The sequence below is a fragment of the Deinococcus sedimenti genome, assembly GCF_014648135.1.
Taxonomy (GTDB): Bacteria; Deinococcota; Deinococci; order Deinococcales; family Deinococcaceae; genus Deinococcus; species Deinococcus sedimenti.
The window spans coordinates 727812-785482 of record NZ_BMQN01000001.1; the positions used below are offsets into that span (position 1 = coordinate 727812).

Consider the following 57671-nt stretch of genomic DNA (forward strand, 5'->3'; position numbering starts at 1 on the left):
AAGAAGATGCTGGGCGGCCTGAGCAGCAAACGACACAGCAACACCTTCGGCGGCGGTGCGCTCGCCATGGCGGTCGGCCTCAGGAGCCTCGAGTACCTCATCGAGAACGACCTCCCGGCCCGCAGCACCGCGCTGGGCGAGGAGGGCCTCGCGCGGCTCCAGCGGGTGCAGGCGCGCTTCCCGAACCTGCTCGAAGCCGTGCGCGGCCAGGGTCTGCTGTTCGCGCTGCAGTTCCGCCCCATGGTGGGCGTGCCGCTGCCCGGCGTGTTGAAGGAACTGGTGTTCGAGGCCACCGCGATCCTCGCGCTGCGTGAACTGCACCAGGGGGGCGTCATGGCGAACCTGTCGCTGAGCAGCAAACGCACCGTGCGCCTGACCCCGGCGCTGGACATGCCGCACGACGTGTTCACCACCATGCTTGACCGGGTGGAGGCCTTCGCGCAGACGCACCCCAGCGCGCGGCACCTGCTGACCAGCACGCCCCCGCAGGTCACCGCGCGACTGGCGGCGTTCGCGGCCAGCAAACCCAAGAAACGCACCCCCAGCGACGGCTGACCACCAGCACTCAGACAGGCCGCGCCTCCGTGAGTGACCTCCGGGAGTGCGGCCTGTCTGCTGGTCTGCGGCCGATCAGGCGAGGCCGCAGGCGCGCTGCACGAGCAGGTGCAGTTCGTCCCGCCCCAGGCGCCGGACCTCCAGCGCGAGGTCGCCCGGCAGTTCACTCAGGCCCGGCACGATCGGCACGAACCGCAGCTCCGGGCGGCAGATCAGGTCCCGCGCGGCCGTCAGCGCCAGCGTGAAATCCACCCGCAACTCGTAGTGGGCGTTCAGCTCGGCCCGCAGCGGTTCCGTCTCACCCGCCAGCAGCGCCACCAGCGCCGGGTGCGGCGCGAACCCGTCCTCCAGGTGCCGGGCCGTGCGAGTGACGTCCAGGAAGATTCCGGCGCCGGGCAGCACGTACCCGCTCACGCGGCGGCGGCACAGGTCCGGGCTGTCCCCGCGCACCAGCGTCACCTGCCGCCCCGCGCGGGCCGCGCCGCCCAGCAGCGCCCACAGCCGCCCCAGGCTGGAGTACCGGGCCAGTTCGACGTGCCCCGCCGGTTTCTGCGGGAGGGGCCGGGTGGGGCGTTCGGTGGCGGGGGAGGGCACGCCCGCATCGTACGGCGCGCGGACCATCCGTGAAGGTGACGTGAACCGGAACCGGGCCGCCTGATGCAGTCCGCCCCCACCCGGACGCGATACAAGGAATCATGACCCCCACCGACCCGACCGCGCTCCTCGCGGGGCTGGACCTGAAGGCACTCGCCACCCTCAGTCAGCGCGTGGACCTCCCGGCCCTGCTGGGCGCCGCGTCCCGCCTGAACGACCGGCAGCTGGGCCAGCTGACCCGCATGCTGGGCAGCCCGCCCGACGCTCCTGCCGACCTGCCCGCGCCGGACGGAGATTTCCTGGGCCTGATGGGCACCCTGAGCCCCGACGAGCGGCAGACGGCGGCCGACGTGCGCGCCTTCATGCATGGGCACGTCGCGCCGATCATGAACGAGTACTGGAACCGCGACGAGTTCCCCCGCCACCTGATCGCGCCGCTGCGGGAGCTGGACCTGCTGCGCCGCATCTGGAACGAGGACGGCACCCGCACACCCAACGCGACGGTCCTCGAGGGACTGATCACGCTGGAGGCCTGCCGGGTGGACGTCAGCACCGCCGTGTTCTTCGGGGTGCACGCGGGCCTGGCGTTCGCGTCCATCGCGCTGGGCGGCAGCGACGAGCAGAAGGCCGAATGGCTCCCGAGGATGCTGGACCTGGACGTGATCGGCGCGTTCGGCCTGACCGAGCCCGAGGGCGGCAGTCAGGTCAGTCAGGGCATGCGCACCACGTGCCGCCGCGACGGCGACCGCTGGATCCTGCGCGGGCAGAAGAAATGGATCGGGAACAGCACGTTCAGCGACTTCACCGTCATCTGGGCGCGCGATGAGGACACCGGCGAGGTGCGCGGGTTCATCGTCCGCGCGGGCACCCCCGGCTACCACGTCGAGAAGATCCAGGGGAAGACCGCGCTGCGCATCGTCGAGAACGGCCTGATCACCCTGGACGACTGCGCCGTCCCGGACCGCGACCGCCTGCAGAACGTGCGCGGCTGGCGCACGACGGCCGAGGTGCTGAAACTCACCCGCGCGGGCGTCGCGTGGCAGGGCGTCGGGTGCGCCATGGGCGCGTACGAACTGGCCCTCGCGTACGCGCAGACCCGCGAGCAGTTCGGTAAACGCATCGGGGAATTCCAGCTCATCCAGAACCACCTCGTACACATGCTGGGCAACGTGACGGGCATGCTGACCCTCTGCCTGCGCCTGAGCCAGCTGGCCGACGAGGGTCACATGCGCGACGAGCACGCCGCGCTGGCCAAGGTCGTCACCGCCGCCCGCTGCCGCGAGACCGTCGCCCTGGCCCGCGAGACCTTCGGCGGGAACGGCATCCTCCTCGAGTACGGCGTCGCCAAGCACTTCGCGGACACCGAGGCCATCTACTCCTACGAGGGCACCAACGAGATCAACACCCTGGTCGTGGGCCGCGCCATCACCGGCCTCAGCGCCTTCGTGTGACCGCCGGTCCGGTGTGAATTGAAGCGGTCCACGCGCCGACCCGTCCGTATGCTGCGCGCGTGAACCGCACGCCCGCCCCCCGAAAAGCCGCCCGCCTCTCACCCCGCGCCCGAACGTGGGTGGTGGCGGGCCTTTCGCTGGTCGGGGGGTACCTGATCGCGACCGGACAGCAGGTCATCCTTCGGCCCCCGCTGGTCGTGGGGCAGGACGCCGTCAGCACCCCGCAGAGCCGCGCGGCCCGCGTCACGCTGGAGCAGGCGGGCGGACCCGTGCTGCGGATCCGGCCCCCCGGCGGCGAGGCGCGCACGCTGCTGATCCTCTACCCCGGCGGGCTGGTGCGCCCGCAGGCGTACGAATGGCTGGGCCGCGCCCTGGCCGCGCAGGGCACCGAGACGGTTATTCCCGCGTTCCCGCTGGACCTGGCCGTCACCGCCGCCAACCGCGCCGACACCCTGATCGCCACGTACGGCAGCGGGAAGCGCGTGGTGATCGCCGGTCACTCGCTGGGAGGCGCGATGGCCGCGCAGTACGCCGCCCGCCACGAAGGAAGCGTGGCGGGCCTGATCCTGATGGCCGCGTACCCCGCCGGGAACGTCAACCTGACCTCCCAGCGCCTCCCCGCGTTGTCCCTGCTGGCCGAGCAGGACCGGGTGGCCACCCCGGACGCCGTGCGGGACGGCCTCAGCCGCCTGCCCCCCGACACCACCCTGACCGTCATTCCAGGCGCCGTTCACGCCTTCTTCGGCCGCTACGGCCCGCAGCGAGGGGACGGGCAGCCCAGCGTGAACCGCGCCCAGGCCGAGCAGGACATCGTGAACGCCGTCCAGACCTTCCTCGCCGGACTTCCCTGACCCGGTACGCTGCGGCATGCCCCGCCGCCTGCTCCTGCTGATCCTGACCCCCCTCCTGACCGGCTGTGACCCGGGCGGGCTGGACCTGTACTCCCCGACCGACGCGCGCGACTACGTCCGGTCCTGCGCCCGCGCCCGCAGCGACGTCATGTGCCGCGCCATGCAGCCCACCCTGGCTGCCACAACCGGCCCCGTCAGTGTCCTCCTGCCGAACGACGGGGACGACAACCGAGAGCAGGCCCTCGCGCGGTTCCTGGCCGGGCGCGGCACGACCCTGACCGCCTTCCGGAGCGAGCCCGCACTGCAGGCCGCGTTCGCACGCGCCAACATCTTTCCGGTCGCCCAGCTGACCACCGGCACCCACCGCACCCTGGACGGCACCCCGCACGAGGTGACCTGCACGGACCAGGGAACAGGTCTCGGTCCCGACTGTCGGCTCGGCCCACTGCGCGGCCTTGACCACATGCACCACCTCAAGCCCCGCGCGGACAGCCTGTACGCGACCTCCCCGACCACGCCGGGCACCCTGCCCTTCTTCCCGTTCTGACCCCGCGCGGAGGGTTCAGCGGGCTCAGGCACCCTTCTTCGCCCCTTCACCCCTCGCCGGCCGCGATCCGCTGCGGAGCGGCGTACACCGTGAGCCGGTCCCCCCGCGCGAAGCCGCACAGGGTCACGCCGAACGCGGCCGCCGTGTCCACGGCCAGACTGGTGGCCGCGCCGACCGTCACCACCACGCCGATCCCGGCGGTGACGGCCTTCTGCACGATCTCGAAGCCCGCGCGGCTGCTGACCACCAGCACGTGATCGGTCAGCGGCAGGGCCGCGACGCACGCGCCGATCAGCTTGTCCACGGCGTTGTGCCGACCCACGTCCTCGAACGCGGCCACTCGCGCCCCGCCCGCGTGAAACAGGGCCGCGCCGTGCAGACCGCCCGTGGCGTGGAAACCCGGCTGTTGCTCGCCCAGCCGGTCGGGCAGTGACGCCAGCCACGCCGCGGGCAGGGGTCCCGCCGTCCAGGATGGGGGAGAGGCGCGCGCCACGAGCCGCTCGACGCTGCCGGATCCGCACACCCCGCACGCACTGGACGACACGGCCAGCCGCGCCCCCGCCGCCAGCCGCGTGGCGTCCGGGGTCATCAGGTGCCACACGTTCCCGTTCTCCGGGTCCACGTGCAGCGTGAACTCGTCCGGGAGCAGCCCCTCGGACACCAGCCAGCCCAGCAGCAGGGCGCGGTCGTCGCCGGGCGTGCGCATCAGGACGCCCAGCGGCACCGGGCCGCCCGGCGTGCTCAGGCGCAGTTCCAGCGGTTCCTCGACCGCCACCCGGTCCACCCGCTCTGCGCGAGTGGCGCCGCTGATCAACTGGACGGGGAGGCCCACGACCGCCTCCCCGTGATCCGGTCCGTCCGTTCGCTTCAGCGGTCCACCTCGGACTGGTTGGCGGTCTGCGGCAGCTCGCCACTCGCCTCGCGCAGGGCGCGGCCCACGCCGCCCAGCAGCGCCAGGATGGCGCCCAGGCCCACCTGCACGTCGCGGTCCTTCAGCAGGCCCAGCAGGTCGCCCAGGCCCAGGCCCTTCCCGGCGGCCACGTGCCGCGCGCCCTCGTGGACGCCCACCGTGACGGCGTGGCCCAGCACGCTCACCTCGCCAGGATCGAGTTCGGACAGGGTGCGGCCCAGTTCGGTGACGTTGCGCAGCAGGGTCGTGCCGCTCTGCCCGCCCAGGATGTGCAGCAGGGACGCCGTGAGGCCCTCGCCGCCCCGCACCGTCTTCTGCGCGACGTCCAGCACGCCGTGCTCGTGCAGCTGCCGCAGCAGGTGCAGGCCCGCGAGCAGCGCCTCGGTGGAGTCCGAGACCTCGGCGTGCAGCTGTTCCTGCGGGGTGGGCGTGCGCGGCGTGAATTCGAGTGGTTTCGCCATTCAGGACTCCTTTCCAGGGGTGGTGCGGTCAGTCATCGGCGCCCAGCCCGTCGGTGCGGGCGTTCAGACTGTCGCCGTGCAGGGGCAGCAGCCCGCCGGGGAACACGTAGTCGGGCCGCGCCCACTTGCGCTCGACCTCCACGCCCGCCTGCGGCGTGGGGTGGCCCCAGCGGGGATTCGACGCGGGCAGCGGGTTCGGGCCCACGTCATGCAGGAGTTCCAGGCGCACCCGGGTGTCCTTGTACGCCGGGGTGTTCACGGTCGCGTCGCCGTGCGAGCCGGTCAGGCGGTTCACGGCGTCCTCCGCCTTGCGGGCGTTCATCGGCACGAACAGCTGATGCCCGCTGACCCGCCCGGTCACGAGGGCCTGAAGGCGCACCGCGCCGTACTCGCTGACGAGCCGCACCCACTGCCCGCTCTGGATGCCGCGCTCGGCGGCCAGCTCCGGGCTGACCTCCACGAACGAGTCCGGGGTCTTCTCGGTGATGCCGGGCACGCGGAACGTCATGTTCCCCTCGTGGAAGTGCTCCAGCATGCGCCCGCTGTTCAGGTGCAGGTCGAACGTCGCGTCCGGCGCGTGCTGGCGGGGGCGGTACTCCCCGGCGTGCAGGCGGGCCTTCCCGTCGGGGAAGTTGAAGCGCTCGGTGTACAGCAGCGGCTGATCCGTGCCGTCCTCCGCGACCGGCCAGCACAGCGTCTCGTAGCCCTCCAGGCGGTCGTAGCTCACCCCGGCGAAGTGAGGCGTGAGGCGCGCGATCTCGTCCATGATCTGGGCGGGATGCGTGTACCCCCAGCGGTACCCCATGCGGTCCGCGACACCCATGTAGATCTGCCAGTCGGGTTTCGTGCCCTTCAGGGGCGGCATGACCTCGTACAGCCGCTGGATGCGCCGCTCGGTGTTCGTGAACGTCCCCTCCTTCTCCAGCGACGCCGCCGCCGGAAGGATCACGTCCGCGAACCGCGCGGTGTTCGTGAAGTACAGGTCCTGCACCACCAGGAACTCCAGCGCCTCGAAGCCTTCCTGCAGGTGGTTGGCGTTCGCGTCGGTGAGGCTCATCTCCTCACCGGTCAGCCACAGCGCCTTCAGGCGGCCGTCCAGCGCCGCGTCGATCATCTGCGTGTTGTCCAGGCCACGTTCGGGCCGCAGGGTCACGCCCCACTCGCGCTCGTGGCGCTGCACCGCAAGTGGATCGTCGATCTTCTGGTACCCGCTGACCGCGTCCGGCTGCGCGCCCATGTCCGACGCGCCCTGCACGTTGTTGTGCCCGCGCAGCGGGTACGCGCCGGTGCCCAGCCGCCCGTAGTTCCCGGTGATGAGCAGCAGGTTGCTGATCGCGGCGCTGGTGTCCGTGCCGCCGCACTGCTGCGTGACGCCCATCGCCCACAGGATGCACACCCGCTCCTGAGAGGCGATCTGGCGGGCCAGGGCCACCAGCGTCGCGGCCTTCAGGCCGGTCTCCCGTTCGGCGTACTCCAGCGTGAAGTCCCGGATCGACTCGCGGAACTCGTCCAGGCCGCTGACACGCTCTCGAAGGAAGTCCCGGTCCTCCAGCCCATTGTCGAGGATGAACTTGCTGACCGCCGCCAGCCACACGAAGTCCGTCCCCGGGTTCGGGCGGTGGAACTCGTCGGCGCGCCTCGCCAGTTCATGCTCGCGGATGTCGAACACGATCACGTGCGTGCGGCCCAGCTTCTGCGATCGCTTGATGCGCGTCGCGAGGACCGGGTGGCTCTCGGCGGTATTGCTGCCCACCGTGATCACCAGACTGGCGTTCTCGATGTCCTGAATGGTTCCGCTGTCCCCGCCGATCCCGACCGTCAGGGACAGGCCCTTGCTGGCCGGGGACTGGCAGTACCGCGAGCAGTTGTCCACGTTGTTCGTGCCGATCACCTGCCGCGCGAACTTCTGCACCAGGAACGCTTCCTCGTTGCTGGCCTTGCTGCTCGCCACGAACGCCAGCGCGTCCGGGCCGTGCTGCTCGCGGATCTCGCCGAAGCGCCACGCGATCAGGTCCAGCGCCTCATCCCAGCTCGCCTCCCGGAAGCGGTCCCCGTCACGGATGAGGGGGCTGGTCAGGCGGTCCGTGCTGTTCACGTAGTCCCAGCCGAACTTGCCCTTCACGCAGGTGCTGATGCCGTTCGCGTGGCCGTGCGCGGGCTCGACCTTCAGGATGTGCCGCTCGTCGGTCCACACGTCGAACGAGCAGCCCACGCCGCAGTACGTACACACGGTCTTCGTCTTCTTGATGTAGCGGTCGCGGGCGGCGGACTCGATCTCGGACACGTTCATGATGGGTTTCAGGCCGCTGCTGGCCTCCACGCCCTTCACCACGTCGATCGCGGCGTTCCAGACCGGCAGTGGAATGCCCGTGAACAGCCCCGCCTCGCCCAGCATGGACTTCTCCTGCAGCGCGTTGCAGGGGCACACGGTGATGCAGTGCCCGCAGCTGACGCAGCTGCTCTCGCCGATGGGTTTGCCGCCGTCCCACAGCACGCGTGGCTGCTCGGCCTCCCAGTTGATGGACAGGGTCTCGTTCACCTGCACGTTCTGACACGCCTCCACGCAGCGGCCACACAGGATGCACTGGTCCGGGTCATAACGGTAGAAGGGATTGGACTCGTCCTTCGGGAAGCCCTTGGGCTGGAAGGGCCGGGTCTGATGGTCGATGCCCAGCACGCCCAGCGTGTTGTGCACCGTGCAGTTCCCGTTGTTGTTGTCGCACACCGTGCAGTACAGGTCGTGGTTCGCCACCACGCGGTCGTACGCGTCCCGCTGCGCCGCCCGGGCCGCGTTCGTCTGCGTGCGCACCGTCAGGCCCGCCCGGACCGGCGTGCCGCACGCGCGGCCCACCACGCCGTCGATCTCGACCGCGCACGTGTCGCACGACTGGATCGGTCCCAGCTGCTCGTGGTAGCACACCTGCGCCAGCGGGACCTGCGCCCGGTTGATCACCTCGATCAGCGGTTCGCCGAGCCACGCCACGCGCTCCACGCCGTCCACCGTGACCGCCACCTGCGCGCCACGTGCCGCGCGGGTCGGTCCCACCGTGGCCCGGATCACGTCCTCACCCGTTACGTCCCTGTGCCCCATACGCCCTCCCTCGGATTCACTGGCGAGTATAGGCGCGGACCCCCGACCCACACGTCATCCAGCCTGCATGAAGGATTCATCCCGGGCTCAAGAAGGGGAGGACCGGTGACCGCCCCCCCCGCGCCGGAACTACAGCACCAGCACGCCGTGATGCTTGGCCTTCTCCTGCGGTTCCACGTGAATGCTGATGGAACTGTCCGGCGTCTCCGCCCGGATGGCGTCCTCCAGCCGGTCGCAGATCGCGTGCGCCTCCGTGACCGTCATGTCGCCCGGCACCACCATGTGGAACTCGATGAACGTCATGCTGCCCGCGTGCCGGGTGCGCAGGTCATGCATCTCCAGCGCGCCCGCCCCGGCCGTGCTCATGGCCGCGCGGATGCGCCGCTCGGTGTCGCCATCCACAGCGGCGTCCATCAGCCCGCCGATACTGTCGCGCACCAGAAGCCAGCCGCTCCAGAGGATGTTCAGCGCTACCAGGATGGCCAGCAGCGGGTCCAGCCAGTGCAGGCCCGTCAGGCGCGCGGCCAGCACGCCCACCAGCACGCCCACGCTGGTCACCACGTCACTCATCACGTGCCGCCCGTCGGCGAGCAGCGCCGGGGAGCGCAGCGCCCGCCCGTGCCGCAGCAGGACCGTCGCCCACAGCGCGTTCAGCGTGCTGGCCCCCAGGTTCACGCCCAGGCCCACGAGGCCCGTGCCGCCCTCCGGGGCGACCGGGTTCATCAGGACCGGCACGGCCTCCCGCATGATCGCGACCGCCGCGAGCACGATCAGGACGCCTTCGGCCACGGCGCTGAAGTACTCGGCCTTCGTGTGCCCGTACGGGTGGTTCGCGTCGGCCGGGCGGGCCGCGACCCGCAGCGCCGCGAACGCCGCGACGGCCGCCGCGACGTTGATGATGCTCTCCAGCGCGTCCGAGTACAGCGCCACGCTGTTCGTGAGCAGGTACGCCAGGAACTTCAGGCCCAGCACCACCACGGCCACGAGAATGCTGCCCAGCGCCAGCCTTGAGGCGCGCCGGGAGGACTGCTGGGAGGCGGAGGGAACCGTCACCGCCGGAGCGTAGCAGGGTTAGGCGCGGCGAAAGTCGTGCCCCCGCCGGGAACAGCCACCCCTGCACCAACCCCGACTGATTCTGCCTGGAACGTAACGCGGCCTGATACACTCATTCGGTGACCGCGCCCGACCTCCTCGCCCAGCTCAACCCCACCCAGGCCCAGGCCGCCGACCACTACACCGGCCCGGCCCTGGTCATCGCCGGCGCCGGCAGCGGCAAGACCCGCACCCTCATCTACCGCATCGCCCACCTGATCGGCCACTACGGCGTGCAACCCGGCGAGATCCTCGCCGTGACCTTCACCAACAAGGCCGCCGCCGAAATGCGAGAACGCGCGGGCCACCTCATCAGCGGCGCGGACAAACTCTGGATGAGCACCTTCCACAGCGCCGGCGTGCGCATCCTGCGCGCCTACGGCGAACACATCGGTCTCAGGCGCGGTTTCGTCATCTACGACGACGACGACCAGCTCGACATCCTCAAGGAAGTCATGGGCTCGGTGCCCGGCATCGGCCCCGACACGAACCCCCGCGTCCTGCGCGGCATCCTCGACCGCGCCAAGAGCAACCTCCTCACCCCCGACCAGATCGCCCGCAGCGGCGAACCGTACATCAGCGGCGTCCCCCGCGAAGCCGCCGCCGAGGTCTACCGCCGCTACGAACAGCGCAAGAAGGGCCAGAACGCCATCGACTTCGGCGACCTCATCACCGAGACCGTCCGCCTCTTCCAGGAGGTCCCGGCCGTCCTGAACGCCGTGCAGAACCGCGCAAAATTCATCCACGTGGACGAGTACCAGGACACCAACAAGGCCCAGTACGAACTGACCCGCCTGCTCGCCAGCCGCGACCGCAACCTGCTGGTCGTCGGCGACCCCGACCAGTGCCTGCCGCCCGGCACGCCCATCAGCACGCCAGGCGGCCCGCGCCCCATCGAGGACATCCAGGTGGGCGACACCGTCTGTGGCGTCGGCGCGCGCGGCACCCGCCTGCCCACGCAGGTCACAAACGTCAAGCGCGGCCACTCCGCAGGGCCGCTCTGGCACATCCAGGCCGGGGAGCACACCCTGAGCGGCACGCCGCACCACATCGTCCTGGCCCGTCACCTGCCCATGCCCGGCCAGTGGTACGTGTACCTGATGCACCGTGAGGACCGCGGGTACCGCGTCGGCCTGACCATCGGCGCCCGCCAGAACAGCGAGGGTCAGACCGACTACGGCTTCCGCGTCCGGCTGAACCAGGAACACGGTGACCGGGTCTGGGTGCTGCGCGTGTGCGACTCCCGCGCGGACGCCGCGTACTGGGAGGCGCTGTACGCCGCCCGCTACGGCCTGCCCACCGCACTGTTCCACGGTGTGGGGCGCAACCTCGCGATGGATGAGGCACGACTGGCGCAGCTGTACGGCGAACTCGACACCGAAGCCGCCGCGCACCGACTCATGACCGACCTGCACCTGCACCCGGACTTCCCGCACCACCGACCCCAGAACGGCGCGCGGCGCCAGAGCGTGAACCTCGTCATGTTCCAGGATCACCGGGGCGGGACGGTCGGCTACCACCGCATCCAGTGGAGCAGCAACCGCGCTGACGTGGCGCAGAAACTCATGGCCGCCGGGCACCCCGTCCGCAGCAACGGGCGCGGCGGGTACCGTCTGGAACTCAGCCGCCGCGACTACCCCCAGGCGCTCGAAGACGCGCGGCGTATCGCGCGCGACGGCGGCCTGGAACTGCAGCGCAAGGCCCAGATCGGCGGGATCATGTACGCCTTCACGCCCCTGTCCCACCTGCACCCCGGCATGCGGATGCTGGCCGACGGCACCGAGGGACTGCGCGAGGTCGAGGTCACGCGCGTCGAGCAGCGGCCCTACGACGGCCCGGTGTACGACCTGACCGTCACACCCACCCACACGTACCTCGCAGGCGGCCTGCTCGTGCACAACAGCATCTACAAGTTCCGCGGCGCGGACATTCAGAACATCCTGGATTTCCAGAAGGACTACCGCGACGCGAAGGTGTACCTGCTGGAACACAATTACCGCTCCAGCGCCCGCGTGCTGACCATCGCGAACAAGTTGATCGAGAACAACGCCGAACGGCTCGACAAGACCCTCAAGGCCGTCAAGGAGGACGGGCACCCGGTCGTGTTCCACCGCGCCACCGACCACCGCGCCGAGGGGGATTTCGTCGCGGAGTGGATCACGCGCCTGCACAGCCTGGAGGGCCGCCGGTTCAGCGAGATGGCGATCCTGTACCGCACGAACGCCCAGTCCCGCGTGCTGGAGGAATCGCTGCGCCGCGTGCAGATTCCCGCGAAGATCGTGGGCGGCGTGGGCTTCTACGACCGCCGGGAGATCAGGGACATCCTCGCGTACGCCCGGCTGGCCATCAACCCCAGTGACGACGTGGCGCTGCGGCGCATCATCGGGCGGCCCAAACGCGGCATCGGCGACACGGCCATGGTGAAACTGATGGACTGGGCACGTGCGAACGGCACCAGCGTCCTGACCGCCTGCGCGAACGCCGAGCAGGCCCGCATCCTCGACCGGGGCGCGGCCCGGCCCGTGGAATTCGCCGCGCTGATGGAGGCCATGGCGGACGCCGCCGAGAACTACGAGCCCGCCCCGTTCCTGCGCTTCGTGATCGAGACCAGCGGGTACCTCGACCTGCTGCGCCAGGAGGGACAGGAAGGACAGGTGCGCATGGAGAACCTCGATGAACTCATCAACGCCGCGCAGGAATGGGCGCAGGAGAACGAGGGCACCATCGCGGACTTCCTGGACGACGCGGCCCTGCTGTCCAGCGTGGACGACATGCGCACGAAGACCGAGAACAAGGGCGCCCCGGAGGACGCCGTCACGCTGATGACCATGCACAACGCCAAGGGCCTGGAGTTCCCCGTGGTGTTCATCGTGGGTACCGAGGAGGGCCTGCTGCCCAGCAAGGGCGCGCTGGTCGAGGCGGGGGGCATCGAGGAGGAACGCCGACTGTTCTACGTGGGCATCACCCGCGCCATGGAACGCCTGTTCCTGACCGCCGCGCAGAACCGCATGCAGTTCGGCAAGACGAACGCCGCCGAGGACAGCCGCTTCCTCGAGGAGATCGAGGGGCACTTCGACACCATCGACCCGTACGGGCAGGTCATCGAGTACCGCGCCAAGACCTGGAAACAGTACCGCCCCACCGTGCCCGCGCCCAGCGCCGTGAAGAACACCAGCCCCATGACCGCCGGCATGGCCTTCCGGGGCGGCGAGAAGGTCCGGCACCCCAAGTTCGGCGAGGGGCAGGTGCTGGCCGTCGCGGGCGTCGGCGACCGGCAGGAGGTCACCGTGCACTTCCCGTCCGCTGGGGTGAAAAAACTTCTGGTGAAGTTCGCGAACCTCAGCCCCGCCTGAATGCAACGGCCGCCGCTCGCCCGCTGTCCCTGGTGGATGCACGCAGCGTGCGGGGACACGCTGCGGAGTCAGCGACCACCCCGCCACACGTTCTCCCAAGATTTTGTGGCGGCGATCACCACGGGCGACCTGTCACCATGAGCGCGTGAATCCCACCGACCCCTCCCCGACCCCCGGACCGCCCGCCCCGTGGCGCTCGACCGGTTCCATCCAGGAATTCCTGAGGGCCCTGTGGCAGTACGCCGCGTTCCGCCTCATCGTGTTCGTCGCCGTGGGCCTGCTGGCCCTGTGGGTGGGCGGGTGGCTGCTGAGCAACCTCGCCAGCGTCCTGATCACGGTCCTGGGCGCGTACGCCCTGGCCTTCCTGATGAACCCGATCCTGTCCTGGCTGGAGCGGCACCGGGTGGGCCGCGCCATCGGGGTGCTGTTGCTGATCGTCGTGCTGATCGGCCTGATCACCGTCCTGTGGTTCGCGGTCAGCTCGCAGATCAGCGGCCTGATCGAGGGCCTGCCCAGCCTGACCGCAAACTTCAAGGACCTCGTCAACTCGCTCCTGAACCGCCTGGACGGCATTCCCGGCACGGAAGGACTCAAGGCCACCATCTCCGAGTACGTGGACAAGCAGACCGGCAGCCTCACGGCCGGCGCGGGCCCGCTGTTCGACCGGCTGATCAACGCCGGCCCCGACGTTCTGGACACCCTGGCCGGACTGGTCGGCTGGCTGGGTCAGCTGGGCCTGCTGCTCACCCTGGCGATGTACTTCATGTTCGAGTACAACACCTTCGGTGCGGGCCTGCTGAAACTCTTCCCCCGCACGTGGCAACCCACCCTGCTGCAACTGGCCGACGACGTCAGCGACAGCTTCGGCATGTACCTGCGTGGCACCGTCATCACGGCGCTGGCGTGCGCGCTGCTGGCCACCGCGGGACTGCTGATCCTGCACGTCCCGAACGCGCTGGCGCTGGGTATTCTCAGTGCGTTCGTGAACCTCATTCCGTACGTGGGGATCGTGGTGGCGTCCATTCCACCCATGCTGCTCGCCCTGCCGCAGGGCACCACGACCGTCCTGGAGGTCGCGGCGCTGTACTTCATCATCAACCAGCTGCTCGGCAATGTCATCGGGCCGATGGTCATGGGCCGCAGCACCAGCATCGGCCCGGCCAGCATCCTGATCGCCATTCTGGTCGGCCTGGCCCTGGCCGGGGCGATGGGCGCGATTCTCGCCATCCCCTGCGCCGTGCTGCTCAAACGCTGGACCAGTCGCTACTGGCTGCGCAGCCCGCTGTACCGCGGGGCCGCCGGTCGCGCCGCCCCCAGCGCAGACCACTGACAGCGGTGTTCAGATGTGCTGACAGCGTTTTCCAGTTCCATTGAAGGGCCAACAGCACGACCCTGGGCTCCACTTCCAATCGCTCATGTCGGCGGGTACTCGCGCCGCGCATTTCAGGGAGACTGAGGGGTTTCTCAGTCTCCCTGACAACCGCTGTCAGTGCACCCCGCAGCACACCTGAAACGAGCGGTCTCGGAGAGCGGCGGAGCAGAGCAGGAAGCTGTCAATATCAGAGGTTGGAGGTGAAGCCCAGGGGCGCGCCGTCGGCCCTTCAGCGGAACTGGAAATCACTGTGAGGGGATTTCAGGCACTTGGAACGGTCTGCTCGGGATCACACAGGTGAGCACAGCGGGCGTCATCTGGTGTCTTCAAGGTGATAGAGCACAGGCGGCGGCCCCCAATCTGGTGGGCCGCCGCCTGTGCCGGGTTCAGCTGCTGGCGGGCGTCTTGCGGCTGCGCGTGGTTTTCGGCGCGGGCGTGGGGGCCGCAGGGGCCGCGGCCGCCAGTTCCGGCACGATGGCGGCCAGGTCCTCGTGCGCAATGGGCCGTTCCTGCGCGCCCACTCCGGTCGCGGCGAGTGCCCCGGCGGCGTTCGCCGCTCGGGCCGCGCCACCCATGCTGGCCCCGGCGAGGATCGCGTGCGCGAAGACGGCCGTGAAGGTGTCGCCCGCACCAGTGGAGTCCACGACCTTCCCGGAGGGCCGGTAGGCGTCGACCAGTTCGGTGTCGTCGGGCGTCCAGGTGATCGAGCCCATCTTGCCGACCTTCACCACGACCCGCTGGGCGCCGGCCTGCCCCAGCTGCGCCAGCGCCGCGCTGATCGAACTGGTGCCGGTCAGGGCCTGCAACTCGTGCTGGTTGAGCATCAGGTAGTCGGCGGCGATGACGTCGTTCAGCAGGGTGGTACCGGCCTTGTTCACGGCGCCGGTTCCCAGATCGATGAACACCGGGACGGGCGTCTTCGTGCCGCGCGCCGCCTCAATCGCCGCGAGGCTGTACTCGCGCTGCGGTCCCTCGATCAGCGCGTACGCGTTGATGATCAGGGCGTCGGCACCGTCCAGGTCCTTCTTCCTGAAGCCCGCAGGGTCCAGCTGACGGTTGGCGGCGCCGTCACTGATCATGGCGCGCTCGCCGCCACTGGTCTGCATGACCGTGATCGTGCTGGTGATCAGGCGGGGGTCGCGCTGGATGGCGCTCTCGCTGACGCCGCATTCGCGTACGCGACTCAGGGCGTATTCCGCGAACGGGTCGTCGCCGACGCGGGCGGCCAGCGTGACCGCGTGGCCCAGGCGGGCCAGGGTGACGCTCATGGTGCCGCCGGCCCCGCCGGGTTTCATGCTGGCCTGCTGCGGCGTGACTTCCTCGCCGGGTTCGGGCAGGCGTTCAAGGTGGTAGAGGTGATCGACGGTCACGTCACCGATGATGTAGAACTTCACAGTTGGGTCCTCCGGGGTGCCGGGAGCGGCGGCCCTGAATAGTGACTGGGGGGGTGAATCTTGCTGCGGTTACCGTATCACGCCCAGTTTGACGGCCATGTCACGCAGGTCACCCAGCGACACGTCCTCGGCACGCACGTCCGCGCGCAGCCCGGCGGCCTCCAGCGCCGCGTCGATCGCGTCGCCGTCCATGCCGGTTAGGCGCAGGTTGTTCCGCAGGGTCTTGCGGCGGTGGTGCAGCGCCGTCTCCACGAACGACAGGAATGCCTGCTCGGGAGCCGGGCGGGTCCGGTCGAAGTCCAGGCGGATCACGGCGCTCGTCACGTCCGGCGCGGGCAGGAACGCGCCCTTGGGTACGTCCCGGACGTGCTGCACGCTGCCGTACAGCGCAGCGATGGCGCTCAGGAACCCGTAGTTCTCCTGTCCGGGCTGCGCGGCGAGGCGCTGCCCGACCTCCTTCTGCACCAGGACCGTGGCGGACACGATGCCCGGCGCGCGCATGAAGCGCGACAGCAGCAGGCCCGTGATGTAGTACGGAAGGTTCGCGATGACCCGCGTGCCCTGCGGCAGCGTGGCGTAGTCGAAGTCCAGCGCGTCGCCCCACACGACCTGCACGTCCAGGCCGTCCAGCGTCTCGGCCAGCACGGGCCGCAGCCGCTCGTCCTTTTCCAGCGTCGTGACCTGCGTGCCCCTGGAGGCGATCTCGCGGGTCAGGACGCCCAGGCCCGGGCCGATCTCCAGCACGGGCACGCCGGGCGCGGCGCCGCCCGCCTCGGCGATGGCGCGCAGGATGTTCCCGTCGATCAGGAAGTTCTGCCCGAGACTCTTGGTGGGCTTCAGCCCGTGGCGGTCCAGCAGGTCCCGTACGCGCGCCGGGGAGTACAGCGGCGCAGCGCTCAGGTCACGCTCCTCGTGGTCGGCGGGGCGGTCCGTCGAGCGGCGGTCAGGGCCGCGCCGGTCGGACGGGCGGCGGTCGGAGGTGCGGGCGGGTCTGCGGGAGTCTCTGGGCATGCGGGGACGGCCCTCCGGGGCCAGGAAGTGAGGGGAAGCGTGCGGGCGGGACAACGGTGAGCGCCGCTGTGGGCGCGCCGGGAACACGTCAGTATACTCACGGGGTGAGTTTCCGTTCCGGGCCGTACCGCTGCCGCGCCACCTGCCGGGGTCCGTCGTGACCGCCGACCTGACCACCGACCCCCAGGTCGTCCCGGACCCCGCCCCGGCCGCGCTGAGTGACCTGATCCGCGCCGGGGCGTGGCGCCGCGCCGCCGCGACCGCAAGCGTGCTGGGCGAGAGTGCCGACCTCGTGGATGCCCTGCAGACGCTGCGGGTCGTGCAGGACGAGATCCGCGCCCGCCGCTACCCCGCCGCGCGTCAGCAGCTGGCCGCGTACGCCTCGGTCGCCGATTCGCTGACGCACCCGCTGGCGGCCGAGCTGCGCCTGTACGTCCACCCGGGGGAGGTCATGCAGGCGCTGGACGCGCTGGAGGCGCAGCGCCGCGCCGACGATCCGGCCGCGCTGCGCGGGGCGCTGGCGGGCGCGCTGGCACAGCCCCTGACCCGCGCCGAGGCGCTGAACGCCCTGGGCGTCCTGCACGCCATGCTGGGCGACGAGGCGCAGGCCCGCGAGGCCCTGACCGCCGCGCGCGAGGCCGACCCCGGCCACTACCGCGCCCTGACGAACCTGGGCAACCTGGACATGGAGGCCGGACGGTTCGCGCAGGCGGAAGCCATCTACCGCGAGGTGCTGGCCCTGGAACCCGACTACGACGGCGGGCACCACAACCTCGGGGTGGCGGTGCGGCGTCAGGGGCGCGTGGCGGAGGGCGTGCGGCACATCCGCCACGGGCAGCGGCTCGCCATGAAACGCTCCCGCGAGGACACCCGCGCCGAGGCGAAGGAACAGCTGAGCCGCACCCCAGCCCTGAAGTACCTGCGCTTCGTGCTGCTCGCTGTCGCCGCGCTGGTCATCTTCCTGGTGCTGCGCGGCGCGGGCAGCTGAGCGGATCATGCGGGGCGCGGTCCTCACCCCGGACGGTGTGCGCGCCATCGACGCGCGCCTGGAACGCGCGGGCCTGCTCGACCCGGCCATGGAGGTCGCCGGGGAGGCCGTCGCCCGCGCCGTGCAGGAGCGCTGGCCGACCGGGCGGGTCGTGCTGCTGGCGGGCGGCGGCGCGAACGGGGGGGACGCGCTCGTCGCCGCGCGGCACCTGCTCGCCGCCGGGCGTTCGGTCACGGTCCTGGCCCGCCCGTCCACGCATCCCCTGACCCGCCTGAACCGCCGCCGACTGCGGGCCGTGCGGGGCGAGGTCCGGCCCCTGACCCCGGCCAGCCTGAACCGCGCCGCGCGGGGCGCCACCGTGCTCGTGGACGGCCTGCTCGGCACCGGGTTCCGCCCCCCGCTGCGGGACGATCTGGCCCGCGTGATCGGCGCGCTGAACGCCCGTGACCGCGGCCCGGACGTGCTCGCCATCGACCTGCCCAGCGGTCTGGATGCCACGCGCGCCGACCTGCCCGGCGAGGCGGTGCGCGCCGACGTGACCGTCACGTTCATCGGTCCGAAACCCGCCCAGCTGTTCGGGGACGCCGCCGCGCACGGCGAGACGCTGATCGTCACGCCTCTGCCGGTGCCTGCCGCGTGGATTGAGGACGTGCAGGTCGCCGCCCGCCCGGACGACGCGGCCCTGGGCGCGCTGCTCCCGGTCCGGACGGCCTCGGCGCACAAGGGCACCGCGGGCCGCGTGTGGATCGTCGGGGGAGACCCGGGCACGGTCGGTGCGCCCGCCCTGGCCGGGCTGGGCGCCCTGCGGACCGGGGCGGGGCTCGTCACGGTCCACTCGGCGGCGGACGTGCCGCTCGTCACGCCGGAACTGATGGCGCAGCGCCACGCCGACCTGCGCGCCTTCCTCACGGCGAGTGACGTGCGCCCGGACGCTGTCGCCCTCGGCATGGGCCTCGGCCCGGACGCCCCGGCGCTGGCGCGCGAGGTCCTGCGCTGGACCGTGCCGACCGTCCTCGACGCCGACGCCCTCCAGCCCGAACTCTGCGGGCACGGGCACGACCGCTGCCTCTGGACCCCGCACCCCGGCGAGGCCGCCCGCGTGCTGGGCGTCTCTACCCTCGAGATCACCCGCGACCCGCTGGCCGCCGCCCGCGCCCTGCAGGAGCGGCTGGGCGGCGTGGTCGTCCTGAAGGGTGGCCCCAGCGTCGTCGCGCGCTCGGGTGACCTGAGTGTCTCGACCGGCGGCCACCCGGGCATGGCGAGCGCGGGCATGGGCGACACCCTCGGCGGCATGCTGGCCGCGCTGCTCGCGCAGGGCCTTCCGGCCTGGGACGCGGCCCGGGTCGGCGTGCGCCTGCACGCGCGCGCCGGGGAGCGCGCCGCACGAACCTTCGGGTACGGACTGGGCGCCACCGACGTCGCCCACGAAATCGGCGGTGCCTGGGCCGACCTCAGATCCGCCGGGCCGCGCCCCTGACGGGGGTATGAACCGTCTGGTCAACTGCTGACCGGAAGGTGATAGCTTGCAGCCATCCATGCAAGGCCTGCTCAGCGATGTGCCCCTGATGGGCGTCTTGGAACTGATCCACACCACCCGCCAGACGGGCGTTCTCGACGTTCAATCCGACGTTCCCTTCACGGTCGCCTTCATGAACGGCGAGGTGATCTCCGGCGGCATTCTCGACTGGCTGGGCACCGAGGCCATCCAGGCCAGCCCGATCCTGGCCGAATCCGGCACCTTCCGATTCGAGTCCCGCGGCGTGACCGGCACGCCCCTGGCACCGTACGGGCACTTCTCGACCGACTGGGCGCGCATCAGCGACGAGTGGGACCAGGTGTGCGCCGTGATCGGCAGCCCCAGCCAGGTGTTCCAGGGCCGCGTGCCGATGTTCGACGACCCCGGCGGCCGCTCCATCCGCGCGGTCGCGCGGGACGTCGAGATTCCCCTGTTCGAGGTCGCGCAGACGGTCACCCAGGCTGTCCGAGAGGGGAAACTCACCCCGACCGGCCGCTTCGAATGGTCCCGTCTGAAACTTCAACCGGCCGGGCAGCGCGCCGCGCTGCACCCGGTGGCCCGCCTGCTGGACGGCGACCGCACCCTGGCCGACGCCGTCGAGGCAGGGACCAGCGTGTCGGACGTCCGCGAGTACCTGCTGGGCGAACTGCGCCTGGGCCTGCGGTTCCCCGGAAGCGGCTGGGTCATGCGGGACCTCGTGTGGGAACACCGGCACCTGCGCGCCACCTGACCTGCCCGCCAGAGAACATGGCGCGGCGTGGCGTAGAATGCCCGGCATGCTGTTTCTTTCGGCCCTGCTGCTGCTCGTGGCGTTCCTGGCGGGCAGCGCACCCCTCGGGCACGCCCTGCTGACCCGCGCGGGCGTGAACGTCCGCGTGAACAACCCGCACAACCTGGGTGTGGAGAATGTCCTGTACCGCGTCGGCCCGCAACTGGCCGCATTGACGGCCCTGCTGGACGCCGCCAAGGGGTTCCTGGCGGTGCTGATGGCCGCCAGCCTGAACCTGCCCGAGGTCACCGTGATGGCCGCCCTGGCCGCGTACCTGGGGCACCTCAATCCCCCGCGCTTCCTGTTCGGGGACACGCCCCCGCGCGGGCGGGGCAACCTCGTGCTGCTGGGCGTCCTGGCGGGCCTGGCCGTGACCGGGGCCCTGCCGCTGTGGGTGTGCGCCCTGCCCGTGCTCGTGTACGCGGGCGTGGCGGGCTTCTGGGGGTATGTGAGCGCCGCGACCCTGGCGGGCCTGACTGCTTTCACGCTGGCCGTGGCCACGCAGCCTCTGGGCACCGCCGCGAAACTGGCCGCGCTGGCCCTGCTGGTCGCCGCCACCTGGCGGTTCAAGGAGAACATCGGCCGCATGCTGGACGGCACCGAACCCCGCCTGGGCGAGGCGGTCCCGCTGGCCGGGCGCCGCAGCGACGAGGTCGTGGCCGCCTTCATGATCCACCCCATGACGCTGGAGAACTTCTGGAGTGCGCGCCGCTTCGCGTGGCTGCGTCCCCTGGTCGAGAAGGGGATCGTCACGGAACGCAGCGTGCGGCAGATGGCGGACAGTCTGCGTCCCATGAAGATCGGCGAGCTGCAGGGCATCCGCACCGTGGACGGCAAGAGCATCCGCTGCTACCTGCTGTCCAGTCCGCTGCTGCCCGACGTGTTCCGCGACAACCCGGACCTCGCCACCCGCCGCGCCATCGAGGGCGCCCGGCTCGCGCAGGAACTCGGCGCGGAGGTCTTCGGACTGGGCGCCTTCTGGTCCGTCGTCGGGAACAAGGGCATCGACGTGCAGGCCGCCGTGCCGGACCTGACCATCACGAACGGCGGGGCGTACACCTCCGGCACGATCAAGGCCGCCATTCCTGGCATCCTGGAGCACTTTGCGGCCGAGGGCCGCGACCTCCGGCAGGCGACCGCCGCGGTCGTGGGCGCGAACGGCGTGGTTGCGTTCGGCATTGCCCGGACCATCGCACCGCAGGTGGCGAAACTCATCATGATCGGCCGCGACACCGAACGGCTGGAACGCAGCGCCGCCACCCTGCGCCGCGCCGCGAAGGACACCGAGATCATCACCACCACCAGCTACGACACCCTGAAGGAGGCGGACCTGATCTTCACCGCCACCAGCGATCCGAACCCCGTGATCTTCCCCCAGCACGTCAAGCCCGGCGCGTGGATCTTCGACGAGGGTCGTCCCGCCGACGTGGATGAGAGCGTGCAGGCCATCCCGGGCGTGCGCGTCATCCCCGGCGGCGTCGTCCGGCCCCCCGGCGGCATGACCAGCAACATCGACCTGCAGTTCGGCGAGGGACAGGTGCCGGCCTGCCTGGCCGAGACGCTGATCATCGCCGCGACCGGCGAGCACCACCGCAAGAGCCTGGGCCAGCAGACCCTCACCGAGAACATCAACTTCTTCGTGGAGCAGGCCGACAAACTGGGCTTCCAGGTCGTCGACTGACAGGGCACTCAATCGGTGCCGTGCGGTGTTGACGCCATTCCTGAACCGCGCGGAGCGGATCGCCGCAGATGACCTCCGGCCGAGGTGAACGGGAGGGGCGTTCAGGTGAGCATTCACTTCAGGGTCCGAACGGTGAGTGAAGCCCCGGTCCATGGCGTGCACAGCGGTTTTCAGTTCCATCCTGGGGGCAAGAGCACGCCCTTCAATTCCACTTCCAGTCACTGTCTGTCTCAGGTGCTCGCTTCGATCGATTCAGAGGGATCGAGGGATACCCTCAATACCTCTGAACTCTACTGAGATGGTCTTTTCCATTCACCTCCTTCTGCTGTTGGCTCCGGTTCAGGAACGAATGATGCAGGTCCGGCGCCGGGCTCTCACGCAGATGCGGTAGAGGTGGCGGCCGACAGGCACTAGCCTGCCGGGCAGATGCGTGGCGCCGCCCTCCTGTTCGCTTGTCTTCTCGGTTCGTCCCAGGCTGCTCGCCTTCCGCTGTTCCTGGGTCCGGCTGCGCCGCCGGCCGCGGTGGCCCCGCAACGGTGCGCCCCGCCGGACGCTCCGCTGGAACGGACGCTCTGGACACTCGACCGGGCGCGCGGCGGTCCGGACCTCTCCTGCGGGAACGAGGTGCTGGGAGCCGTCCGCACCCCGCAGGACCTCGATACGCCCCGGGACGCCTTCGACACGCTGGCTGACGAGATCCGCGCCGCCCGCAGCGAGGTGCTGCTGACCAGCATGGAATGGGAGAGTGAGCCGGGCCACCCCGGCGCCACCTTCATCCAGGCGGTCCGTGACCTGCATGAGCGGGTGAGGGCCGACCCGGCCGCCTATCCGCAGGGGATGACCATCCGCGTGCTGCTGGGCAACTACCCGCAACTGAACGACCCGGCCGGAACCGCCCAGATTCTCGAACTGGCCCGGGAACTGCGCCGCGCCGGGGTGCCCCTGAGTGATCTGGAGGGCCGCTGGACGCTGACCCTGCTGAAGTACGCGTACCTGCCGCACAGTCACGTGAAACTGCACGTGATCGACGGTCAGGACCTGACGGTCAGCGGGTACAACTTCACGGCGTGGCACCTCCCGCTGGGCACGCCGGGCGGGCTGGCGCTACATGACACGGGGCTGCGTCTGCGGGGCCCGGCCGCGCAGGAGGGTGTGGCCGCCTTCGACGACCTGTGGCGGCTCAGTGATCAGCTGGTCTGTCCGCCGGACATCACGCCGGATACGGTGGCGGCCCGCTGCGCCCTGCGGCCAGCCGGGCGACCCACGCACCCGACTGGCGCCACGCGGGCGGTCTCCGCCGGGTCTGACCGCGCGTTTTTGCTGTACCGGCGCACCGCCGGGGAGGATAACGCGGACCGCGCGCACCTGGCGCTGATTGGTGCGGCCCGGCACAGCATCGACCTGATGCAGGCGGATTTCAGCCCGGGCCTGGACTGCTGGTTCGGGTACGTCACGCCGGAGTCCTGTCCGCTGGACCGTCTGCCCGTGTACTTCCCGGCGCTGCTGAGGGCCATGCAGCGCGGAGTGCACGTGCGGCTGCTGGTCGTGGATTACGGGTTCGGCAAACCGGCCAACCGGACCGGGGTGGCGCTGATGCGCCGTGAACTGAGGCGCCGCGGTCTGGACGGGCTGTTCGACGCGCGGTACACCACGTTCAGGTTGCATACCAAGGCCATGACGGTCGACGGGGACATGGTCGTGGTGGGCAGCATGAACTTCCATTTCAGCGCGTGGGGCAGCGCCGGTCTGGCCGAGGCGGCCTTGGCGACCGGGAACGCCGCCGCCGTGGCCGAGCAGGAACGGTCCTTCGAGCGGGCCTGGACGACCAGCAGCGTTCCCGTGCCCGAGGAGCGCTGGCTGTCGCGGATTCCCCGGGATCTGGTCTCGGTTCCCTGATCCGGCGCGCAGGCGCACGGTTCCCGGCAGGGCGCCGCTTTACACTGGGCGGCATGATCGAGCGGATTCATCTGGCCAAACCCCGCGGCTTCTGCGCGGGGGTCGTGATGGCCATTCAGGCGGTCGAGAAGGCCGCGCAGACTGAGGAGAAACCGGTGACGGTGTACCACTCCATCGTGCACAACCACACGGTCGTGGACCGGCTGTCGCAGGGGTACGGCGTGCATTTCGTGGAGGACCTGGACAGCGTGGAGGCCCTGCCGCAGGGCGGCGAGACGGTGGTGTTCAGCGCGCACGGGATCAGTCCGGTGGTGCGTGAGCGGGCGCGGGCGCTGGGCCTGGCGACCATCGACGCGACCTGCCCGCTGGTGACGAAGGTGCACACCGAGGCGAAGAAGTACGCCCGTGAGGGCTACACGATCCTGCTGATCGGCGACAGTGCCCGGCATCAGGAGGTCATCGGTACGCGCGGCGAGGCGCCGGACGCGACCATCGTGGTCGGCGTGCTCGGCAAGAGCGGCGAGGGGCTGGCCGACCCGCACACGGTGCAGGTGCCGGACCCCGAGCGGCTGGTGGTGCTGACGCAGACGACCCTCAGCGTGGACGACACCCGCCGGACCATCGAGATCCTCAAGGGTCGCTTCCCGGCGCTGGTGGTGCCGCCCAGCGAGGACCTGTGCTACGCCACGAAGAACCGCCAGGACGCCGTGAAGGCGATCGCGCCGCTCGTGGACCTGTTCCTGGTGCTGACGAGCACGCACAGCAGCAACGGCATGCGCCTGCTGGAACTCGCGGAGGCCGAGTGCGGCCGTTCGGTGCGGCTGGAGACGGCGGCGGACCTCGCGAGCGTGGACTTCACGGGCGTGCATTCGATCGGGATCACGAGTGCGGCAAGTACGCCGGACGATCTGGTTCAGGAGGTCGTGGCGCATTTCCGCGCGCTGAACCCGTCCCTGGCGGTCGTCGAGGAGGGCGAGTGGGAGAACATCGAGTTCCGCGAGCCGAGGAAGATCCTCCCCACGCAGGCGCTGCCGCGCACCATGCAGTAGGTGCCGGGCGACATTCTGGGCGTGGCGGCGCTGCTGCTGCGCCTGCTGCTGGCGTGGCAGGTCGTGTGGGGTCTGGTGGCCTTCGTGGCGATGTGGCGCGACAAGGGCTTTGCAGGCGAGGCTGGTCGCACGCGCATTCCCGAGCGGCAGTTGCATGCCCTGGAGGCGCGGGGCGGCTGGCTGGGGTCGTGGCTGGGGCAGAGGGTGTTCCGGCACAAGACCCGCAAGGTGGCGTATCAGCGGGTGTTCCGGCGGATCGCTCTGGCGTGGGCGCTGGCGGACGTGGTGATCGTGGCGAGCCTGATACTGCTCCCGGTCGTTTTCAATTGATAAGAGTTTGACCCTTCTTCCTGTCATGCGCTAGGATGCCGAGCATGATTGTTGTGAAAGTCGGCGGAAGCGCCGGAATCGACTACGACGCCGTCTGCGCCGACCTCGCCGCCCGCTGGAAGAACGGGGAACGCCTGATCCTCGTCCACGGCGGCAGCGGCGAGACCAACCGCGTCGCCGAGGCCCTCGGGCACCCCCCGAAGTTCGTCACCAGCCCCAGCGGCTACACCTCCCGCTTCACGGACCGCCAGACCCTGGAAATCTTCGAGATGGTCTACTGCGGCAAGATGAACAAGGGCATCGTCGAACGCCTCCAGCGACTCGGCGTGAACGCCGTCGGCCTCAGCGGCCTCGACGGACGCATCTTCGAGGGCAAACACAAGGACTCCGTGCGCGCCGTCGAGAACGGCAAGGTCAAGGTCCTACGCGGCGACCACACCGGCACCGTCGAACGCGTGAACACCCACCTGATCGACCTGCTGCTCGCTGGGGGGTACCTGCCGGTCCTCACGCCGCCTGCCAGTTCCTACGACGGCGTGGCGATCAACGTGGACGGCGACCGCGCCGCCGCCGCGCTGGCCGTCGCCCTGAAGGCGGATGCGCTGCTGCTGCTGTCCAACGTGCCAGGCCTATTGCGCGCCTACCCCGACGAGAGCAGCCTGATCCGCGAGATTCCCGCCGCGGACGTCGAGAACTACCTGGAGTTCGCGCAGGACCGCATGAAGAAGAAGGTCCTCGGCGCAGCGGAGGCGGTGCAGGGGGGCGTGAAGCGCGTCATCTTCGGCGACGCCCGCAACGGCCAGCCGGTCAGCGCGGCCCTGGACGGCCAGGGGACCGTCGTCTCCTGACCCGCACCGGGCAGGGGAGGGCCGCGTGCGCTATGCTGATCCGCTCATGCTGTCGCCCGCAGACCTCCTCACCTTCCTGAACGAACGCGGCGGCCGCGAATACCGTGTGCAGGCCCTGCTCCACACCGGGCGGGGCCGCAAGGCCGCCGTGCGCGAACTCGGCGAGTACTCGCTCACCGCGCGCGGCGAGACCGTGCAGGCCACCGGCCCGAGCGGCCAGACCCGCGACCTCACTCACGCGGACTTCCTGAGCGTGTTCGGCAGCTACACCTTCGGGCCTGCGCAGCCTACCGGGCGGATGACCGACCTGGGCCCGCTGTTCAGCTGACCCGGCCAGCCTCCCAGTGGTGGTCACGGGCGCGCGGTAGGCTGCGTCCGTGACCTTCCAGCCTGAATACCCGAGTGTCCGTCGGCCCGTGTACGCCCGGCGCGGCATGGTCGCCACCAGCCAGCCCCTCGCCGCGCAGGCGGGCCTGAGCGTCCTGCAGCGGGGCGGGAATGCTGTGGACGCCGCGATCGCCACGGCGGCCGCGCTGACGGTCGTGGAACCCACCAGCAACGGCATCGGCGGGGACCTGTTCGCGCTGGTGTGGGCGGGTGGGGAACTGCACGGCCTGAACGCCAGTGGGGCGGCGCCCGCCGCGCTGAGCCTGGACGCGCTCCGTGAACGCCACGCCGGGGAGATGCCCCGCCACGGCTGGACGCCCGTCACGGTGCCCGGCGCGGTGCGCGGCTGGGCCGACCTGCACGCCCGCTTCGGGCGGCTGGACTTCGCGCAGGTCCTCGCCCCTGCCATCGAGTACGCGCGGGACGGCTACCCGCTGTCCCCGGTGCTCGCCGCGAACTGGGCGCGGGCGACCGGCATCTACCGCCGCCTGAACCTGCCCGAGATGGCCGAATGGTTCCGCACCTTCGCGCCGGACGGCTTCACGCCGGCGCCCGGCGCGCTGTGGCGCAGCGAGGGCCACGCCCGCACCCTGGAGCAGATCGCCGCGACGCACGGCGAGGCGTTCTACTCCGGTGAGCTGGCCGGGCAGATCGACGCGCACGCCCGCGCACAGAGTGGCCTGCTGACCGGCGCGGACCTCGCCGGGCACTCCAGCGAGTGGGTCACGCCCATCCACACCGACCTGCACGGGCACCGCGTGTTCGAGATCCCGCCGAACGGGCAGGGGATCGCTGCGCTGATCGCCCTGAACGTCCTCAAGGGCGTGCCACTGCCCGAGCGGCGAGACGACCCCCGCAGCCTGCACTTGCAGATCGAGGCGATGAAACGCGGCTTCCACGACGCGCACGCCTTCGTGGCCGACCCGCGCCACACCCCGGTGGACGTCGCGCACCTGCTGTCCGGCGCGAACGCCGACGCGCACCGCGCCCACCTGGGGGACAGGGCCCATGACCCTCGCACCCGCGCCCCCAGCACCGGCGGCACCGTGTACCTCGCCGCGGCCGACGAGGAGGGGCAGATGGTCAGCCTGATCCAGAGCAACTACATGGGCTTCGGCAGTGGCGTCGTCGTGCCCGGCACCGGCATCGCCCTGCATAACCGCGGGCACAACTTCCACACCGACCCCGCCCATCCCAACGCGCTGGCACCCGGCAAGCGCCCGTACCACACCATCATTCCCGGCTTCCTGGGCCGAGCGGACGGCACCCCGGTCGGGCCCTTCGGCGTGATGGGCGGCTTCATGCAACCGCAGGGACACCTGCAGGTCGTGCTGAACACCGCCCTGTACGGCATGAACCCGCAGCAGGCGCTGGACGCCCCGCGCTGGCAGTGGCTGGACGGCACCCGCGTCGAGGTGGAACACGCGTTGGGCGGCACCCTGGCCCGCGAACTTTCGCACATGGGCCACTCGGTCAGCGTGCAGCTCGACCCCGGCGCCTTCGGGCGAGGGCAGATGATCCGCCGCGATCCGGTCACCGGCGTGCTGGAGGGTGGCACCGAGACCCGCACCGACGGTCACATCGCCGTGTGGTGACGGCCAGCGGGCCGCGCGCCGCGAGCAGGAACAGGGGAGAGGCGGTGCGCTGGGTTCAACTTCCGAGCGCACCGCCTCTTCCTGTCCGCCGACGTTACGCCGTGCCGACGTCGTGCCCGTCGTCCCGCTGCTCCAGGCGGAAGCCGTGCGGCAGGAAGTCCCGCACGTACCCACTGATGATGTCGCCGTGCTGGTTCACGCACACGACGCGGGCGTCCGGCGCGAACTCGAACAGCACCTGACGGCACGCGCCGCACGGACTGGCGGGCGGGGTCGCCTCGGAGTACACGACGATGTCCGTGAATTCGCGCTCACCGGCGGTGGCCATGGCCTGCACGGCGCTCTGCTCTGCGCAGCGGCCCAGGCCGTAGCTGGCGTTCTCGACGTTCGCGCCGAAGTACACGCGCCCGTCGCGGGTCCGCAGCGCCGCGCCCACGTGGAACTTGCTGTACGGCGCGTACGCCTGCCGGAACGCCGCTTTCGCGCCCTCGAGCAGCTGGGGGTCGGGGGTGAGGTTCAGGGGGTTGGTGTCACTCATGGGGGTCCTCGGGGTCCAGCGGGTTCGCGTCGGGGGCGCGTTCCACGCGCACGCGGGTCACGCGGCGCTGGTCGGCGTCCTCGACGGTGAAGGCCCAGCCGTTATGGATGAAGGTCTGCCCGGCCTCCGGGATGTCCCCGAAGTGGCTGGTCATGAAGCCGCTCAGGGTATCGAATTCACCGTCGCCGTCCTCGATGTTCGCGCCCAGTCGCTCCTCGACCTCGCCGACCGTCAGGCTGGCGTCCATCAGGTACACGCCCTCACTGATCACCTCGATCATCGGGACCTCCTCCTCGTCGGTCTCGTCGTAGATTTCACCGACGATCTCCTCCAGGGCGTCCTCCAGCGTGACCAGGCCCGAGATGCCGCCGAACTCGTCCACGACGATGCTCAGGTGGCTCTTCTTGTCGCGCATCTTGGCGAGCAGGTCCTTGATCTTCATGCCTTCAGGCACGAAGAACACGGGGCGCATGATGTCCGCGATCAGCGTGTGGTCCAGGCTGTCGAGGTGCATCAGTACGTCCCCGGTGTGCACGATGCCCACGATGTTGTCCGGCGTGTCCTGAAAGACCGGCACGCGCGAGTACCCGTGTTCGCCCTTGAGGTCCAGCAGGCGGCGCAGCGCGGCCGAGCCGTCCACGACGACCATGTCCACGCGGGGTGTCATGACCTCGCGCACGGTGGTGTCGGACAGGTCGAACACGTTGTACACGAGTTCCTTCTCGTCGTCCTCCAGCACACCCTCCTGACTGGAGGCGCTGACGATCATGCGGATCTCCTCCTCGGAGTACGCCGTGTGGTGACCCGACACGCCGCGCAGGCCGAACAGACGCACCACGAGGTTCCCCAGAGCGTTCAGGGCGCGAATCACGTACTTGAACAGCCACGTGAACGCCAGCAGCGGGCGCGTGACCAGCAGACTCACCTGCTCACTGCGCTGCAGCGCCCACGTCTTCGGCGCGAGTTCCCCGAACACGATGTGCAGGACGGTACTGATCGCGAACGCTACCCCGAACGAGATCGCGGTGATCTGCGATTCCGTGAACTGCCCTTCGGGGAACAGCGGGTGAATCAGGTGCTCGATGGCGGGTTCAGCCACGAAACCGATCGCGAGACTGGCCATGGTGATGCCCAGCTGCGTCGCCGCGATGTACATGTCGAGGTTCTGCAGCGCCTTCTGCGTGGCCTTGGCGGTGGCGTTCCCCTCGTCGGCCAGCTGGTCGATGCGGGTGCGGCGCACGCTGACCAGCGCGAATTCCGCCGCGACGAAGAAACCGTTCATGAGCACCAGGAAGAACAGGGCGAGGATACCAAGCAGGTCATTCATGTAGGGACGCGCTCCAGGGTCGCGTCAGGGTCATCCGCAAGGCGCAAGCTGCCCGTCCCGCCCGGCAGGTGCGCGGGCGGGTACGTCGGTGACCGTCGGTGGGGTGCCACGGCAAAAACGCCGCCCTCGGGCGGTGTTCTCCGGGCGCGGTAGGTGAGCCGGAACTGGGAGGCTCCATAGCAGACGGAAGGATAACACACCCCACCCCCCACCGGGACGCCTGTCCCGCCCGCGCCCGGTCACCGGCCGGGGAACGCGGCCCAGGGGGTACGCTGGGCGCACCACACCCACAGGAGGCACCCCCGCATGACCCACCCCGACACGTACCGCGCGCTGCGCGTCCTGAAGGACGAACAGGGCACCCGCGCCGAACTCCAGACCCTGCCCGTCACGGACCTGCCCGGCGGGGACGTCCTGATCCGCGTGACGCACTCCAGCCTGAACTACAAGGACGGACTGGCCGTCAGCGGCCGCCCCGGCGTGCTGCGCACCCACCCCATGACACCCGGCATCGACCTCGCCGGGACGGTCATCGAGGACGCCTCGGGCCGCTGGCAGCCCGGCGACCACGTCATCCTGACCGGCTGGGGCATCGGCGAGCGGCAGGACGGCGGGTACGCCACACTCGCCCGCGCCCGCCCGGAGTGGCTGGTCGCGCAGCCTGGCGGCACGGACGCCCACTGGGCCATGAGCGTCGGCACCGCCGGATTCACCGCCATGCTGGCCGTCATGGCGCTGGAGGACCACGGCCTGACCCCCGGCAGCGGCGAGGTGCTGGTGACCGGCGCGGCGGGCGGCGTGGGCAGCACCGCCGTCGCCCTGCTCGCCCACGCCGGGCACATCGTCGTCGCCAGCACCGGACGACCCCAGGAGGAAGCGTACCTGCGCGACCTGGGCGCTGCGCAGATCATCGGCCGCGACGACCTGCCCGGCCTGACCCGCCCCCTCGAGAAGGAACGCTGGGCGGGCGTCGTGGACACCGTTGGCGGGGCCACCCTGGCCGGAGCGTACGCCTCGACCCGCACGCACGGCAGCGTCGCCGTGTGCGGACTCGCCGGGGGTCACGACCTGAACGCCACCGTGTTCCCGCTGATCCTGCGCGGCGTGAACCTGCTGGGTATCGACTCCGTCACCTGCCCCCCGGCCCGCCGCGAGGCTGCCTGGACCCGCCTTGCCCGCGACCTGCCCGTCAGTCGCCTGAGCTCCGTCACGCAGACCCGCACCCTGGACGAGGTGCCCGCGCTGGCCGCCCAGATCCTCGCCGGGCAGATCCGCGGCCGGACCGTCATCCAGATCGACTGATCTCCACGGCCGTCACGAGCCGGGAGGCAGGAAGGAAGGCGCGATCTCCCGTGGGTGGTCGCGCCTTTCACCGTGGTGACGGTCCGGTTACCGGGGCGTGAGGTCACCCAGGTTGACGGCCGGGCTCTCTTCGGACAGAGCGGCGGTCCGCTCATCCCGGGTTTCGCCCGTCTCCCCATAGATCCCGTTGCCGTTCACGTCGCTGCCCGCCGTCACCCGGTAGGTGCCCTCGCCCAGGAAGGCGCGGAACGCTCCCGTGCTGTCCAGTTTCGGCTGAAAGCTGAGGCCGCGGCTGCTCTGCACACGCACGCCCAGGCCGCTGCTGACCTGCGGGGCGTTCAGGGCGGCCGCAGCGTTGATCATGCCGAACCCGAACTGATCGTCGCGCCCGGCGGTCCCGAGATCCGTGGCGGTCTCGCGCAGTCGCCTGACCGTGTCCTCCGCGCCGGTCGTGACGCCCTTGCTGAGCATCAGGGCGGCCAGGGCGGCCACCTGAGGACTGGCCTGACTGGTCCCCACTTCCGACTCGTAGTTGGGCGCGTTCTTCACGTAGTCCCAGCTGGTCGAGAGGATCATGTCCGGGTACGCCGCGCCGTTGAAGGTGCCGCCATTGAACTTCGCGCCGCTGTACGGGTCCGCGCCCCCCGGAGCAGCCAGCTGCACCTGCGGGTAGGCGTTGCTGAAGGGCGAGTGCATGGGCGCACTGGCACCCGACAGCGTCACGCTCGCGACCGAGACGGCCCCGTCACAGGCGGCCGGGTAGTAGGGCGACGTGCCGTACCCGTTGCCGGAAGCAGCCACCACCAGCGCCCCCGCCGCACGCGCCTCGGCAATCGCGTCGCACATGGGCTGGGCGTCCGTGGCACTGATCGCGCCGCCCAGGCTCAGGTTGATCACCTGCGCCGGGTGAGGCGTCTTGAACGTCACGCCGTCAATCGTGACGGGCAGACCGGCCGCGTAACGGATGCCCAGCGTGACGTCCGCCTCGGTGGCGTTTCCGCTCGCGTCGATGACCCTCACCGGCAGCACCTTCACGTTCGCCTTGTAGGTGGCGCCGACCACGCCGCTGGGGCTGCATCCGGCGCAGACGCCGGTGTTCGCACCCCAGCGGGCGGCGATGATGCCGGTCACGTGCGTTCCGTGGCTGCCTGCCGTACGCCCGGGCGTCGAGGGATCGGTCGGGTCCGTGTCGGCACCGGTCCCGTCGCCGTTGGTGGTGTCTGCGATCACGTCCATGGCGCCCTCGCCGGGTTGCCACAGCTGCCCCTGCAGGTCCGGGTGGTCGAAGCGCACGCCGGTATCCACGACCGCCACCGTCACCGGCTTCGAGTACGCGCCGCTCTCCATGTCGCGCCACACGGCGCCGTACCCCATGAGCGGGTACGCCCACTGCAGCGGCGAGAACTGATCGGTGGGTGTGACCGGTGTGGCCAGCGTCGCCTGCGGGCGCAGCACGACGTTCGGTACGGCGTACTCCACGTTCGGGTCGCTGCGCAGGGCCCGTAGCGCGGCAGGAACGTCACTGACGTCGAACGCGGCGGACTGGGAGCCCAGCGTGACCTGACGGGTCACGGCGAGGCCCGCGGCGGTCAGCCGCTCGCGGCCCAGCGTGCGGGCAGACTGGTTCACGCCCTGCGCGGTCAGCGCGCCTCCCGCGCGGTACTTGACGATCACGCCGCGTGCAGCCGGAGCCGGTGCAGTCCGCACCTCTTGCCGGGTGATGACATCCAGACCGGTGACCTGAGCAGGCTGCACCAGCCGTCCGGTCAGCTCGAACTGCTGCGCGGTGACCGTCCAGACTGCTGTTCCGTTCGTCGCGCCTGATCCCGAACCGCTGGTCCAGCTGACCTTGATCGTGCCGGTCAACGTGGCCTGATCGGCCGTGACGGGCGTCGCGTCCTGCCGAACGGCCGCCACGGAGAATCTGACTGGCCCGGTGCCCGACTGCGTGGACACCCGGATCCAGCTGGGGTAGTCCGTGATGCGCCACGAGCCGCTGAACGGGACCGTGATGGTCTGCTGGGCCTTCTGACCCAGCGCCACCGTGCGGTCGTTGATCCCAGCGCTGTTCGTATTGAGCTGATCGCAGGCGGACAGTGCGAGGGCCAGCGCGAGCAGCCCTGCCGAGCGTCGAAGAGGAGTCATGTGCCCCACAGAATGCCGCATGGAAGCTGACCGGACATGAATGTGCGCCACAGTGGCACAATGGCGCCCGTGCCCAGCGGACGAGTCCATAACCTGATCAATATCGGCGCGTACAGCGTCCTGGCGGCCGGCGCTCTCTACGCGGCGCGGCAGAACCTGCTGGTGATCACGCCCGCACAGGCCCTGAACTTCACAGTGGCGTACGCCGCCGGGACCTTCCTGCTCTCCCCGGACCTCGACCTGGCGGAGGGGCGGGTGGACAGCAAACGGCACTGGGGTGTGCTGGGCATCCTGTGGGTGCCGTACGGCATGCTCTTCAGTCACCGCGGCTGGTCGCACAGCTGGGTGATCGGACCACTCACCCGGCTGCTGTACGTCGCACTGATCGTGGCGCTGGTCGTGGGACTGGTGAAATTCGTCGCGCCGGAGGTTCAGCTGCCCCGGATTCCGCAGCCGGTGGCCTGGAAATTCATCCTGCCTCTTCTGATCGGGTACTACCTGAGCCAGTGGCTTCACCTGATCGCGGATGGTGTGCGGCCGGATCACGGGTTGCGCAAGGGGTACCGGAAGGTTCGGGGGCGCTGATCGGGTCGGCGCTGCGCTAGACTGCGGCATCGACGCGAGTGTCGTGGCGTCCCGGACTGGTCTCCGACCGGCAGACGTGACGGTAAGCTCAGCTCTTTTCCGGCGGCGTGACCGTCGTCCAGAGGTATCTATGATTCTGACCCTGTTCATTGTGCTGTTCGCCCTCGTCTGCGTGGGGCTGATTTTCTTCGTGTTGTTGCAGGTGCCCAAGCAGGCTGGTCTGTCGGCTAGCATGGCGTCCGGCGGTTCTCTGCTGGGCGGCCGTGGCGTCGAGGGTGGCCTGATCCGCATCACCAGTGTGCTCGGCGGTTTCTTTATGCTGCTCGCCCTGCTGATCAATCTCGTCTCCCGCTGAGTGGACGTTGAAAGGCGCGACCCGGACAGGGTCGCGCCTCGTTCATGTCAGTGGGACGTGTTGTGTAAAATTCCACAATGGTGCGGGGCTTCGCGGCTATACACCCTGATGCGAATCCACAACAGATGCCGGGCCCACACTGGGACGATGACGGCTGAAACCGCAATCGTCAGGTCGGTCCTTGACCGCACCTGCATAGGCCAATATATTTAGCTCGCTGGAAAACGAAATCTCCACCCAAGATACCCGGCTGCGCGCCGGCTCTTGCCGTATTTCCTTTCACGCACCCTGGAGGACCCCCATGAAAAAAGCACTGACCCTCGCCCTGGCCCTGACGCTGGGCACCGCCGCCGCCCAGAGCGCCTTTGTCTGGCCCGCTGCCTGGACCGCTGAACAGAACACCGCCAACAAGCGCGGTGGCGAACTGCGCCTGTCGGCCATCAGCGACTTCAAGACCATGAACCCCTTCACCAGCGCGGAAGCGGACAGCATCCCCGACCGCATGGAAACCGGCGCCGGCCTGTTCACGCAGGACCCCCGCAACGACGAGTTCATTCCTTACATGGCCGCCGGCGCGCCCGTGGTCAGCAACAACAACAAGCGCTTCGTGGTCAAGATCCGCCAGGGCATGAAGTTCAGTGACGGCCAGGCCATCACCGCGGACGACTGGGTCAGCACCTGGCGCATCCACACCGACGACAAGGTCGGCAGCAACAGCTACGACACCTTCTTCCTGGTCGGCAAGCCCATCACGGTCAAGAAGATCGACAACTACACCCTGCAGTTCGACTTCCCTCAGCCCAGCGCCAGCGCCCTGAGCCTCATGAGCTACACTCCCTGGCCTGACCACGTGTTCGGCAAGGCCTACCGCGAAGGCGGCGCCGACGCGATCAAGAAGATGTGGGGCCTGGGTACCGCGCCCAGCCAGATCGTCAGCCCCGGCATGTGGGTCGTCGAGTCCTACCGCGCCGGCGAGCGCACCGTGTTCAAGAAGAACCCCAACTGGGGCGACTGGAACAAGGACAGCCGCGGCCAGGAACTGCCCTACCTGAGCAACATGTCCGTGCGCATCGTTGCCGATGCCAATGCGTCCCTCGCTGCCTTCCTGGCCGGCCAGATCGACACCGTCGGCATGCGCAACGCCGACGACCTGGCCCAGACCAAGAAGGCCATTGACTCTGGCAGCCTCAAGGCCTTCCTGAAGGCCAACGTCAGCCCCCAGGCCACCAGCCAGTGGATCACCTTCAACTGGAACAAGGCTGGCGACCCCGCCAAGCAGAAGCTCTTCCGTGACGTGCGCTTCCGCCGCGCCATGAGCCACATCGCCAACCGTCAGGCCATGGTGCAGCTCGCCCTGGGCGGCCTGGGCAGCGAGACGTACTTCAGCGTCTACCCCATCTTCAAGAACCAGATTGACGCAGGCCTCGCCGCTGGTGCACCCCAGTACAAGTACGACCTGGCGCAGGCCAGCAAGCTGCTCGCGCAGATCGGCTACACCAAGAAGAACGCCCAGGGCTACCTGGTCGACAAGAGCGGCAAGGTACTGGAATTCACCCTGAGCACCAACGCGGGCAACACCGTCCGTGAGCAGCTCGGCCGCATCTTCGCCGACGAGGCCAAGAAGGTCGGTGTGAAGGTCAACTTCACCCCCATCGACTTCAACACCCTGGTCGGCCAGCTGACCGCCAAGGGTGAGAACCGTCCCTTCGACGCCATCCTGCTGGGCCTGTCCGGCGGCAGCAACATCTGGAGCTTCGGCAGCAACGTCGTGCCCTGCGGCACCAACCTGCACTCCTACAACAACCCCACCGACGGCAAGTGCGCCACCAGCCAGGAACAGCTGATGACCAAGCTGTACTACCAAGGCGACAGCGAACTGAACGACGCCAAGCGCCGCGCCATCGGCAGCCAGCTGATGAAGGCCGAAGGCGAACTGCAGCCCGTCATCTACCTCGTGGGTGGCAACTACCATGTGGCCTTCAACGAGCGTCTGGGCGGCGAATTCACGGCCAACATGATGGATGCCTACTACGGCCACCGCCTGCAGGCCCTGACCTTCATCAAGTAATCGAGTAGAGCAGCACGCTGCTCCCACGGGGGGTGGTCCGCCCGCGCGGACTGCCCCCCACACCCATGACGCCCCACGGAGTGTCCGCATGATCCCATTCCTCCTGCGCCGACTGGTGCAGTCCATCCCCACCCTGTTCCTGGCCAGCCTGCTGATCTTCTTCGTGATTCAGCTGGCGCCGGGCGACTTCCTGACCCCGGCCAAACTCAACCCGAACATCAGCCCCGAGGCGCTGGCGGCGCTGGAACGCAACTTCGGACTGGACCGTCATCCTATCGAGCAGTACCTGCTCTGGATGAAGAACATGATCTTCAACCTCGATCTGGGTCTGTCATTCTCGTACCAGCAGCCCGTGCTGGACGTGATCAAGCCGCGCATCGCCAACTCCATGTACCTCGTGTTGCTCTCGACCATCCTGTTCTATGCGATTGCCATCCCCATCGGCGTGTTCGGGGCCGTGCGGCAGAACTCCCTGGGCGACAAGACCATCAACGTCATCCTGTACTTCCTGCTGGGTTTCCCCAGCTTCTTTCTGGCACTGATCGTCATCTACTTCATCCTGCAGATCCGTGCCGGTACGGGCCTGGACATTCCCATCAACGGCATGACCAGCAACGGCTTTGACAGCATGAATGCCGGGCAGAAGATGCTGGACATTGCCAAGCACATCCTGATTCCCGCGATCATCCTGGCCGTCAGCGACGCCGCCGGACTGACCCGCGTCATCCGCGGCCAGATGCTGGAAGTCATGCGCTCGGACTACATCCGCACCGCGCGCGCCAAGGGCGTCAGCGAACGCACCGCCATCTGGAAGCACACCTTCCGTAATGCCATCCTGCCCATCGTGGCCGGTATCGGTGGCCTGCTGCCCGGTGCGGTCGCCGGCGCCGGATTCATCGAGGTCGTGTTCGCCTATCCAGGCATCACGCCCATGATCCTTGACGCCGTGAACTCGCAGGACCTGTACCTGATTGCCGGATTCACGGTGATCACCACCGTCCTCCTCGTGATCGGCAACGCCCTGAGCGACATTCTCCTCGCGGTCGTAGACCCGCGCATCAAGGTCGGCTGACATGACCACCACCGCACCCACCACCACCCGCAAGAACGACAAGGCCCTCGGTCAGTCGCAGTTCTCCGTCGCCTGGCAGCAGTTCCGGAAGAACCGCCTGGCGCAGGCCGGTGGCCTGATGCTGATCCTGCTGTACGTCATGGCGATCTTCGCGCCGTTCATCGCACCCGACGCACTCTCGTCGTACTCCACCAGCAACATCACGCGCTTCCACCCGCCCACCCCGATCGAGTTCCGTGACCCCGACACGGGCGCCTTCACCCGTCCCTACGTGTTCAAATACACCCAGCAGCTGAACATGGAGTCGTTCGTCAACGAGTTCAAACCCAGTGAGGAGCGCTGCCCCATCTACTTTGGGGTTCGCGGCGCCAGCTACAAGATCCTGGGCCTGATCCCCGGCAATCTGCACCTCTTCGGAACGGCCAAGGAAGACTGCAGCGTGTACCTCTTCGGCGGCGAGGACCTGGGACGCGACCTCTTCACCCGCACCATGTACGCCTCGCAGATCAGCCTGACCATCGGCTTCGGCGCGGTGCTCGTGACCACCCTGATCGGCCTGATGATGGGTGCGATGTCCGCTTACTTCGGCGGCATTGTCGACACGTTGATCATGCGACTGGTCGAAGTGATCGCCGCCATTCCGTACCTGTTCCTCCTGCTCCTGCTGCGCAGCGTCTTCCCCAAGGACATCAACCCGATCCTGGCGCTGTACGTGATCCTCGGCATTCTGGCGTTCATCGGCTGGGGCGGCCTGGCCCGCGTCACCCGCGGTCAGCTGCTCAGCGTGCGCGAACAGGACTTCGTGTCCGCCGCCAAGAGCCTCGGCGCCAGCGACCAGCGCATCATGTGGCGCCACATGCTGCCCACCCTGACCACCTACGTGATCGTCACGACCAGCCTCGCCATCCCCAGCTTCATCCTGCTGGAATCTGGCCTGAGCTTCCTGGGTATCGGCGCGGTCGAGCCGTACGCCTCGTGGGGCAGCCTGCTGAAAGCCGCGCAGGACGGCGGCCTGAGCAGCCTGAACACCCGCCCCTGGGTGCTGATCCCTGGCTTCTTCATCGTGTTCACCGTCATGTGCTTCCAGCTGCTCGGCGACGGGCTGCGCGACGCCTTCGACCCGCGCAAACGCTCCTGAACCCGGCCCGGTGGGCCCGGCCGGCCAAATGGGCCGCGCCCACTGTGACGAAACGCCCTAGAATCCCGAACGGTTGTATGATGCACAACGTGTTGAAAACGGAGGAACAATGACCCACCAGGGTGAAGTCCTGTTGGCCGTGAACGGCCTGAAAACTTACTTCAGTACCGATGACGGTGTCGTGAAGAGCGTGGACGGCGTGACCTTCCACATCAAAAAAGGCGAGACCCTCGCCGTCGTGGGCGAATCCGGCTCCGGCAAGAGCGTCACCAGCCTGTCGGTCATGCGCCTGATCCCCACCCCCCCCGGCAAGATCGTCGAAGGGGACATCCTCTTCACCGGCAAAGACGGCGTCCAGCGCGACATCGTCAAGCTGAGCGAAGCAGAGATGCGCAAGATCCGCGGGAACGACATCTCCATGATCTTCCAGGAACCCATGACCAGCCTGAACCCCGTCTATACCGTCGGGGACCAGATCGCGGAAGCCGTCATGCTGCACCAGGGCAAGAACAAGAAAGAAGCCATGGGCGTCGCCACCGACATGCTGCGCTTCGTGGGCATCCCCGCCCCCGAAAAACGCGTCAACGAGTACCCGCACCAGATGTCCGGTGGGATGCGCCAGCGCGTCATGATCGCCATGGCCCTGAGCTGCAAACCCGCCCTGCTGATCGCCGACGAGCCCACCACCGCGCTCGACGTGACCATCCAGGCACAGATTCTCGACCTGATGCGCAACCTGCAGAAGGAAGTCGGGATGAGCATCCTGTTCATCACGCACAACCTTGGCGTGGTTGCCGAGATGGCTGACCGCGTCGTCGTGATGTACGGCGGCCGCGTCGTCGAGGAAGGGGACGTCATCGACATCTTCCAGGCGCCCCGTCACCCCTACACCATTGGACTGCTGAACAGCATCCCCCGACCCGGCGAGTACGAGCACGTGCCCGGTCAGCCCAAGGGCCGCCTGGAAGCCATTCCCGGCAACGTGCCCAACCCCCTGAACCTGCCGCCCGGCTGCGCCTTCGAGCCCCGCTGCAAGTTCGCCATTCCCGACTGCTCGAAAGCCGTTCCTGCCCTGGAAGACACCGGGCAGGGCCACATGTCCCGCTGCATCCGCTGGCGCGAACTCGCGCAGGCGCAGCGCGAGGTGACCGCATGACCGCCGTAGAAACCCGCCGCAGCATGCCCGCCACCGGCGACACGCTGCTGGACGTCCAGAACCTCGAAAAGTACTTCCCCATCCGCGGCGGACTGCTGTCCCGCGTCGTTGGGAACGTCAAGGCCGTCAACGACGTGTCCTTCAAGATCGGGCGCGGCGAAGTGGTCGGCCTGGTGGGCGAGTCCGGCTCTGGCAAGACCACCGCCGGGCGCGCCATCCTGCGCCTCATCGAACCTACCGGCGGACAGGTCCTCTTCAACGGCACCGACATCACCAAGCTGTCCAAGGGGCAGATGCGTGACTACCGCCGCGAGATGCAGATCATCTTCCAGGATCCCTTCGCGAGCCTGAACCCCCGCATGACAGTGTCCGACATCATCGGCGAGGCCATGCAGATCCACAACCTGCACCCCGGCAAGCAGCGCATCGACCGCATCGCCGAACTCCTGCAGAAGGTCGGCCTGCGCCCCGAACACATGCGCCGCTACCCGCACGAGTTCAGCGGCGGACAGCGCCAGCGCATCGGCATCGCCCGCGCCCTCGCCGTGGACCCCGCGTTCATCGTCGCCGACGAGCCCGTCTCCGCGCTCGACGTGTCGATCCAGGCGCAGGTCGTGAATCTGCTGCAGGACCTGCAGGAAGAACTGGGCCTGACCGTGCTGTTCATCGCGCACGACCTTGCCGTCGTCGAGTACATCTGCGACCGCATCATCGTGATGTACCTGGGCCGCGTCATGGAAATCGCGCCCAGCCGCGAACTGAACCGCAACCCCAAACACCCCTACACCGAAGCGCTCCTCTCGGCTGCGCCCGTGCCCGACCCGACCGTCAAGCGCCAGCGCATCATTCTGGAAGGCGACATTCCCAGCCCGATCAACCCGCCGTCGGGGTGCGTGTTCCGCACCCGCTGCCGCTACGCGATCGCCGACTGCGCGAACATCGTCCCCGAACTGCGCGAAGTCGCCCCCGGCCACTTCAAAGCCTGCATCCGCGACGACATCCTGTAAGCCGTCCGGCCAGCATGAACAGCCCGCCACCCCGACCCCGGGGCGGCGGGTTTTCTGTCGCGTTCCTGACCGGCCCTCTCACATCTCATATTGAGCGGCGAGTCACCATTCAGACATGAAAAACGCGCTCCACACCGCCCTCGCCGCCACACTCGCCCTCGGAAGCGCCAGCGCCGCCGACCTGCGCATCTACCCCAGCTTCAGTGAGGTGCGTGAACCCGTCACCGCCGACACGAACACCCTCCGCCTGAACCTGCCCCTCGACACCTGGCAGAACATCCTCAGCGGCAGCCTCGACCTCGAAGGCCTGAGCTTCACGCAGGCCATCCAGAAACAGGAAGCCAACTGGCTCACCAGCCTCGAAGGCCAGACCATCTACCTGCGCCGAGACGGCAAAACAGAACCCGTCACCCTCATCCGCGCCCGCGACCTCCTCGTCAAGGACGCCCAGGGCCGCTACTTCACCGCCCGCTACGAAGACCTCCAGTTCGACGTCGCGCCCCCCGCCAACCCCCAGGCCCCCACCCAGAGCGTCACCTACACCCTCGCGCAACCCGGCAAGGGCACCCTCAGCTACCTCACCCGCGCCGTCACCTGGACACCCCGCTACACCCTGAAAGCCAGCAGCGGCGGCGCGCAACTGAGCGCCCTCGCCGACATCCGCAACACCACCGAACAGGCCTACGACGTCCGCACCACCGAACTGTACGCTGGGGACGTCAACATCCAGAACCAGCAGGAAGCCGCCTACATGATGCGCGGCGCCATGATGGACGCCGTACCCAGCGCCGCCCCCGCCCCCAAAATCGAAAGCCAGGGCGAACTCCGCGGCCTGTACCGCTACGCCCTCACCACCCCCTTCCAACTTCCCGCCAACAGCGTCACCACCCTCCCCTTCATCACCCCCAAACTCAGCACCTTCGAACGCTACGCCGGCCTCCAGACCTACTTCGACCCCAGCCCCCGCGAAGGCAACCTGAACCGCTCCTACCGCCTCAAAGCCGACCAGCGCCTCCCCGCCGGACCCATCACCGTCCGTGAAGACGGCCGCATCGTCGGCCAGACCAGCATCCCCGACACCCGCCAGGGCGGCACCGTCGACTTCAGCCTAGGCGAGGACCCCGACCTGAACTACACCCGGACCGTCCAGCAGACCGCCCAGGTTAAGAACGCCCAGGGCAACGTCACCAAGACCACCTACAAGGTCACGTACGCCTTCGAGAGCAGCAAGGACCGCACCGTCCGCGCCGAAATCACCGAACGCATCGGCGGCCGCATCATCACCATCGACACCATGGCCCCCGTCAAAAACCAGGGCGCCGCGAACCTGCGCGTCGACGTGCCCGCCAAGGGCAAGGTCAGCAAGAGCTTCACGGTCGTCATCGACAACAGCTGAAGTCTCGGCAGGGTTCGGGCCTCTCGGGATGTTCTGAGGGGCTCGTTTCGTTGGTGGCCCCACCCCCCAGCCCCCTACCCCAGAGGGGCAGGGGGAGCGGCGTTGCACTGGGCAAGAGTTTTTATTCGTGCGGCGTGTTCGTGTCGGGCGGTGACGGGTCTGGCTTCGACGCCATCCTGCCGCCCCCTCGCAGGCCCGCGCGCTGCGCGCACGACGGCCGGTGGTTGTCTGCGGTCAGTAGGTGGGTGGGACGTTTCGCTCCGCTGATCGACTTTCTTTATGCCTTGCTCCTCCCCCTTCAGGGGGGAGGCCGGGTGGGGGTGGTTCAAAACTCACAGCCCACAGTCCACTCGTTCAGAGGATGCCGCCCAGGTACTCAAGCACGTTTACCTTCACGGGCATGAAGTACGCGTGCTGCTGTCGGTCGCGGGCGAAGGTCAGGAGGTCACGGGCGAACGTGCGGTTGCAGTCCAGCGTGGGCGTAAACGTGCGGGGGAAGACCGCGTGGTTGCGGGCGCGCCAGTAGTTGAAGCTGGCTTCCGTGAGAATGCTCGTCGCGCCCCACCACACGTCCGTGCCGTCCGGGAGGAGGTCCGCCCAGGTGTCCAGCAGGCGCAGGTCGAAGAACGGCTGCGTGAAGAACCCGGCGGCGCCCGCGTCGAGCTTCCGCTCCAGGTAATCCCGCTCGCGCACGAACGACTGCCGGTACGGGTCTAGGCCCGCGTACACGCGTAGGTGCGGCGCGTCGCGGTTCAGGCGGCGGATCAGGTCCACGGCGTCCTGGTCGTACACCTTCGCGCTCATGTCGATCGGGGCGTCCCCGGTCACGACGAGCACCTCGCGGATGCCGTGCTCCTCCAGCATGGGCAGGAACGGCAGTGGCTCACGCGGGTTGAAGTCCACGGCGCGCAGGTGCGGAATCGCCGCGAAGCCCGGCCGGGCAAAGCCACACCCCACCCAGGACCTTAGCGAGTACCGCGTCAGGTCCGGCACGTTCACCGTATCCACGCCACTCAGCGCACCCGCCACCTCCGCGATCTCCGCGCGCAGACCAGAACGGGACCGGGGCACCAACTCGACAGAGACGCGGGTCACTGGCCGCCTCCGGCGGCGGTCGATGGTTGAAGGTTGATGGTTGACGGGTTCCGACCATCACGTATCAACTGCCCACTGTCGACACCCGCCGGGTCATACGCGAGGATCGGTCCCAGCCAGCGTTCCGTTTCCTCAATGCTCTGGCCCTTGCGGCGGGCGTAATCCAGGGTCTGGTCGCGGCCGATGCGGCCCACGGCGAGGTAACGCGCTTCCGGGTGAGCGAAGTACAGCCCGGACACGGCGGCGGCGGGCGTCATGGCGCACGACTCGGTCAGGCGCAGGCCGACCTCCCCGGCGTTCAGGAGGGTGAACAGCGTGCGTTTCTCGGTGTGGTCAGGTTGCGCGGGGTAGCCGGGCGCGGGGCGGATGCCCTGGTAGCGTTCGCGGATCAGGTCGTCGTTGCCCAGCGTTTCCTCGGGCGCGTAGCCCCAGTGCCGCACGCGGACGTCCCGGTGGAGTTTCTCCGCGAAGCCCTCGGCCAGCCGGTCCGCGATCGCCTTGACCAGAATGGCGTTGTAATCGTCGTGCTGCGCCTCGAACGCGGCCGCGAGTTCCTCCGCGCCGTGAATCGCCACCGCGAACGCCCCGATGTGATCGCCATCCGGCAGGATGAAGTCCGCCAGCGCCGCGTTCGGCGTGGTCTGGTCGCGCTGCTGACGCAGAGTGTGGAGGCGGGTTGATGGTTGATGGTTGATGGTTGACGGGGTCTGGTCGTTTCCATCAGCCAACAACCTGTCACTATCAACCACGATGTCGTCTCCGTCGCGCCGGGCGGGCCACAGGCCGATCACGCCGCGTGCGGTCAGGAGGTTCTCGTCGATGGCGCGCTGGAGGAGGGCCTGCGCGTCGGCGAACAGTTTGCGGGCTTCCTCGCCGCGCAGGGGGTCGGTGAGGATGTTCGGGTAGATGCCCTTCATCTCCCACGCGATGAAGAACGGCGTCCAGTCGATGAAGTCCAGCAGCTCCGCGATGGGTTGCTCGATGATCTGACGGCCCGGTTCGCGCGGGGCGGGCGCGGGGGTGGGGGAGACCTGGGGTGCGCGGGCGCGGGCGTCCTCGATAGGGATCAGGCGCACTTGCCGTCCGCCGTGCCGTTCGCGCAGGGCGTCGTATTCCTCGCGCACGCGGTCCTGCACGCCTGCCGGGTCGGCCAGCAGGTCGGCGGTGGTTGTCACGGCGCGGCTGGCGTCCAGCACGTGCACCACGGGGCCGGGGTAGGCGGGGTCGATCTTCACGGCGGTGTGCGCGCGGCTGGTGGTCGCCCCGCCGATCAGGAGGGGCAGGTTCAGGCCGCGGCGGGTCATCTCGCGGGCCACGGTGACCATCTCGTCCAGGCTGGGGGTGATCAGGCCGCTCAGGCCGATGACGTCCGCGCCGATCCGCTCGGCCTCGTCGAGGATCTTCTCGGTGGGGACCATCACGCCCAGGTCGGTCACCTGATACCCGTTGCAGGCCAGGACCACGCCGACGATGTTCTTGCCGATGTCGTGCACGTCGCCCTTCACGGTCGCCAGCAGCACCTTGCCCTTGCCCCCGGCCTCCTGCTTCTCGGCTTCCATGTAAGGCGTGAGGTACGCCACGGCGCGTTTCATCACGCGGGCGGACTTCACGACCTGTGGCAGGAACATCTTCCCGGCCCCGAACAGGTCGCCCACGACGTTCATGCCGTCCATGAGTGGCCCCTCGATGACCTTCAGCGGCGAGCCGAGTTCCTGGTACGCCTCCTCGGCGTCCTGATCGACGAAGTCCGCGATGCCCTGCACGAGCGCGTGCTTCAGCCGCTCCTGCACCGGCAGGTCACGCCACGGGCTGCCCGCGCCAACCTCGCGCTTCACGCCCTTGTAGCGGTCCGCCAGTTCGACCAGTCGCTCGGTCGCGTCACTTCGGCGGGCCAGGATCACGTCCTCCACGGCGTCCCGCAGTTCGGGTTCGATGTCCTCGTACACGGCGAGCATCCCGGCGTTCACGATCCCCATGTCCAGTCCCGCGCGGATCGCGTGGTACAGGAACACCGCGTGCATCGCCTCGCGCACGTGGTTGTTCCCCCGGAAGCTGAACGACACGTTGCTGATTCCGCCCGACACCAGCGCGCCGGGCAGGTTGGCCTTGATCCAGCGGGTCGCCTCGATGAAGTCGATGGCGTAGCGGTCGTGTTCCTCGATCCCGGTCGCGACCGTCAGCACGTTCGGGTCGAAGATGATGTCCTGCGCCGGGAAGCCCACCTCCCCGGTCAGCAGGCGGTAGGCGCGGGAGGTGATCTCGATGCGCCGCGCGAGGTTGTCCGCCTGCCCCTGCTCGTCGAAGGCCATCACGACCGCCGCCGCCCCGTAGCGGCGCAGCCGGCGGGCGCGTTCCAGGAATTTCGCCTCGCCGTCCTTCAGACTGATCGAGTTCACGACTGCCTTGCCCTGCACGCGCTTGAGACCCGCCTCCAGGATCTCCCACTTGCTGCTGTCCAGCATCAGCGGCACGCGGCTGATGTCCGGCTCTCCGGCCAGCAGGTTCAGGAACTTCACCATGGCCGCCTCGCCGTCGAGCATGCCCTCGTCGAAGTTCACGTCCACGATCTGCGCGCCGTTCTCGACCTGCTGCCGCGCGATCTTCAGGCCCGCGTCGAAATCCCCGGCCAGGATCGCCTTGGCGAACTTGGGGCTGCCGGTCACGTTCGTGCGCTCGCCGACGTTCACGAAGTTCAGTTCCGGCGTGACGTTCAGCGGTTCCAGGCCACTGAGGCGCAGCACGGCGGGCTGTGCGGGCGCGGTGCGAGGTGTGATCTCGCTTACCGCGTCGGCAATCGCGCGGATGTGCTCGGGCGTGGTGCCGCAGCAGCCCCCCACGATGTTCACGAGGCCCTCGCGGGCGAAGTCGGCCAGCACGCTCGCCGTGTGCTCCGGCGTCTCGTCGTACTCCCCGAACGCATTCGGGAGGCCCGCGTTCGGGTGCACCGACACCAGCGCGTCCGTGTTCGCGGCGATCTCGCGCAGGTGCGGACGCAGCAGGTCCGCGCCCAGCGCACAGTTTAGACCCAGGCTGAACAGGTTCGCGTGACCCGTGCTGATCGCGAAGGCTTCCGGCGTCTGCCCGCTCAAGGTGCGTCCGGACGCGTCCGTGATCGTGCCCGAGAGCATGACCGGCAGGGTCTTCCCGGTACGCGCGAAGGCCTCCTCGCAGGCGAACAGCGCGGCCTTGGCGTTCAGGGTGTCGAAGACCGTCTCCAGCAGCAGCAGGTCAGCGCCGCCCTCGATCAGTCCCTCAGCCGCCTCGGTGTACGCGGCCACCAGATCGTCATACGTGACGTTGCGGAACTCCGGGCGTTCCACATCCGGCGAGAGGGTCGCCGTGCGGTTCGTCGGGCCGATGCTCCCCGCCACCCAGCGCGGCTTCCCGTCGCGGGCGGTGAACTCGTCGGCCACCTCGCGCGCCAGCCGGGCGCCCTGCACGTTCATCTCGCGCGCCATGCTCTCGGTGCCGTAATCCGCCTGACTGATCGTCGTGGAATTGAAGGTGTTCGTGCTGGCGATATCCGCCCCCGCCTCGAAGTACGCCCGGTGCACGGCGCGGATCACGTCCGGCTTCGTCAGTTGCAGCAGGTCGAAATTCCCCCGGTACATCCGCAGGGGATCGGCGTCCGGCCAGCGGAAGTCGGCCTCGGTCAGTCCAGCCTGCTGGAGCTGCGTGCCCCACGCTCCGTCCAGAATCAGGATTCTCTTGCGCGCCTCGGCGCGAATGTCCGTGCTCATGGTCCACCCCTGTACTGCACAGGGCCGCCCGGTGGCGGCCATGGAAAGTCCTTGCGCGAGTGCTGCGCCGCTTCTGGGCCATCGTCCCCGCTCGCGCCATCGTCAGCGCACCCACGCGGGTCTTCTCTGAAAGCACCGAGTGCCGCAATGAGGGCCGGTTGCCACGCCATCCCAGGGCAGAAAATTCCCTCCGGCGGTTCTGGATGACCACGCCCGGCAGGCGCGGTTCCCGGCAGGATAGCGCGCCGCGTGAGCCGCCTACCGTGACGTGCATGGACAGGGCCGGACCGCAGCGGTGGGGGAGACCTGCGCCGCCTCTTCACCGAACCTGAATGCTTTACAAAGCAAAGTAAGCCCCTCGACAGTCCGGCTCTGTCACAGCGCCTACGGTGACCCGCATGACCAAGAACATCCTCGTCGTGATGTCCAGCGAAGACCAGCTCCCGCTCAAGGACGGCCAGACCCACGCCACCGGCTTCTACCTCAACGAATTCGGCGTTCCCGCCCACCGCCTCACCCAGGAGGGCTATACGCTGACCATCGCCACGCCCAAGGGGAACCGTCCCCCCATGGACCACGGCAGCGACAGCAAGGACTTCTTCAAGGACGAGGCCGAACACCAGGCGATCAAGGCCTTCGTCGAGCAGACCCTGAGCGGACCCATTCACAAGCTGAGCGACGCCGCCGCGAACCTCGACCAGTTCGACGCGGTGTTCCTGCCCGGCGGGCACGCCCCCATGATCGAACTCATGCGCGACGCCGACCTGGGCAAGGTCCTGCGCCACTTCCACGAGAAGGCCCAGCCCACCGCGCTGATCTGCCACGCACCCGTCGCCCTCCTCGCCGCGCAGCAGGACGCCGCCGCGTACCAGCAGGCCCTCCAGAACGGCGAGACGCCCGCCGCGCAGGACTTCATCTACGACGGGTACAAGGCCACCGTCTTCAGCACCCCCGAGGAACAGGACGCCGAGAAGACCTTCGAGGCCCCCATGCAGTACTACCCCGCCGACGCCCTGCGCGCCGCGGGCATGGACGTGCAGAACGGCGGGAAGTACACCAGCCACGTCGTGCGCGACCGTGAACTCATCACCGGGCAGAACCCCATGAGCGACGAGGAATTCGTCACCGCCCTCCTCGGCGCGCTGAAGGGCGACACGGTGAACGCATGAGCGTCATCGCCGTCCACGCCATCATCACGCCCAAACCCGAGCACGTCGACACCGTCCAGGGCGAGATGCTGAACATGGTCCAGGCCAGCCGTCAGGAGGAAGGCAACCTCCGCTACGACCTGCTGCGCGAGGAGAAAGACGGCACCGTCCGCTTCCACGTGCAGGAACGCTACCGCGATCAGGCCGCCGCGCAGGCCCACCGCGACAGCGAGCACTACCAGGCGTACCGCGCCAAGGCCGGAGACTGGTTCGCCGGAGCCCCCGAGGTCACGGTCCTGAAAGAAATCGACGTCGCCTGACCTGACACACGTACGAGGCCGCCACCGGATCACCTCCGGGAGGCGGCCTCTTCCGTGCGTTCAGCGGGTCGCGGGGACCGCACCGGACTCCAGCGCGGCCAGCAGTGGATTCAGCACGTCCCAGCCCTCCGTCCCGCCGGGCGTGAGGAGGGTCCGCGCCTCGGCCGCCAGGGCGGACGCGACCTCCCGCTCGCCCTGATCGAACGCCAGGGCCGCCTGCTCCGCGACGATCAGGCCCCGGATCGACCCGGCGTTCAGGGTGCGGGCGCTGTCGTCCGCCTCGCGCAGCGCCGCCGACGCTTCGCACCACTGCCCCAGTCGGCGCAGGCACGCCCCGACCTTCCACAGGCTCAGCACCCGCCCGCGCGACAGCGTGCCCGCCGGGAGCACCTCCACGGACTGACCGTACGCCCTGGCCGCCTGCGCGTACTCGCCGGACCGGTACGCGCCGTACCCCAGCCAGTACAGGACGTTCGACGCCCGCACCGGCATTTGCTCGCGCGTCAGGGTCAACGCCTCCTGTAGCAGTTCGGCCGACGCGGGCCAGTCCTCCAGGCACGCCAGGGCCGCGCCGCCCTCCAGCAGCAGCGCCGAGTGCAGGTCCGCGTCCAGCGCGGCCCCATGACGGGCCAGGGCCGCGCGGACCTCAGCGACCGCCAGCGGGTACTCGTCGCGTTCCGTGTGCCACTTCGCGCGCCGCGCCGCGAGGTCCGCCCAGCACCCGTGATCGTCCAGCGTCGAGGCCAGCGCGGCCAGTTCCGTCAACTCGTGCTCGCGGGCGGGCTCGTCGTCCAGGTGACGGCACAGCTCACTGCGGGCCACCCGCACCGCGAACGCCTCACGCGGGGGCGGCACGCACGCCAGCGCGCGACCGTACAGCGCGAACGCGTCGGCGTGCGCGAACAGCCCCTCGGCCTCCCGCGCGGCCCGCACCCACAGCGGCCACGCCCGGTCCGGCTGCCCGCCCGCCTCGAAATGCTGCGCGACGGTCCCTGCCGGGGTGCCGTCCGGGGCCAGCGCCGCCAGCTGCCCGTGCAGGTACCCGCGCCGGGCGGACCCCAGGTCCTCCAGCAGCGCCCGCCGGTGCAGGTCGTGCCCGAAGCGGAACCCCGCGCCGTCCGGGGCGACCAGCCGCGCCTGCTGCGCCCGCTCCAGCTCGTCCAGCGCCTCCCCGACCGGCACGCCCACGCACCCCGCCACCAGCGACACCGGGAAGGACTCGCCCCACAGCGACCCCGCCTGCAGCAACTGCCGCGTCACGCGCCCCAGACGCTCCACGCGGCCCCGGATGGCCTGCGTCACCGACGGCGGGACCGGCACCTCGGCGTAATCCACCGTGAACGCATCGAACGGCGTGTGCCAGCGCCCACCCCGCTGCGCAAGCAGACCCCGCTCGCGCAGGTCACGCAGCGTCTCCATCAGGAACAGCGGGTGCCCGGCGGTCGCCTCGAACAACCGCGCGGTGAACAGCGGCGCCTCCCCACCCGCCAGTCCCGCGATCAGCTCGTTCACAGCCTCTCTGGGCAACTCGGTCAACGAGAGGCGCGGCGGGTTCACGCGACCCAGCACCGCCAGCACCTCCGCCCGCTCCTGCAACTCCTCCGGGCGAGCCGACAGCCACACGTGCCGCGCGCCCCGGTGCAGCGCCAGGAACGCCGCCTCCAGCGACCCGGCGTCCAACCAGTGCAGGTCCTCCACCACCACCGCGCGCCCACCCGCCAGGGCCAGCAGCGCCTGCGCCAGCACGTCCAGCATCGCCCCGCGGTCCGTGGACGCCACGCCGCCCGGCGCACTCAGGGCCGCCGCCAGCCCCGGCCGCAGGAACTCCGGGCACCACGGCAGCCCGGCCGTATCCGAGCGGAACGCGTCCAGCAGCGCACCGAACGGCAGCGGCGTCAGCTCCGGCGCGCCCCGCAGGACCAGTGCGTCCCCCGCCGCCTCGCGCAGCAGGCGGGACTTCCCGATGCCCGCCTCGCCCAGCACCAGCATCGTCCGCGCCGAGCGCAGCGCCAGCACCTCCGCCGCGCGGCCCACCAGCGGCACTGCCGGAGGGGCCGCCGGGCGGTCCCGTTCCAGACCCTCGGCCAGCACGCGCGTGGCGGGCAGCGGCTCGGCCCCCAGCTCGTCCCGTAGGCGGCGGCACAGCGAGCGGTACGCGTCCAGCGCGTCCTCACGGCGGCCCATCGCGGCCAGGACCTCCATCTGCGCCCGCACGCTCCGCTCGCGCAGCGGGTCCAGCGTCAGCGCCTGCGCGTGCGCCGCCAGCGCCGCCGCCCACCCGCCCCTCCCCGCCTCGAACGCCGCCAGGGCGTCCAGCGCCCGCAACTGCTCGTCCAGCGCCTGACCCGCCACGCGCTCCTGCCACTCCTCGAACTGCGCTGCGCCCGGCACGCTCAGGTGATCCAGGAACCGCCCCCGCGCGAACCCCGCCGCGCCCGCCACGTCCCCCGAGGCGAGCGCCACCCGCAGCGCCAGGAGGTCCACCTGCACCTCGCCCCGCAGCGCCACCGCGCCTGGCCCGACCTCCAGCCAGTCCGTCAGGCCCGCCGCCTTCAGGCGGTGCAGCTGCACCCGCAGGTTCCGCCGCGCCGCGTCCCCCTCCTGATCGGACCACAGCAGGTCCGCCAGCACCTCGCGCGGCGATTCACCCTCGACCGCCAGGAACATGAGCAGCGCCAGACTCTTGCCCGTGACGTCCAGCGGCGCGCCCAGCACACTGGCGCGGGGCACGCCCAGCGTCCGCAGGACCAGCACTGACCCGGTGTTCATGAGTGGCTTCAGTGTACCGCGCAACGCCCGCGCAACACCCCCACGGTCAGACTGATACGGACTCCGATTGAATGGCTTATAAAGCCGTTCAATCCGAGCGGATGCGAGAAAGAGAGAAACGGGTTCCGGACGTGGAGCCAACAATCCGGTGGAGTTCCGGATTGTTGGCGAAACAAACGGAATCCGTATGATCAGCAAGGAGCCCCCGTGACCCCCCCGAATCCCCCCACCGAGTACCTGATCCGCATCGAACCCCTCGCCCCATCCGCCACCGCACCGTCACGACCGACGGTCCGGCTGGAACCGCAGGGCCGACCCCAGGACGCCCGCACGTTCCATGACGTGGACGAACTGCTGCGCCACCTGTGGCTGCTGTTGGAAGGACGCGGCGTACGCTGAAAGCGTGACAGGACGAGGTCGGGCGCATCATGGCCCGACCTCGTCCTGATCCGAACTTGCTTAGCCGACCGTGCCCTGACGCGCCGCGCGGGCCTTGAGGACCTGCGGCACCACCAGCGCTGCCACCACGATCAGCAGGATGAACGCCGACAGCGGCTGCCGCACGAACACGCTCATGTCCCCGCCGCTCTGCTGCATGGCGGTCCGGAACTGACTCTCCGCGACCGGCCCCAGGATCACGCCGATGATCGCGGGCGTGACCGGGAAGTCGAAGCGGCGCATGCCGTAGCCGATCACGCCGAAGATCGCCAGCAGGAACAGGTCGAACACGCTGTTGTTCAGGGAGTACACGCCGACCGTGCTGAACACCAGAATCCCGGCGTACAGGAACGGCCGGGGAATCAGCAGCAGTTTCGCCCAGACCGGCGCGAGGGGAAGGTTCAGCGCCAGCAGCATGACGTTCCCGATGTACAGACTGGCGATCAGGCCCCACACCAGTTCCGGGCTGGTCACGAACAGCAGCGGCCCGGGTTGCAGGCCGTACTGCTGGAACGCGGCCAGCAGAATCGCGGCGGTCGCGCTGGTCGGCAGGCCCAGCGTCAGCAGCGGCACGAGCACGCCCGCCGCCGAGGCGTTGTTCGCCGCTTCCGGCCCCGCCACGCCCTCGATGGCGCCCTTCCCGAACTCCTCGGGGTGCTTGCTGAGTTTCTTTTCCAGCGTGTACGACAGGAACGTGGGGATCTCCGCGCCGCCCGCCGGGATCGCGCCGAACGGGAAGCCCAGCGCCGTGCCGCGCAGCCACGGTTTCCACGAGCGCCGCCAGTCCTCGCGGTTCATGCTGGCGTTCCCCTCCAGTTTGATCACGCTGGCCTTGTCCTTGCGCAGGCGGCTGGCGACGAACAGCGTCTCGCCGATGGCGAACAGACCGATCACGACCGTCACGAAGTCGATCCCGTCGAGCAGTTCCGGGTAGCCCAGCGTGAAGCGCGCCTGCCCACTCTGGAGGTCCGTGCCGATCAGGCCGATCGCCAGACCCAGGAACAGGCTGATCAGGCCGCGCAGGGGCGACCCGCCGAACGTGGCGCTGATGGTCACGAACGCCAGCATGATCAGCGCGAATTTCGCGCTGGGCGGGATCTGCACCGCGATCTCCGCGATGGCGGGCGCAGCAAACGTCAGGAGGATGGTGCCGATGGTGCCCGCCACGAACGACCCGATCGCGGCGGTCGCCAGCGCGGCGGCGGCGCGGCCCCGTCGGGCCATCTTGTTCCCTTCCAGCGCGGTGATGATGCTGCTCGACTCGCCCGGCGTGTTCAGGAGGATGCTGGTGGTGCTGCCGCCGAACATTCCGCCGTAGTAGATCCCGGCGAACATGATGAACGCACTGACGGGCGGGAGTTTCGCCGTGACGGGCAGCAGCAGCGCGACGGTCAGGGCCGGGCCGATGCCGGGCAGCACGCCGACCAGCGTGCCGAGGGTCACGCCGATCAGCGCCCACAGCAGGTTCAGGGGGGTCAGCGCGGTCTCGAAGCCCGCGAACAGGGACGTGAGGGCGTCCATCACAGCACCCCCTTCAGGATGCCGGGCGGGAGGGTCAGGCCCAGGCCGCGCGTGAACACCACGTACGTGATCAGCGCGACGATCAGCGCGACGCCCGCCAGCAGGGGCAGGCGGCGCTCACCGAACGCGAAGCCCACGCTGAAGTACATGACGGCCGTGCCCACCACGAAACCCAGTGGCACCAGGATCAGCGACCCGATCAGGAAGCCGCCCAGGATCAGGCCCGGCTGACGAAGGTCCGGCTGGGCGTCCGGGTCGCTGTCCTCCTCGGCGGCGGGCTCGGCCCGGTGGCCGCGCAGGGTCGCCACGAGCAGCAGAGCGCCCAGCGCCAGCGTGCCGACGGACACGATCATCGGGAACACGCGCGGCCCCACGAAGGCATTGATGCCGAACGGGATCTTCAGCGTGCCGATCAGGAGCAGCGCCCCGACGATCAGGACGCCTACGGCGACCAGCAGGTCCGGGACGCTCAGCGCGGGCCGCGCGGGCGGGGTGAGGGTGGGGGAGGGGTCAGACATTCACGGTACCTCGGCGGGGTCGGGTGGGGGTGGGGGAACGTGGGGCCGGGCGGCGCGACCTGTGCTCGCGACCGCCCGGATCAGCCCGGATTGCCGGGGTTACTTCACGAGGCCGATGTCTTTCAGGATCTCGCGGGTGCGGCTGGCTTCCAGCTTCAGGAACACGTCGAACTTGCTGCCGCTCATGTACAGGTCCGTCCAGTTGCGGGTCTTCAGGGTGTCCTTCCACTCCTTGCTGGCGTGCAACTTGTCCATGACGGACACCAGCGCGGCCTTCTCGCTGCTGCTCAGGCCGGGGGCGGCCACGATGCCGCGCCAGTTGGCGAGTTCCACGTTGAAGCCCTGGGACTTCATGGTGGGCACCGGAATGCCGGGCTGCGCCTTGGGGGCGCTGATGCCCAGGGCGCGGAGTTTCCCGGCCTTGATCTGCGCCTCGAACTCGCCGTACCCGGCGACGGCGGCCGTCACCTGATTGCCCAGCACCGCGGCGAGGGTCTCACCGCCGCCGCTGAACGGCACGTAGTTCATCTTCTTGGTGTCCACGCCCGCCGCCTTGGCGAGCAGCCCGACGAGCATGTGGTCGGTGCCGCCCGCGCTGCCGCCCGCGAAGGGCAGGTTCGGGTTGGCCTTCCACGCGGTCGCCAGGTCGCCCAGGGTCTTGTAGGGGCTACTGGCGGGCACGACGATGACCTCGTACTCGCCGGTCAGGCGGGCGATCGGGGTGACGCGGCTGAGGTCCACCTTCGAGGAGTTCGTCTGGATCGCGCCGACCATCACGAGTCCCATGGTCATCAGGACGTTCCCGTCGCCCTTGCTGTTGTACAGCTGCGCCAGGCCGATGGTGCCGCCCGCGCCGGGCACGTTGAACACCTGCACGGGCTTGGCGATGCCCTGGTTCTGCAGCACGGTCTGGATGGCGCGGCTCGTCTGGTCCCAGCCGCCGCCGGGGCTGGCGGGAGCCATGATGCGCAGGTTGCTGACGCCCTGGGCGGTGACGGGAGTGGCGAGGGTCAACAGCGCGGACGCGGCCAGGATGGCGGTTTTCTTCATGGGTGTTCCTCCGGTGAGGGGGTGCGTTGTGGTGTCCCCCGTAAAGTACGCCCCCCGGCCCGGCGGAACAAGGTGTTTTTTGCGTGCTGGCCGCGCAATCCGTGCACGCAATGCACGCCCGTGAACGCAATGCACGCAACCCCTGCCTGATTGGGGCGGCCGCCTCCTACAATCGGGAGCGAACACCCATGACACGGATTCCGTCTGCTGCGTTGACCACCCGGAACTTCACCGGGTGGCCCACTCCACGCCCGGAACGGTTTACGCAAACCGTTCAATCGGAGTGCGGATGACCCGACGCCGCCCCAACCTTCAGGGCCGACTGGTGCGCCTGCACCTGATCGTCCTGTGCGCCATGACCGCCCTGCTGGTCGGCGTGCAGACCGCGCAGCTGTACGGCGAGGCCCGCGAACGCCTGGGTGAACGCGCCCTGACCGCCAGCCGCATCGTGGCGAAACTGCCCGTGGTGGTGCAGGGCACCACGCGCGGCACGCAGAACGCTGGCTTGAACGCCCAGGTGAACCTGCTGCGCGAGGAGGCCGGGGCGGACTTCATCGTGGTGGGGAACGCGCGGGGCATCCGGCTGGCGCACCCCGTCCCCGAACGGCTCGGCAAACCCATGGAGGGCGGCGACAACGAGCAGCCGCTGGCGGGGCAGGAGGTCGTGTCGGTGGCGCGCGGCAGCCTGGGCCTGAGCGTGCGCGGCAAGGTCCCCGTCTGGGCGGGCGGCGTGCCCGGCACGCGCGTGGTGGGCGTGGTCAGCACCGGGTACCTCATGCCGCAGGTGTGGCATCTGGTGGGCAGCGCGCTGATCAGCCTGCTGCCGTGGTTCGTGCTGGCGCTGGGGCTGGGCACCGTCGGCGCGGTGTGGGCCGCGCGGCGCCTGCGGGCCGAGATCCTGAACCTGGAACCCGAGCAGATCGCCGCGCTGGCCCGCCAGCAGCGCGCCGTGCTGGCCGCGCTGCGCGAGGGCGTGCTGGCGGTGGATGCGGGTGGGCTCGTCACGCTCAGCAGCGACCGCGCCGTGACCCTGCTGGGCGGCCAGAGCGCCCCCGCCCCACTGGCGACCCTCTGGCCGGAACTGGCCCTCCTGACCGGCGGCCACCCGGTCGCCCGCGCGCAGAACCTGGAGATCACGCTGCGCGGCCAGCCGGTCCTCGTGAACCTCGAACCGCTGGAGGGCGGTGGGTTCGTCGCGGGCTTCCGCGACCGCGCCGAGGCGCTGGCCCTGGCCGAGGAACTCACGCACGCGCGCGGCTTCGTGGACGTCCTGCGCGCCCAGACGCACGAGTACCAGAACCGCCTGCACGTCCTGTCCGGCCTGCTGCAACTGGACCGCTCCGAGGAGGCCCTGCGCGTCCTGAACGCCGAGATTCACGCCGACGCGCAGTTCCGCCAGCTGCTGCGCGACGTGCAGGTGCCCCGGCTGGTCGCGCTGCTCGCCGGGAAACGCGAACGCGCCCAGGAACTCGGCATCGACTTCCAGATCACCGAGGGCAGCCACCTGGGGCCGCACTGGGAACGCCACGCCGACACGCTGGTCAGCGCCGTCGGCAACCTCACCGAGAACGCCTTCGAGGCCCTCGCCGGTCAGCCCGGCCTGGTCACCGTGACGGTCGGGGAGGACCCGGACGGCATGCAGGTCGAGGTGGAGGACAGCGGCCCCGGCATCGCCGAGACCCTGCGCGACACCCTCTTCAACCGGGGGGCGAGCAGCAAGGGCGAGGGCCGCGGGTACGGCCTGCACGGCGTCCACGCGCGCGTGCAGGGCCTGGGCGGCACCCTGCGTCACACCCGGCGCGGCCCCCTGACCGTCTTCCAGTTGAGCCTCCCGCAGCCCCTCCCGCACCGCCCCACCGACCCGTCCGAGGTGACCGCATGAACGCCCGAATCCGCGTGCTGCTCGTCGAGGACGACCTGCGCGTCGCCCGCATCAACCGTGACCTGCTCGAACGCGACCCCGACGTGCACGTCGTCGGCAGCGCCGCCACCTGCGCCCAGGGCGACGCTCTGGCCCAGGCGCTGAAACCCGACCTGATCCTGCTGGACGTCCATCTGCCCGACGGCAGCGGCCTGGGCCTGCTGCGCCACTGGCGCGCGCACGGCCTGACCACCGACGTCGCCCTGATCACCGCCGCCGACGACGAGGCCAGCGTCCGGCTGGCCCTCGCGCACGGCGCGTTCGACTACCTGATCAAACCCTTCACCGGCGCGCGGCTTCAGGACCTGCTGTCCCGCCACCGCGCCCGCCGCCTCCCGCCGCCCGGCGCGGCCCGCCTGGACCAGGGCCGCCTCGACCGGCTGCTCGGGCACGGCGCCCCACAGGCCGCGACCCTGCCGCGCGGCATCGACCCGAACACCCTGGACCGCGTCGCGCAGGCCCTGACCGGCGCCCCGCAGGCCGTCACCGCGGAGGAGATCGGCGAGCAGGTCGGCCTCAGCCGCGTGACCGCGTGGCGGTACCTCGAGCACCTCGTCCGCAGCGAGCAGGCCACGCTGGAACACCAGTACGGGAATGCCGGGCGGCCCGTGAAACTGTACCGGGCACGCGCTCCGGGCGGAACGTAAGCCCCTCACCCCCACGGGCAGAGGCGGCACGTACACTGGGGGCCCGATGCGTCCCGTGCTGTTCACCTCCCTGCTGTCCACCACCCTGGCCCTGCTGACCGCCTGCGCCCCCACGCTGATCCAGCACCCCACCGTCACCCCACCCCTGCACCTGGAGGGCGAGGCTCCGGACGTCGTGCTCCTCAGCGTCGGCGGGCGGTGCGGCGTGCCCTGCGTCGCCCCGCGCGACAACTGGGCGTACCTGGGATCCCGCGGCACGGTGGACCGCGTGGCACGCGAGTTCGAGGCGGCCGGCCTGACCGTGCAGGCCGCGAACTACGCCAGCAGCCCGCTGGACCGCTTTCCGTCCGCCCGCACCGGCACCGAGCAGCGCGGGTACGCGGCCCTGCTGACGGACCTGGACGCCCTGCGCGCCACTTGGACCGGACGGAACGCCCCGCGTCTCGTGCTGCTGGGGCACTCGCAGGGCGTCGCGTGGCTGCATCAGCTCACCCGGGACCGCGCGGACGTCCCGTTCGCCATTCAGATCGACCTAGACGGCATCTGCCTGGGCTGGAAGTCCGACTTCGGCCCGCTGATCCGCACCACAGATCCGTTCTCCCCCCTGAGCGCCTGCGACCCGCTGACCGTGGCGGGCCAGCGCGTGAACGGGAAGGACGTCGTGTGGCCCAACG

At 69.6% G+C, this 57671-nt stretch carries 47 protein-coding genes (2 of these 47 cut by a window edge); 31 read left to right on the forward strand and 16 right to left on the reverse strand.

Features of this window, described 5'->3' with window-relative positions; translation table 11 throughout:
• On the forward strand, window positions 1–555 hold the end of the coding sequence (locus IEY69_RS03615; protein WP_189071746.1) for a class-III pyridoxal-phosphate-dependent aminotransferase. It extends 906 nt beyond the left edge of the window; only the last 555 of its 1461 coding nucleotides appear in the window; its start codon lies off the left edge, out of view; its stop codon occupies window positions 553–555.
• Between the two features lie 75 nt (window positions 556–630).
• Here the strand turns inward: IEY69_RS03615 and IEY69_RS03620 are convergent, their stop codons facing one another.
• Entirely contained in the window at window positions 631–1149 is a 519-nt protein-coding gene (locus IEY69_RS03620) for a hypothetical protein (RefSeq protein WP_229783609.1), read from the reverse strand.
• A gap of 101 nt (window positions 1150–1250) precedes the next feature.
• Between IEY69_RS03620 and IEY69_RS03625 the strand changes: the two genes are divergently transcribed.
• From IEY69_RS03625 to IEY69_RS03635, 3 genes are read left to right on the forward strand one after another with little or no spacing between them, the layout of a single operon-like run.
• A complete protein-coding gene (locus IEY69_RS03625; RefSeq protein ID WP_189071748.1) occupies window positions 1251–2600 on the forward strand; it encodes an acyl-CoA dehydrogenase family protein in 1350 nt (449 codons plus the stop codon).
• A 59-nt stretch (window positions 2601–2659) separates the two neighbouring features.
• Window positions 2660–3451, forward strand: a complete 792-nt coding sequence (locus IEY69_RS03630; protein WP_229783611.1) for an alpha/beta fold hydrolase — start codon at window positions 2660–2662, stop codon at window positions 3449–3451.
• A gap of 16 nt (window positions 3452–3467) precedes the next feature.
• Window positions 3468–3998: a hypothetical protein gene (locus IEY69_RS03635; RefSeq protein WP_189071749.1), complete on the forward strand. Its 531-nt coding sequence runs from the start codon at window positions 3468–3470 to the stop codon at window positions 3996–3998.
• A 46-nt stretch (window positions 3999–4044) separates the two neighbouring features.
• Here IEY69_RS03635 and IEY69_RS03640 read toward each other — a convergent pair whose 3' ends face one another.
• The 4 genes from IEY69_RS03640 to mntE form a co-directional block, all read right to left on the reverse strand.
• Entirely contained in the window at window positions 4045–4830 is a 786-nt protein-coding gene (locus IEY69_RS03640; RefSeq protein ID WP_189071750.1) for a formate dehydrogenase accessory sulfurtransferase FdhD, read from the reverse strand.
• Between the two features lie 35 nt (window positions 4831–4865).
• Window positions 4866–5369, reverse strand: coding sequence for a helical membrane plugin domain-containing protein (locus IEY69_RS03645; RefSeq protein ID WP_189071751.1), 504 nt, complete (start codon window positions 5367–5369; stop codon window positions 4866–4868).
• A gap of 28 nt (window positions 5370–5397) precedes the next feature.
• Complete coding sequence (gene fdhF, locus IEY69_RS03650; protein ID WP_229783613.1) at window positions 5398–8430, reverse strand: formate dehydrogenase subunit alpha; 3033 nt, start codon at window positions 8428–8430, stop codon at window positions 5398–5400.
• 159 nt (window positions 8431–8589) lie between these two features.
• Entirely contained in the window at window positions 8590–9513 is a 924-nt protein-coding gene (gene mntE / locus IEY69_RS03655; RefSeq protein WP_189071753.1) for a manganese efflux transporter MntE, read from the reverse strand.
• 119 nt (window positions 9514–9632) lie between these two features.
• Between mntE and IEY69_RS03660 the strand changes: the two genes are divergently transcribed.
• Window positions 9633–12905 (forward strand): UvrD-helicase domain-containing protein, encoded by a 3273-nt coding sequence (locus IEY69_RS03660; RefSeq protein ID WP_189071754.1) that lies wholly within the window; start codon window positions 9633–9635, stop codon window positions 12903–12905.
• 145 nt (window positions 12906–13050) lie between these two features.
• A complete protein-coding gene (locus IEY69_RS03665; protein ID WP_189071755.1) occupies window positions 13051–14235 on the forward strand; it encodes an AI-2E family transporter in 1185 nt (394 codons plus the stop codon).
• A gap of 428 nt (window positions 14236–14663) precedes the next feature.
• On the opposite strand, the gene IEY69_RS03670 is transcribed toward IEY69_RS03665, so the two are convergent.
• Entirely contained in the window at window positions 14664–15671 is a 1008-nt protein-coding gene (locus tag IEY69_RS03670; protein WP_189071756.1) for a carbohydrate kinase family protein, read from the reverse strand.
• A gap of 69 nt (window positions 15672–15740) precedes the next feature.
• Entirely contained in the window at window positions 15741–16682 is a 942-nt protein-coding gene (gene rsmA, locus IEY69_RS03675) for a 16S rRNA (adenine(1518)-N(6)/adenine(1519)-N(6))-dimethyltransferase RsmA (protein WP_189071757.1), read from the reverse strand.
• A 157-nt stretch (window positions 16683–16839) separates the two neighbouring features.
• Here rsmA and IEY69_RS03680 point away from each other — a divergent pair, with 157 nt between their 5' ends.
• The 10 genes from IEY69_RS03680 to IEY69_RS03725 all read left to right on the forward strand — a co-directional run bounded on the left by IEY69_RS03680 (window position 16840) and on the right by IEY69_RS03725 (window position 27741).
• Entirely contained in the window at window positions 16840–17670 is an 831-nt protein-coding gene (locus tag IEY69_RS03680) for a tetratricopeptide repeat protein (protein WP_189071758.1), read from the forward strand.
• Window positions 17671–17677: 7 nt separating this feature from the next.
• Entirely contained in the window at window positions 17678–19147 is a 1470-nt protein-coding gene (locus tag IEY69_RS03685; protein ID WP_189071759.1) for an NAD(P)H-hydrate dehydratase, read from the forward strand.
• Between the two features lie 58 nt (window positions 19148–19205).
• Entirely contained in the window at window positions 19206–19916 is a 711-nt protein-coding gene (locus tag IEY69_RS03690) for a DUF4388 domain-containing protein (protein ID WP_189071760.1), read from the forward strand.
• 46 nt (window positions 19917–19962) lie between these two features.
• Window positions 19963–21636, forward strand: coding sequence for a glycerol-3-phosphate acyltransferase (locus IEY69_RS03695; RefSeq protein ID WP_189071761.1), 1674 nt, complete (start codon window positions 19963–19965; stop codon window positions 21634–21636).
• Window positions 21637–22158: 522 nt separating this feature from the next.
• Window positions 22159–23532, forward strand: a complete 1374-nt coding sequence (locus IEY69_RS03700) for a phospholipase D-like domain-containing protein (RefSeq protein WP_229783614.1) — start codon at window positions 22159–22161, stop codon at window positions 23530–23532.
• Window positions 23533–23585: 53 nt separating this feature from the next.
• The gene (gene ispH, locus IEY69_RS03705; RefSeq protein ID WP_189071763.1) at window positions 23586–24581 is read left to right on the forward strand and encodes a 4-hydroxy-3-methylbut-2-enyl diphosphate reductase; all 996 of its coding nucleotides are present in this window, start codon (window positions 23586–23588) and stop codon (window positions 24579–24581) included.
• Complete coding sequence (locus IEY69_RS03710) at window positions 24582–24911, forward strand: DUF1294 domain-containing protein (protein WP_229783615.1); 330 nt, start codon at window positions 24582–24584, stop codon at window positions 24909–24911.
• Between the two features lie 44 nt (window positions 24912–24955).
• Window positions 24956–25759: a [LysW]-aminoadipate kinase gene (locus tag IEY69_RS03715; RefSeq protein WP_189071764.1), complete on the forward strand. Its 804-nt coding sequence runs from the start codon at window positions 24956–24958 to the stop codon at window positions 25757–25759.
• Window positions 25760–25805: 46 nt separating this feature from the next.
• Window positions 25806–26087: a hypothetical protein gene (locus tag IEY69_RS03720; protein WP_058976730.1), complete on the forward strand. Its 282-nt coding sequence runs from the start codon at window positions 25806–25808 to the stop codon at window positions 26085–26087.
• Window positions 26088–26193: 106 nt separating this feature from the next.
• On the forward strand, window positions 26194–27741 hold the full coding sequence (locus IEY69_RS03725; RefSeq protein ID WP_189072356.1) for a gamma-glutamyltransferase family protein: 1548 nt from the start codon (window positions 26194–26196) through the stop codon (window positions 27739–27741).
• Window positions 27742–27835: 94 nt separating this feature from the next.
• On the opposite strand, the gene cdd is transcribed toward IEY69_RS03725, so the two are convergent.
• Window positions 27836–28279, reverse strand: coding sequence for a cytidine deaminase (gene cdd, locus IEY69_RS03730; protein WP_189071765.1), 444 nt, complete (start codon window positions 28277–28279; stop codon window positions 27836–27838).
• Window positions 28272–29606 (reverse strand): hemolysin family protein, encoded by a 1335-nt coding sequence (locus tag IEY69_RS03735; RefSeq protein ID WP_189071766.1) that lies wholly within the window; start codon window positions 29604–29606, stop codon window positions 28272–28274. The genes cdd and IEY69_RS03735 overlap by 8 nt, the downstream gene beginning before the upstream one ends.
• Window positions 29607–29912: 306 nt before the next feature.
• Between IEY69_RS03735 and IEY69_RS03740 the strand changes: the two genes are divergently transcribed.
• On the forward strand, window positions 29913–30908 hold the full coding sequence (locus IEY69_RS03740; RefSeq protein WP_189071767.1) for an MDR family oxidoreductase: 996 nt from the start codon (window positions 29913–29915) through the stop codon (window positions 30906–30908).
• A gap of 87 nt (window positions 30909–30995) precedes the next feature.
• On the opposite strand, the gene IEY69_RS03745 is transcribed toward IEY69_RS03740, so the two are convergent.
• On the reverse strand, window positions 30996–33053 hold the full coding sequence (locus tag IEY69_RS03745) for a S8 family serine peptidase (RefSeq protein ID WP_229783616.1): 2058 nt from the start codon (window positions 33051–33053) through the stop codon (window positions 30996–30998).
• 60 nt (window positions 33054–33113) lie between these two features.
• Here IEY69_RS03745 and IEY69_RS03750 point away from each other — a divergent pair, with 60 nt between their 5' ends.
• The 8 genes from IEY69_RS03750 to IEY69_RS03785 all read left to right on the forward strand — a co-directional run bounded on the left by IEY69_RS03750 (window position 33114) and on the right by IEY69_RS03785 (window position 41830).
• Complete coding sequence (locus tag IEY69_RS03750; RefSeq protein WP_229783617.1) at window positions 33114–33638, forward strand: metal-binding protein; 525 nt, start codon at window positions 33114–33116, stop codon at window positions 33636–33638.
• Window positions 33639–33768: 130 nt separating this feature from the next.
• Window positions 33769–33993 carry a preprotein translocase subunit SecG gene (secG, locus tag IEY69_RS03755; protein ID WP_174368719.1) on the forward strand — a complete coding sequence of 75 codons (225 nt, stop codon included), beginning with the start codon at window positions 33769–33771 and terminating at the stop codon, window positions 33991–33993.
• Between the two features lie 301 nt (window positions 33994–34294).
• Window positions 34295–36061, forward strand: coding sequence for an ABC transporter substrate-binding protein (locus tag IEY69_RS03760; protein ID WP_189071770.1), 1767 nt, complete (start codon window positions 34295–34297; stop codon window positions 36059–36061).
• Between the two features lie 88 nt (window positions 36062–36149).
• Window positions 36150–37133 (forward strand): ABC transporter permease, encoded by a 984-nt coding sequence (locus IEY69_RS03765; protein WP_189071771.1) that lies wholly within the window; start codon window positions 36150–36152, stop codon window positions 37131–37133.
• A gap of 1 nt (window position 37134) precedes the next feature.
• Window positions 37135–38271 (forward strand): ABC transporter permease, encoded by a 1137-nt coding sequence (locus tag IEY69_RS03770; protein WP_189071772.1) that lies wholly within the window; start codon window positions 37135–37137, stop codon window positions 38269–38271.
• A gap of 109 nt (window positions 38272–38380) precedes the next feature.
• A complete protein-coding gene (locus IEY69_RS03775; RefSeq protein WP_189071773.1) occupies window positions 38381–39427 on the forward strand; it encodes an ABC transporter ATP-binding protein in 1047 nt (348 codons plus the stop codon).
• A complete protein-coding gene (locus tag IEY69_RS03780) occupies window positions 39424–40434 on the forward strand; it encodes an ABC transporter ATP-binding protein (RefSeq protein WP_308425434.1) in 1011 nt (336 codons plus the stop codon). The genes IEY69_RS03775 and IEY69_RS03780 overlap by 4 nt, the downstream gene beginning before the upstream one ends.
• 115 nt (window positions 40435–40549) lie before the next feature.
• Window positions 40550–41830: a DUF4139 domain-containing protein gene (locus IEY69_RS03785; RefSeq protein ID WP_189071774.1), complete on the forward strand. Its 1281-nt coding sequence runs from the start codon at window positions 40550–40552 to the stop codon at window positions 41828–41830.
• A 354-nt stretch (window positions 41831–42184) separates the two neighbouring features.
• Here IEY69_RS03785 and IEY69_RS03790 read toward each other — a convergent pair whose 3' ends face one another.
• Together IEY69_RS03790 and metH are read right to left on the reverse strand one after the other, a co-directional pair.
• Window positions 42185–42925 (reverse strand): methylenetetrahydrofolate reductase, encoded by a 741-nt coding sequence (locus IEY69_RS03790; protein WP_189071775.1) that lies wholly within the window; start codon window positions 42923–42925, stop codon window positions 42185–42187.
• Window positions 42922–46665: a methionine synthase gene (gene metH / locus IEY69_RS03795; protein WP_189071776.1), complete on the reverse strand. Its 3744-nt coding sequence runs from the start codon at window positions 46663–46665 to the stop codon at window positions 42922–42924. The genes IEY69_RS03790 and metH overlap by 4 nt, the downstream gene beginning before the upstream one ends.
• Window positions 46666–47063: 398 nt before the next feature.
• On the opposite strand from metH, the gene IEY69_RS03800 reads away from it, so the two are divergent.
• A complete protein-coding gene (locus IEY69_RS03800; RefSeq protein ID WP_189071777.1) occupies window positions 47064–47834 on the forward strand; it encodes a type 1 glutamine amidotransferase domain-containing protein in 771 nt (256 codons plus the stop codon).
• Complete coding sequence (locus IEY69_RS03805) at window positions 47831–48133, forward strand: putative quinol monooxygenase (RefSeq protein ID WP_189071778.1); 303 nt, start codon at window positions 47831–47833, stop codon at window positions 48131–48133. Before IEY69_RS03800 ends, IEY69_RS03805 begins: the two co-directional genes overlap by 4 nt.
• A 60-nt stretch (window positions 48134–48193) precedes the next feature.
• Here IEY69_RS03805 and IEY69_RS03810 read toward each other — a convergent pair whose 3' ends face one another.
• The gene (locus tag IEY69_RS03810) at window positions 48194–50902 is read right to left on the reverse strand and encodes an ATP-binding protein (protein WP_189071779.1); all 2709 of its coding nucleotides are present in this window, start codon (window positions 50900–50902) and stop codon (window positions 48194–48196) included.
• Window positions 50903–51109: 207 nt separating this feature from the next.
• Between IEY69_RS03810 and IEY69_RS03815 the strand changes: the two genes are divergently transcribed.
• A complete protein-coding gene (locus IEY69_RS03815) occupies window positions 51110–51301 on the forward strand; it encodes a hypothetical protein (RefSeq protein WP_189071780.1) in 192 nt (63 codons plus the stop codon).
• A 60-nt stretch (window positions 51302–51361) separates the two neighbouring features.
• Here IEY69_RS03815 and IEY69_RS03820 read toward each other — a convergent pair whose 3' ends face one another.
• The 3 genes from IEY69_RS03820 to IEY69_RS03830 all read right to left on the reverse strand — a co-directional run bounded on the left by IEY69_RS03820 (window position 51362) and on the right by IEY69_RS03830 (window position 54429).
• A complete protein-coding gene (locus IEY69_RS03820) occupies window positions 51362–52861 on the reverse strand; it encodes a tripartite tricarboxylate transporter permease (RefSeq protein ID WP_189071781.1) in 1500 nt (499 codons plus the stop codon).
• The gene (locus IEY69_RS03825; protein WP_189071782.1) at window positions 52861–53379 is read right to left on the reverse strand and encodes a tripartite tricarboxylate transporter TctB family protein; all 519 of its coding nucleotides are present in this window, start codon (window positions 53377–53379) and stop codon (window positions 52861–52863) included. Before IEY69_RS03825 ends, IEY69_RS03820 begins: the two co-directional genes overlap by 1 nt.
• Window positions 53380–53478: 99 nt before the next feature.
• Entirely contained in the window at window positions 53479–54429 is a 951-nt protein-coding gene (locus IEY69_RS03830; RefSeq protein ID WP_189071783.1) for a Bug family tripartite tricarboxylate transporter substrate binding protein, read from the reverse strand.
• Window positions 54430–54718: 289 nt separating this feature from the next.
• Between IEY69_RS03830 and IEY69_RS03835 the strand changes: the two genes are divergently transcribed.
• The 3 genes in view from IEY69_RS03835 to IEY69_RS03845 are tightly spaced (at most 46 nt apart) and all read left to right on the forward strand, a layout consistent with a single transcriptional unit that may run on beyond the window.
• On the forward strand, window positions 54719–56311 hold the full coding sequence (locus IEY69_RS03835; protein ID WP_189071784.1) for an ATP-binding protein: 1593 nt from the start codon (window positions 54719–54721) through the stop codon (window positions 56309–56311).
• Window positions 56308–56997, forward strand: coding sequence for a response regulator (locus IEY69_RS03840; RefSeq protein WP_189071785.1), 690 nt, complete (start codon window positions 56308–56310; stop codon window positions 56995–56997). Before IEY69_RS03835 ends, IEY69_RS03840 begins: the two co-directional genes overlap by 4 nt.
• Window positions 56998–57043: 46 nt before the next feature.
• Window positions 57044–57671, forward strand: the 5' portion of a protein-coding gene (locus IEY69_RS03845) for a lipase family protein (RefSeq protein WP_189071786.1). Its footprint extends 251 nt past the window's final position; only the first 628 of its 879 coding nucleotides appear in the window; it begins with the start codon at window positions 57044–57046; its stop codon lies off the right edge, out of view.

Coding starts and splice junctions, on each gene's coding strand:
- cdd (WP_189071765.1), bottom strand. CDS start 28,279: ATGAGTGACACCAACCCCCTGAACCTCACCCCCGACCCCCAGCTGCTC.
- IEY69_RS03775 (WP_189071773.1), top strand. CDS start 38,381: ATGACCCACCAGGGTGAAGTCCTGTTGGCCGTGAACGGCCTGAAAACT.
- IEY69_RS03840 (WP_189071785.1), top strand. CDS start 56,308: ATGAACGCCCGAATCCGCGTGCTGCTCGTCGAGGACGACCTGCGCGTC.
- IEY69_RS03830 (WP_189071783.1), bottom strand. CDS start 54,429: ATGAAGAAAACCGCCATCCTGGCCGCGTCCGCGCTGTTGACCCTCGCC.
- IEY69_RS03765 (WP_189071771.1), top strand. CDS start 36,150: ATGATCCCATTCCTCCTGCGCCGACTGGTGCAGTCCATCCCCACCCTG.
- IEY69_RS03725 (WP_189072356.1), top strand. CDS start 26,194: ATGGTCGCCACCAGCCAGCCCCTCGCCGCGCAGGCGGGCCTGAGCGTC.
- IEY69_RS03635 (WP_189071749.1), top strand. CDS start 3,468: ATGCCCCGCCGCCTGCTCCTGCTGATCCTGACCCCCCTCCTGACCGGC.
- IEY69_RS03800 (WP_189071777.1), top strand. CDS start 47,064: ATGACCAAGAACATCCTCGTCGTGATGTCCAGCGAAGACCAGCTCCCG.
- IEY69_RS03770 (WP_189071772.1), top strand. CDS start 37,135: ATGACCACCACCGCACCCACCACCACCCGCAAGAACGACAAGGCCCTC.
- IEY69_RS03745 (WP_229783616.1), bottom strand. CDS start 33,053: ATGACTCCTCTTCGACGCTCGGCAGGGCTGCTCGCGCTGGCCCTCGCA.
- IEY69_RS03715 (WP_189071764.1), top strand. CDS start 24,956: ATGATTGTTGTGAAAGTCGGCGGAAGCGCCGGAATCGACTACGACGCC.
- IEY69_RS03685 (WP_189071759.1), top strand. CDS start 17,678: ATGCGGGGCGCGGTCCTCACCCCGGACGGTGTGCGCGCCATCGACGCG.
- IEY69_RS03625 (WP_189071748.1), top strand. CDS start 1,251: ATGACCCCCACCGACCCGACCGCGCTCCTCGCGGGGCTGGACCTGAAG.
- secG (WP_174368719.1), top strand. CDS start 33,769: ATGATTCTGACCCTGTTCATTGTGCTGTTCGCCCTCGTCTGCGTGGGG.
- IEY69_RS03695 (WP_189071761.1), top strand. CDS start 19,963: ATGCTGTTTCTTTCGGCCCTGCTGCTGCTCGTGGCGTTCCTGGCGGGC.
- IEY69_RS03805 (WP_189071778.1), top strand. CDS start 47,831: ATGAGCGTCATCGCCGTCCACGCCATCATCACGCCCAAACCCGAGCAC.
- IEY69_RS03780 (WP_308425434.1), top strand. CDS start 39,424: ATGACCGCCGTAGAAACCCGCCGCAGCATGCCCGCCACCGGCGACACG.
- IEY69_RS03785 (WP_189071774.1), top strand. CDS start 40,550: ATGAAAAACGCGCTCCACACCGCCCTCGCCGCCACACTCGCCCTCGGA.
- ispH (WP_189071763.1), top strand. CDS start 23,586: ATGATCGAGCGGATTCATCTGGCCAAACCCCGCGGCTTCTGCGCGGGG.
- IEY69_RS03750 (WP_229783617.1), top strand. CDS start 33,114: ATGGCGCCCGTGCCCAGCGGACGAGTCCATAACCTGATCAATATCGGC.
- IEY69_RS03645 (WP_189071751.1), bottom strand. CDS start 5,369: ATGGCGAAACCACTCGAATTCACGCCGCGCACGCCCACCCCGCAGGAA.
- IEY69_RS03760 (WP_189071770.1), top strand. CDS start 34,295: ATGAAAAAAGCACTGACCCTCGCCCTGGCCCTGACGCTGGGCACCGCC.
- IEY69_RS03820 (WP_189071781.1), bottom strand. CDS start 52,861: ATGGACGCCCTCACGTCCCTGTTCGCGGGCTTCGAGACCGCGCTGACC.
- IEY69_RS03825 (WP_189071782.1), bottom strand. CDS start 53,379: ATGTCTGACCCCTCCCCCACCCTCACCCCGCCCGCGCGGCCCGCGCTG.
- IEY69_RS03720 (WP_058976730.1), top strand. CDS start 25,806: ATGCTGTCGCCCGCAGACCTCCTCACCTTCCTGAACGAACGCGGCGGC.
- IEY69_RS03835 (WP_189071784.1), top strand. CDS start 54,719: ATGACCCGACGCCGCCCCAACCTTCAGGGCCGACTGGTGCGCCTGCAC.
- IEY69_RS03735 (WP_189071766.1), bottom strand. CDS start 29,606: ATGAATGACCTGCTTGGTATCCTCGCCCTGTTCTTCCTGGTGCTCATG.
- IEY69_RS03740 (WP_189071767.1), top strand. CDS start 29,913: ATGACCCACCCCGACACGTACCGCGCGCTGCGCGTCCTGAAGGACGAA.
- metH (WP_189071776.1), bottom strand. CDS start 46,665: ATGAGCACGGACATTCGCGCCGAGGCGCGCAAGAGAATCCTGATTCTG.
- IEY69_RS03810 (WP_189071779.1), bottom strand. CDS start 50,902: ATGAACACCGGGTCAGTGCTGGTCCTGCGGACGCTGGGCGTGCCCCGC.
- IEY69_RS03690 (WP_189071760.1), top strand. CDS start 19,206: ATGCAAGGCCTGCTCAGCGATGTGCCCCTGATGGGCGTCTTGGAACTG.
- rsmA (WP_189071757.1), bottom strand. CDS start 16,682: ATGCCCAGAGACTCCCGCAGACCCGCCCGCACCTCCGACCGCCGCCCG.